Source organism: Falsiroseomonas sp. E2-1-a4 (assembly GCF_051433165.1).
Lineage (GTDB): Bacteria > Pseudomonadota > Alphaproteobacteria > Acetobacterales > Acetobacteraceae > Falsiroseomonas.
Genome location: NZ_JBHMFS010000016.1, coordinates 57458 through 114431, shown reverse-complemented (window position 1 = coordinate 114431; position 56974 = coordinate 57458). Strand labels below are relative to the sequence as shown.

Below are 56974 nucleotides of genomic sequence, written 5' to 3'. Positions count from 1 at the left end.
GATGCCGACCTGGAAGGCGTAGGAGGCAAACACGTGCGTCAGGTCGCGCGGCCCGCCATTGGTCAGCACGCGGACGATGTCGTAATTCGCGAAGGTGACGATCAGACTGAACAGCACGGTGATGGATATGATGTTGGCCATCATCGGCAGCGTCACGTAGCGCAGCCTCTGGAAGGATGAGGCGCCGTCGATCATCGCCGCTTCATACAACTGCTCCGGCACCGATTTCAGCGCGGCCAGGTACATGATCATGAAGAAGGGTGCGCCGATCCAGACATTGACCATGATGATGGCGATGCGCGCCCACCAATGGTGACCGAGCCACGGCACCTCCGGCACCGAGATCACGGCCAGCAGCCAGTTGATCGAGGAGTAGGAGGGATCGAACATCCACCACCAGCCGAGCGTCGACAGCGCCGGCGGAATCACCCAGGGCACCAGTAGCATGCCGCGCCATTTGCGCTGACCCTTGTCCGGGATGTGATGCAGCATGTGCGCCAGCCAGAAGCCGATGGAGGCTTTCAGCACCACCGCCGTGACGGCAAAGAAACAGGATTGGAACGCCACCATCCAGAAGGTGTCGCTCTCGAACAGCAGTTCGAAGTTCAGCGTGCCGGCAAAGGCCGTCATCCGCCGGTTCAGCGTGGACAGGTAGATGGCATAGGCAGCCGGATAGGCGACCAGGCCGATGATGATCGCCAACAGCGGCACGGTCATCAGGAAGGCGATGGTGGATCGCCTTCGCGCGAAGCGCTGCATGGCGTTGGCGCGCCCGCGGCTTCTGCTCGCCATGCCGCCCGGGGCGTGGCTGCCATCGGCTACCATGAGGATCTCCCCTGCATCCTTGCAGGCGGGCGGCTGGTGCCACCCGCCTTTCACTCACGCCACGCCGGCTTCAGCCGCCGCGGACGATGTTGGTCAACTCGCGATGCAGCCAGTCCAGCGACTGGTCGATGGTCTCGCCACCCTGGGCGATACGCGCCACCACCTTGGTGTTCAGCGCTTGCTGGTAGGCCTGCACGGCGAATTCGGCCGGCGCCGGGGCCATGGCGATGCTGGCGGTGGCGTTGTGATGCGCCCGCAGCGGGTAGTTGTAGACGGTGCCGACCGGCGGCCCTTCCTTCGCCCAGACCTCGAAGTTGTTCATGCTGACGAAGGGCGGAATGTCGTAGCCGTTGCTGGTGTTGGTCTGCTTCTCGGCGGAGGTCCGCTCAGAAAGGAATTCCAGCAGCTGCTTGGCCGGGCCCTTGTTGCGGCTGAACGACCAGATGCCCCAGAAATACGGCAGATAGGGGGTGAAGCGCCCCTCCGGTCCGGCCGGCACCGGCACGGTCCAGCACTTCTCCGCCACTTGCGGCGCATCCCGCTTGGCCACCGCCCAGGCGGAAGGCGGGTTGAAGATCAGTGCCGAACGGCCAGAGATCAGCGCCCGGTTGTTGGCGCCGTCATCCCAGGCCCAGACATCGTTCGGCAGGAAGCGGGAGAGCTTCACCAGGTATTCCACCGCGGTCTTCAGCTTGGCGTTGCCCTGGACCGTCACCTTGCCTTCGCGGTCCATCATGCTGGCACCGAAGGAGGCCAGGATGGCGCCTACCGTATCCACCGCATCGGTGAAGGACCCCATCGGAATGCCGAAGGGCACGCCGGCGGCGTGGCACTTTTCCGCCGCCGTCAGGAAGGTGTCCCAGTTCCAGGTATCGGCACCCGGGCCGCGCGTGTCGTTCGCCGGCCACATGGAACGGATATCGATGCCCGCATGCTGCTCCATCAGGTCGAAGCGCACGCAGGCCGGCTTCATCTGGGTGCCGGACACCGCCGGAATCGCCACCCACTTGCCGCGGATCTTGCCGAGATATTCCGCCGCCGCGTTCACCGGCCCGTATTTCGCGGTCAGCCGGCCCATCACGTCATCGAGCGGCTCCAGCATGTCGTACTTCGCCGCCGGCTCCCAGGTCGGGAAGGACAGGATGTCGTGGCCGGAACGCGACTGGGCCTGGGCGGCGATGGTCAGCAGGTTCTGGTTGCCGACCGAGGTGATGAAATCCACCTGCACGTTGACGCGGTTTTTCTCGCCCCATTCGGCGCAGAGTTCGCGCATCGCGCCATTGCCGGCCGGCACCCAATGGTCCCAGAAGCCGCAGCGGAGCGTGGTGGTAGGCTGCGCGTGGACCGCGGGCGCCGCGAGCGTGCCCCCCGCGACCGTGGCCAAGGCACTGGCGCGCAGAACGTCGCGCCTGGTCATCCTGTCGAATGCCATCCGAACCTCCTCCCTTGCGGCCGGTTGTCCGGTCCGCCTTTGTCCCGGTTGCAGGTTAGTCAGGCCATGACGGCGCTTGCAACCGTCCATAGCGTTGCTTCGACGATGTTTCCGTCCGATCGACCCCAGGATTGACCGAATGGTGTGCGCCGCAGGACCATGCCGGCATGGACAGCCAGAATTTCGACGTACTCGTCATCGGCGCCGGCATTGCCGGTGCCACCGCGGCCGCCCACTGCGCCGCAACCCGTCGCGTTGCGCTGATGGAGGCGGAGGAGACCGCCGGCTATCACAGCACCGGGCGTTCCGCCGCCATCTGGATTCAGAACTACGGCCCGCCCGATGTGCGCCGCCTGACCGCGGCCTCCCGCACCTTCTTCGCCGCCCCTCCCGTGGGCTTCGCCAGCGCGCCGCTGCTGGCGCAGCGCCCGGTTGTCACGGTGGCGCCGGCGGACCAGCACGCCGCGATGCAGGAAATGCTCGCGGCGGGTGAGGGGCTGGAAGCCCTGCCGCTTTCCGCCATCAGCGCCATGGGGCCGCCGCTGCGCGACGGCTACGCCGTCTCCGCCGCCATCGAGCGTGATGCCTTCGACATCGATGTCGCCGCCCTGCATGCCGGCTTCCTGAAGGCGGCGCGGATGGCAGGCGGCGTGCTCGCCCTGCGGTCCCGCGCCGGGCGGATCTGGCACGAGGCGGGGCTGTGGCACGCGGCGGCCCGCGGCGGCACGGTGTTCCGCGCGCCGGTGCTGGTGAATGCCGCCGGCGCCTGGGGGGATGAGGTGGCAACCCTGGCCGGCCTGGCGCCGATCGGCCTGCAACCGAAGCGGCGCACGGCCCTGATCATCGATCCGGGCGTGCATGATTGCAGCCGCTGGCCACTGATCGGCGATGCCGCGCATAGCTGGTACCTGCGGCCGGAGGCGCGGCGCAAGCTGATGCTGTCCCCGGCGGACGAGACGGACATGCCGCCACATGACGTGCAGCCGGATGAGATCGACATCGCCATCGCCATCGACCGTATGCAGCAGGCGCTGGATATCCCGGTGACGCGGGTGGAGCATCGCTGGGCCGGGCTGCGCAGCTTCACCCCGGATCGCAGCTTGGCCATCGGCTTCGACGCGCAGGCGCCCGGCTTCCTGTGGATGATCGGCCAGGGCGGCTACGGCATCCAGACTGCGCCGGCGGCGGGCAGGCTGGTCGCCGGCCTCATCGCCGGTGCCGTGGCGGAGGAGTTGCTGCCGGTGCTGCCGCTGGTGGACCCCAACCGCTTCGCTCAGGTGCCGGCATGACCGTGGCGCTGCCGACACATGCGGATGTGCGCGCCGCCGCCGCGCGCATCGCGCCCCACATCATCCACACGCCGATGCTGCGGCATGCGCTGCTGGACCAGCTCACCGGCGGTACCATCCTGGTGAAGCCGGAGCCCTTGCAACGCACCGGCAGCTTCAAGCTGCGCGGCGCGACCAACGCCGCGCTGCGGATGAATGCGGCGGCGCGGGAGGGTGGCGTGGTAACGCATTCCTCCGGCAATCACGGCCAGGCCACAGCCTGCGCGGCAGCTATGCTCGGCATGCGCGCGCTGGTCGCGATGCCGCAGGATGCGCCGTCCATCAAGGTGGAAAGCACGCGGCGCTGGGGCGCCGAGATCACCTTCTTCGACCGGGCGACGACGGACCGGGAGGCGCTGGCCGAACGCCTGGCCGCGGAACGCGGCGCCACCGTCCTGCCGCCCTTCGACCACCCGGATGTGATCGCCGGCCAGGGCAGCCTGGCGCTGGAGCTGTTCGCGGATGCCGCGGCCGCCGGCCTGGCGCTGGATGCGCTCGCCGTCTGCACCGGCGGCGGCGGGCTGATCGCCGGCTGCGCCCTGGCCGCCGAGGGGGCCTCCCCTACCACGCAAATCTGGGCGGTGGAGCCGGAGGGGTGGGACGATACGCGCCGGTCGCTGGCCGCCGGCGAGCGCATCGCGGCGGATGGCAAGGGGGAGACGCTGTGCGATGCGCTGCTCTCGCTGCGCCCGGGCGCGCTGACCTTCGCGGTGAACCAGCCGCGCCTGGCCGGCGGTGTGGTGGTGACGCGGGCGGAGGTGTTCCGCGCCATGCGCTTCGCCTTCGAGCATCTGAAGATTGTCGTCGAGCCCGGCGGGGCCGTGGCGCTGGCCGCGGTGCTGGCCGGCAAGGTGGAGGCCCGCGGCCGCACCGTGGGCGTGGTGGTCAGCGGCGGCAATGTGGACCCGGCGGTGTTCGCGGCCGCACTGGCCGCCTGATGCGTCCCGCTTAGCCGCGTCTTAACCGGCAGCCGCTATCTCCTCACCCAGGCCCGCCCATGAGGGGCGCGCGGGGGCTGCACGGAGATCCATGGCCAAGGGCGGCAAGAACGGCGCGACGATCGTCATCAAGCGCATCGAGGAAGGCGAGCACGGGCACCATGGCGGTGCCTGGAAGGTGGCCTACGCCGATTTCGTGACGGCGATGATGGCCTTCTTCCTGCTGATGTGGCTGCTGAACGCCACCACGGAGGAACAGCGCCGGGGCCTGGCCGATTATTTCGCGCCCACCAATGTGATGGGCCAGAACCAGACCGGCTCCGGCCAGCCCTTCGGCGGCCGCACGCCGAACGAAACCGCCCAGGTCACCCAGAATGCCGGCGCCATCCGCCTGCAGCGCGGCCCGCTGCCGGTGCTGGAGGATGTGGAGGTGGAGGAGGACGTCCCCACCGTCGCCCGCCCCGTGCCGATGCGGGAGGGGCCGGAGGGTGATGACGATGAGGCCGAGCCGCGCCGCATCCGCCAGGCCCGCGCCGACCTGCCGCCCGGCGATGCCGACCCGCGCGAGGAAGCCCGCCAGGCCCGGATCGAGGCCGCGGCGCAGGAGGCGGAGGCGCGCGCCCTGTCCGACGCCGCGCTGCGCGCCGAGCATGAGCGGCGCGAGCGGGAGGCGTTCGAGCGGGCGGCGGAGGAAATCCGCGCCACGGTGGCGGAGGACCCGCTGCTGGCGGAACTCGCCAAGCAGATGATGGTGGAACAGGTGCAGGAAGGCCTGCGGATCCAGTTGGTGGATGCCGAGGGCCAGCCGATGTTCGCCCTCGGCGGCAGCGCGCCGAATGATCGGGCCCGACAATTGCTGGCGCGCATCGCGCAGGTGATCAACCGCCTGCCGCACCGCATCGCCATCGCCGGCCATACGGATGCCACGCCCTTCCGCGGCGGCGGCGACCGGTCCAACTGGGATTTGTCGGCGGAGCGCGCCAATGCCACCCGGCGCCTGCTGACGGAGGCGGGGCTGGTGGAAGCGCGCATCCGCAGCGTCACGGGCAATGCGGAGCGTGACCTGCTGGTGCCGGAGACGCCGAACGCCGCCGCCAACCGCCGCGTCTCCATCACCCTGCTGCGCGACCCGCCGCCCTCCACGCCCCCGCCTGCCCCTGCAAGGACCACCGCGCCATGACCACGATCGGCGGCCTGGTCTTCCTGCTGGCCATGGTGTTCGGCGGCTACATGATCGCCGGCGGCAAGTTCGGCATCATTCTGAAGTCGCTGCCCTATGAGATGATGATGATCGGCGGCGCCGCCATCGGCGCCTTCGTCATGGGCAACAGCATGCATGGCGTGAAGCATGCGCTCGGCGGCTTCGGCAAGATCATCAAGGGGGAGCGCTTCCACAAGCACGAATACGTGGACCTGCTGTCGCTGCTGTACTGGTTCGTGCGGCTGGCGCAGACCAAGGGGGCGATGGCGCTGGAGGCGCATATCGAAAAGCCCTCCGAAAGCCCCGCCTTCCAGAAATTTCCCAAGATCATGGCCGACAAGACCGCGCTGGCGATGATCTGCGACTACCTCCGCATGGTCGGCATGAATGCCGACGACCCGCACCAGATCGAGGACATCATGTCCAAGGAGCTGAAGAAGGTGCGGGCGGAGGAGCTGCATGTGGCGCACACCTTCCAGACCACGGCGGATGCGCTGCCCGCGCTCGGCATCGTCGCCGCGGTGCTCGGCGTCATCAAGACCATGGCCTCCATCGACAGCCCACCTGCGGTGCTGGGCGGCATGATCGGCGGCGCGCTGGTCGGCACCTTCCTCGGCATCCTGCTGGCCTATGGCGTGATGGGGCCGATGGCGACGCGGCTGAACGGCGTGATCGAGGAGGATTGCAAATACTACGAGGTGATCCGCGCCGTGCTGGTGGCCCATCTGCACGGCAATGCGCCGCAGGTGGCGGTGGAGGCCGGCCGCAAGACCGCACCGAGCCATTCCATGCCGAGCTTCGCGGAGCTGGAGGAGGCGTTGCAGAACCTCCAGATTGGGTGAGGGAGGCAAGCCGCGGTCGGCGGCCCAGCGCCGCTTCGATGCCGGTCGGAGGGCCTGCCAAGTGCTCGCCCATTGGCGGTTGGCCGAACATCAATCCGGCCCGATCACCCGCCCGGTCCCGGCCTCCACCAGCAGCTGGCGCTGCGTGGAACGGCGGTGCAGCGTCAGGCGCAGGCGGCCGGCATCGGCCCCCTCGCCGCGCTCCACCACGGAATAGACATGCCCGGCCCGCAGATCGGCCAGGAAGGACTCCAGCTCCACGCCGAGCAGCGCCGCCGCCTGGGGCGCGGTGAGCACCACATCGCCGGCGGCATCGATATCCACCTGCCGGGGCAGGTCTTCGGGCCAGGGTGCGGTCATGGCAGGCTCCTTACGGTTGACCGGACGGCGCGGGATGGGCATCCGGGGGGCATGACACAGACCCCACCCGCACCGCCGCCCGCCCTTGGCCCCGACCTCGATCCGGATGGCGCAGCCTATCACGCGCTGCTTGGCCTGACCCTGGTGCACTGGGAGGAGGGCCTGGCCCGCCTCGCCTGCATCGCCGGCGACGCGCATCGCAACCGCTCCGGCATCATCCATGGCGGGTTGATCCTGTCGATGATCGACCAGGCGGCCGGCTATGCCGGGCTATGGTGCAGCGTGCCCGGCAATGTACGCAAGGCGGTGACGCTGGACCTGGATTGCCGCTTCACCGGCCAGGTGAAGGGCGGGCGGCTGATTGCCGAAGGCAAAGTGGCGCAGCGCGGCCGCAACATCTTCTTCTGCCGGACGGAGGTGTTCGACGAAGCCGGCCAGATGGTCGCCTTCGGCGCCTCCACCCATCGCTGGCGTGCGGGCAGCGAGACGCATGAGGGCCAGCCGGCCGCGCAGGGCTGAAAGCCACGGCCGCCCGCCGGCGGCCCCGCAGCGCCCGATGGCTTCAGGCGGCGGCGCGGTCCAGCAGCGGGCGCATCTGGCGGAACAGCACCTCCACCTCCGCCCGCTGGGCATGGGCGGTGCCGGATTGCGCCACGGTGGCGCCGCCCGCGGCGCTGCCCCAGGCGAAGGCATCCTCCGGCGTCGCGCCCCGCGCCAGCGCCAGGGTCATGGCGGCGACGAAACTGTCCCCGGCCCCGGCGGCGCCACGCACCGGCACATCGGGGGCCGGCAGCCGCCACACCCGCTCCGCGCTCGCCAGCACCGCGCCGCGGTGGCCCAACGTCACCGCCACCAGCCGCGCCGCGCCGGATCGGGCAAGTTGCAGCGCCGCCGCTTCCTGTTCCACCGATTCCGGCAGCTTGCGGCCAACCAGCGCCTCGAACTCCCCCAGGCTGGGCTTGATCAGCTCCAGCCCGCCGGCCGCCACCGCCGCACGCAGCGGGGCACCGGAACTGTCCACCACCACGCGCTGGCCGCGGGCGCGGGCTTCGGCCGCGGCGATCGCGAAGAAATCCTCCGGCATGCCGCGCGGCAGGCTGCCGCTGAGCACCAGCCAATCGCCGCCCGCCTGCGCCAGCGCGGCGAGCGCGGCGCGCCATTCGGCCTCCGTCACTTCCGGCCCTTCCGGCACGAAGCGGTATTCCAGGCCGCTCGACAGGTCCTGCACGATCTGGCTGATGCGGGTGCGGCCGGCGATCTCCACCGTCCGGCGCGGCACGCCCTCGGCATCGATCAATTCCTCGATGAAACGGCCGGTGACACCGCCGGCCAGCACCACGGCCAGTGCCGCCCCGCCCAATTCCCGCACCACGCGCGCGACATTCACGCCGCCGCCGCCGGGATCGAAGCGTTCATTGGTGGTGCGGATCTTCCGCACCGGGCGCACCGCCTCCGCCTCGCAGGCGAGATCGACGGAGGGGTTGGCGGTGAGGGTGACGATCAGGGGGTCGGTTGCCATGGGTGGCAGCCTGCCTCAATCGGGCCGCGGGCGCGAGGGTGGGGCCTTCAGCCGGGCCAGAAGGCCACCGCCGCCAGGGTCAGCACGCCGCCCAGCGCCACCACCAGCGCCGCGGCCGGCAGGGTGCGGCGCAGCACCTCCCCCTCCCGCCCGGCGAGGCCAACGGTGGCGCCACCGGCCACGATATTGTGCGGACAGATGATGTTGCCGATCGCGGCACCAAAACCCTGCGCGGCCAGCAGCGGCAGCACGGGCAGCGACAGCGCCGCGGCGGTCGCCAGCTGGAAATCCGTCAGCAGGATGTTCGACGCGGTGGCGGAGCCGGTGACGAAGGTGCCGAGCGCGCCGGTCGCCGCGGCGAAAACCGGCCAGCCATCGCCGGCCAGCGCTGCCGCGGCCTGCGCGAGCGAGGCGATCATCCCTGAATGCACCATCAGCCGCGCCAGGCCGAGCATCAGCAGCAGTGCCAGCAGCACCGCCGGCAGCCGGGCCAGCGCGCGGCGCGCAGCCTGGGCGAGCTCCGCCGGGCGGCGCCGGCGCCACAAGGCGGCCATCCCCAGGCTGGCCAGCAGCAGCGTGCCCGGGTGGTACAGCGGCGCGACGCTGCCGCTGAAGGCGCCATCGGCCAGCGACCAGTCCAGCGTGAAGCCCGCCAGCGCCTGCCGCAGCGGCGGCAGCAGCCGCGTGGCCAGGATCAACCCCAGCAGCAGCAGATAGGGCAGCGCCGCATGCAGCAACTCACGGCCGCTAGGGGGGGGTTCCGTCGCCTCGGCCGGCGGGCGGCGTGGCAGGGCGGCGGCGAAGGCCAGCCCGCCGATCAGCGCGCCGCCCAGCGTCGGCAATTCCGGCCCGACCCAGATCGCGATGAGAGTGAAGGGCAGCAGGAAGGCGAAGGCCGCGCCCAGTGCCAGGCGCAGGCTGGCCGCGCCGGCCATGCGGCGCAGCGACAGCGCCATCGTCCAGCCGCAGGCGGCGTGCAGCAGCGCGGTGGCCCCGGACAGCGCCAACGGGTCCAGCCCGCTGGCTGCCACCTGCGGCACCACCGGCGTGCCGACCGCGCCGAAGGACACGCCCACCGCATGCCCAACCAGCGCCATCGCCACCGCCTGGGCCGGGGGAAAGCCCAACCCGACCAGGATCGGCGCCGCCAGCACCACGGGCGTGCCGAAGCCGGCCGCGCCCTCCGCGAACAGGGCGAAGAACCAGGCCACCAGCAGCGCCGTCACGCCGCGATCCGCCGAAAGCCGCAGCAGCGCGCGGCGCAGGGTTTCCGTGCCGCCATTGGCCTGCTGCCATTCGTGCAGCATCAGAGCCGGGGCGACCACCCAGATGATGGTCAGGGCGGAAAATCCGGCCTCCGCCGCCACGCCGCCCAGGGCGCCAACCGTCCCGCCGGCCGCGTCCGGCCCCTGCCAGCCGAACACCAGCAGTGCCACCGGCAGCGCGGCCGCACCACCCGCCAGCCCGGCCGCCACGGCGCCCCAGCCCAGCCCGGCCATCAGCAGCACGACCAGCCCGATCGGCAGCAAGGCGGCGGCAGCCTGCCCCATCCCTAGGCGCGTCCCGCCTGGACGTCCCTCGCGGCCCGCGCAATCATCATCCGAAGTCCTTCCTGATTTGGCGCCCCATCTGACAGCAGCTTGGGCGGGATGACGAGGCGGCACATTGATTTTTCTCAATGTGCGGACCGGGAGGCTGTGCCAAGCCCCAGCGAGACTCCCCAAGGAGACTTTCATGCAGATCGTCGTATTCAGCGCCAAGCCCTATGACCGCCAGTTCCTCGATGCCGCCAATGCGGCGAGCGGTTCGCGGCACAGCCTGACCTACCTCGAAGCGCATCTTTCGCTGGAAACCGCGGCGCTGGCGGAGGGTGCGGAGGCGGTCTGCGCCTTCGTCAACGACCAGGCCGATGCCGCGGTGCTGGAGAATCTGGCCCGCCGCGGCGTTCGCATCCTGGCGCTGCGCGCGGCCGGCTTCAACAATGTGGATCTTGTGGCGGCCCAGCGCCTCGGCATCACCGTGGCACGGGTGCCGGCCTATTCGCCGGAATCGGTGGCGGAGCACACGGTGGCGATGATGCTGTCGCTGAACCGTCGCATCCACCGCGCCTATAACCGCGTGCGGGAGGGGAATTTCGCGCTCGACGGGCTGCTCGGCTTCGACATGCATGGCCGCACCGCCGGCATCATCGGCACCGGGCGCATCGGCCTGGCGGTGGCGCGCATCCTGCGCGGATTCGGCTGCCGGCTGCTGGCGCATGACCCTTACCCAGCCGAGGAAGGCGCCGCGCTGGGGCTGGAATATGTGGATGTGCCAGCGCTGCTGGCTCGGTCCGACATCGTGACGCTGCACTGCCCGCTGACGCCGGCGACGCATCATCTGATCGACGCGGCGGCGATCGCGCAGATGCGGCGCGGCACCATGCTGATCAATACCAGCCGCGGCGCCATCGTCGATACCCGCGCGGCGATCGCCGGGCTGAAATCCGGCGCCATCGGGCTGCTCGGCCTCGATGTCTATGAGGAGGAGGCCGATCTGTTCTTCGAGGATCTGTCGGGCGAGATGTTGCAGGACGATATCTTCGCCCGGCTGCTGACCTTCCCCAATGTGCTAGTCACAGCACACCAGGCCTTCTTCACGACGGAGGCGCTGACCGCGATTGCGGAGACCACCATCGGCAACATCACCGCCTTCGCCGAGACCGGGAAGGCGCTGCACGCGGTCTCGACCGAGAAGCTGGCCTGAAAGGGGGGCGCGAGCCCCCCTCACGCGGCGGCGCTACAGGATGAAGTCGCTGGCCTGAAGCGCCTGCTGGCCCGCCAGCCGCACCACCATCTCGGCCGCACCACCATCACCGGCATCGACCTGCACGGCGGTGCCGTTCGGGCCGCCCTGGATGCGGATGGAGGCGATACCGCCACCGAGGAAGGCGCCGGTGCCGACGAAGACGAAGGCCTGGTCGCCATCGGTCAGCAGGTCCGCATCGATGTTGGCGAAGCTGATCAGGTCGCCCTCGGCGGAGGAGAAGTCCATGATGCGGTCGGCGGCAGCGCGCGGGCTGTCCTCATAGGCGGAGAACACGAAGATGTCGGCGCCGGCACCGCCGCGCAGCACATCCGCGCCAAGCCCGCCTTCCAGCGTATCGTTGCCGCCCAGGCCGAACAGACGGTCATCGCCGTCGCCGCCCTGCACCAGGTCGTCGCCGTCCTGGCCGTTCAGCGTGTCGTTGCCCGCGCCACCCATCAGCGTGTCATTGCCGGCACCGCCGACGATGATGTCGTTGCCGGCGCCGCCATCCAGCACGTCGTCGCCACCCTGGCCGAGCAGGCGGTCATCGCCCTCGCCGCCATTCAGCGTGTCATCGCCCACGCTGCCGACCACGCGATCCGCACCGTCGCTGCCGTCCTGGGCAAGACCCTGGAAAACCGTGTCCTCGGCCTTCGCATTCAGGTTCTGGATGCGCGTATCCTCGGCGGCGCCCGTGTCGGCCTGGTTGAAGGCGGTCGCCGGCGTGCTGTGGAATTCCTGCAGGTAGCTCTTCAGCGCCGCCTGCTCGCCCAACGCATTGGCGGGCACGTTGCCGGAGGCGGTGAAGTTTTCCGTCGCGGCGATCGGCGCGCTCAGCGTGCCGTCATTCAGCAGGTAGCGGAAATTGCTGCCGTTCGCCTTCACCGGGTAGCCGTCGCCGCCATTGGCGGTGAAATTCAGCGCCACCACGCTGATCAGCGCCGGTGCGGTGTCGAGCACCGCGCCATTCTCGACCACCCGGGCGATGACCAGGCCGGCATTGTCCACCAGCGCCACGCTCTGCACCTTGCTGCCCGGCGCGTTGTCCGGATCGAAAGAGAAGCGGACGCCGCCGAGCTGGATGAAGCCGCCATTGCCCGGGCTGATGCCGGCGGCGAATTCCAGGATGTTCAGCAGGCCCTGCGGCGTGGCATCGAACACCATCAGCTTGTTGTCGAAGCGCAGTGCATTCTCGATGTCGAGCTCGGAAATGGCACCGGTCGGCTTGCCGGCACCCGGATTGGCCAGCGGCGGCTGCTTCTCGCCGCTGCCCACTTCGACGGCGCCGATCTGCGCGCGGATGCCGCCACCATTCTTCAGCGAGAAGATGAAGGGCTGGTCGCCCAGCGCTTCGGCCGCTGCCTCCCGGTTCGCATCCGCCGTCAGGTTGCCGAGGTTGGTTTCCTGGCTGCGGACCTGCGCGCGCTCACCTTCCAGGTAGACATTGGTGAAGCCGAAGATCATGCCGTCCTTGGCCGCGATCACCGCATCGACGGCCTGCGTGATCTTGGCCACCGCGGCACCCTTGGTGCCCTCGGCGAAGGCGGTGCTGTCCAGGTTTTCCACCGGGACGCCCCAGGCCGCGGCGACATTCTCCGCGGTCGACGCGATGGCGCCGTTGATCGTGCTGTCGAGGTTCTCGACGATGATGCGGCCCTCGGCGTCGAAATCCACCACCAGGCGGCCGAGATAGGTGAATTCATTGTCCGTGTTGACGATCAGCGTGGTGCCGCCATCGGCGCCGGTGGTGACCAGCGGATAGGTGCCGGCGAAATTCGCGGCATGGCCGGGGAATTCCACCGCGACGTCGTTCTCGTCGCCCAGGCGGGTGTTGGAGCCGGCGGCGAGGATGATGTCCACGCCGCGCAGCAGCGTCGCCAGCTCCTGCTCGAAGGCAATCTGCTGGAGGTGGGACATCAGGATGATCTTGTTGACGCCCTGCGCGATCAGGTCGTCGATCACCGGCTGGAGCTGGGCGGCCAGCAGAGCCATGTCATTGGCGCCGACCCCGCCCTCGAAGCCCTTCACCTCGACATTGCCGGCCGAGGAGATGTTCTTCAGGACCTGCGTGGTGGCGCCGACCAGGCCGATCTTCTCGCCGCCCTTGTCCACCACGGCGGAGGGGACGATGCGGCGGGCCAGCGCCGAGGCGTCCTCCAGCCCACCCGTGCCCACCGTCTCGGTGTAGCGGCCGGCCAGCGCCGAGTCGCCGGAGAAGTCGAGATTGGCCGTGATGTAGGGGAAGGCGGCGTCGTTGACGGCATCGGCGAAGGCATTGGTGCCGAGATCGAACTCATGGTTGCCGACGGCCGAGGCTTCCACGCCGATGCGGTTGTGGATTTCGATATCCGCCGCGCCCGGGTTGTTGCCGCGGCCATGGGTGGCGGCAACCGAGGCATCGGTGCCGGCGGCCAGGAAGGGGCCGGGGATGAAGTTGTCGCCGCCGGACAGGATCAGCGTATTCGGGAAGGTGTTGTCGAAGGCATCGACCAACGCCGCCAGCATCGGCGCCGTGTCACCGGCCAGCAGCCCGGCCTCGCCATCGGCGAAGTGCAGGACCTGCAGGGTGAAGGCCGGGGTCTGCGTCGTGGTAAAGATGGACAGCGTATTGCTGACCTCGTTGCTGATAACCAGCAGCGCCTTGCCGGAGGCCGAATCCGCGGCCGAGATCAACAGCACGCCTTCCGGGCTGACATCGCCATTGCGCTGCGCGGCGCCGGTATAGGTCACGGCATCGGGGTCGGTCACGTCGAAGGCCAGCGTCATGTTGGACCGTTCCAGGCCCACGAAAGCGTAGGTGCGGCCACCGATATGGCCGATCTCGATGCCCTCCGGCTCCGGACCCTTGTTGTCGCTGCGCGTGTCGTCGAGCAGGGCCGGGAACTGTTCGGCCACGATGCGCTCGATCACGTCGGCGCTGTCAAAGACGATGGCGCCGTTGGCGTCCAGGATCGAGAAGGACCGCCCGCCATACATCAGGATCTGGTCGATATCGCCGTCGCCGTCCGTATCGCCGCGCAGGCCTGGAGCGTTGGAGACGGTGAGGCGGCCGAGATTGGCGTTCTGCTTCAGCTCCGCCGCATTCGGAAACACCTCGGGGTCCAGCATATAGCCGGCATTGTTGACGCGCACCGTCTCGCTGGGGTTCAGGAAGTCGTCGCGGTCGTCGCCCTCATTGGCAATGACATAGTAGGTCTGGCCATTCGCCTGGAAGCTGTCGATGGCGTCCGGCATGTACTGGCCGAAGACCGGCGCATTGGCCAGGTTGCCCGACAGCGGACCGTTGCCCGGGCCGTCGCGGTCGCTGAAGTCGGCCAGAAGGGTGGAGAAATCCTTCAGCCCCAGCGGCACGATCTGCGTGATGGTCGCGGTCGCGATGTCGAGGATCGCCACCGCATTGGCTTCCTGCAGCGTGATCATCGCGCGCGTGCTGTCGGCGGAGACGGCGATATATTCCGGCTCAACGTCCTGCGACACCGAGCGGCCTTCGAAGATCCGCACGCCGGCGGCGCGCAGCGCGTCTTCCTGGCCATTGAAGGCGTCGAAGGTCACGTTGACGGGCGGGCCAAGGCGGCCCGGGCCGGCGCCGGTGTAGATCAGGGTGACGCTGCCATCGGCATCGGTGCCGGTCGAGTTCAGCTCGGCCTCATTGGCGACCAGCAGGTGGGTGCCGTCCGGCGTGAAGGTCAGGTTGTCCGGCAGGGCGCCGACCTCGACCGCCGCGATCACGACGCCGGGGTCGATCGCGCTGAGGAACAGCACCTGGCCGGGCAGCGCCTTGTCCGCATTCGGCAGGGCCACCGCGACGATGCCGTTGCTCACCGCGACGCTGGTGATGTCCGTGGTGGCGAAGCCCAGATCGGTGAAATTGATGGTGGTGACCAGCACCGGCTGCGCCGGGTTGGACAGGTCCACGACCTGGAGACCCGCACCGGAGGTCACGAAAAGCCGCTGGCTGTCCTTGTCATAGGCGGAGATCTCCGCCCCGGCCAGGCTGATGCTGCCCGCCGTGGCGAAGGTCAGGGCATTGGTCGGTGTCGTGCTCAGGCTCATGGGAATACTCCGAACGCCGCCAGCCACCCGGGCCGGCGCGGGCTTCAGGCGGGACGAGGTCGGGTACAACCGGGGCGCGCGCGAACCAGCAGGGCCGGAGGCCGGCCCTGGGTCGGTATCGCGTTGTGCTGTGCCGGCGTAGATATCATTGCCGGAGACGTATCCGGCCCATGTGACAGGCCGAGGTCAGTTTCGCTTAGGAAGCGTTAACCTTTCGGCCGGATGACCACGGCGGCTCATCCGGACCGCACCCAGGACGCCCGATTTCGCCCCGATTACGCAGCGCAACGCTTCGTAGCCAAAAGAATGTGGCCGCGGGCCGCGCGGGAGACCAAAGAACAGGGGCGCTGCCTCCCCGGCGCCACAGGCAAGGCCCATACTTTCCCGCATGTCCTCACGCCCCACCGCCCGCCGCCACCTGATCCGTTTTTCTGCCCTGCTGGGAACGGGGGGGTTGGCGAGCGCCTGCAGCGCACGGATCGACCCCGCCTCATCCGGCCTGCGGCTGCCCACGCTGTTCCGGTCGGCCAATGCGGAACCGGTGCCGGGGGCGATGCGCTGGCCGGATGCAACCTGGTGGCAGGCCTTCCGCACGCCGCAGCTCGATGCGCTGATGCGCGCCGCGATGACCGGGAACCTGGATCTGGCCGTGGCGGCGGCCCGGCTGCGCCAGGCGGATGCGGAGGTGCGGATTTCCGGTGCGTCGCTGCTGCCGAGGGTGGATGGGGATGCCTCGGCCGGCCGCGCGCGGGGCACCAGCCGCGGCCTGAACACCGCGGGCAGCGCCAGCAACCGCTTCGATACGGGCTTCTCCGCCAGCTATGAGGTGGATTTCTGGGGCCGCAACCGGGCGATCCTGGAAAGCGCCCGGTCCTCGGCCACCGCCGCGCGCTATGCCATCGGCGTCACCGCGCTCAGCACGCAGTCGGCGGTGGCGAATGCGCTGTTCAACGTGCTCGGCGCGCAGGAGCAGCTTGAGATCCAGCGCGGCAACCTGGAGGTCGCGACGCGCAACCTCTCCATCCTGCGCCAACGGGTGGCGGTGGGCACCGCCACCGGGCTTGATGTGGCGCAGCAGGAAACCGCGGTGGCGCAGCAGCGCGCCGCCATCCCGCCGCTGCAGCAGATTGCCGAGCAGAACAGCTTCGCCCTCGGCACCCTGACCGGCGTGGCGCCGGGTGAGATCGACATCCGCGCCGTGCGGCTGGAGGAGATCGTCGTGCCGGTGATCGAGCCGGGCCTGCCCTCGGAAGTGCTGGCACGGCGCCCGGATGTGCAATTGGCCGAGGCCAACCTCGCCGCCGCCAACGCCAATGTCGCCGCCGCCCGCGCCGCCCTGTTCCCGACCATCGCGCTGACCGGCAGCGGCGGGTTGCAGAGCCTGGCGCTGGATACGCTGCTGCGGCCGGGCTCCACAGTCTACAGCCTGGCCGCCGGCATCACCGCGCCGATCTTCAATGCCGGTGCCCTGCGAGCCCAGGTCGATCAGTTCAGCGCCCGCCAGGCGGAATTGCTGGCGGAGTATCAGCGCACCATCCTGGTGGCGTTGCAGGACACCGAGACCAGCCTGTCGGCCCTGCGCCGCACCAGCGAATCCGTGCAGTTGCAGCGCGTGCGGGCGGAAGCGGCGCAGCGCGCCTATGCGATTGCGGAGGCGCAGTTGCAGGCTGGCACGGTGGACCTGCTGACGGTGCTGAGCGTGCAGTCGAGCCTGTTCAGCGCCCGCAACGCCGTGGCCCAGGCGCTGGGTGACCGGTTGCAGGCCGCCGCCGCCGTGTTCACGGCTTTGGGAGGCGGCTGGACCTATGCCGCCCTCGCGGCCGCACCATCTGCTCAACAGGCCGCTCCCGCGGCCCCCGGTGGCGGAGCGAGCCTGGCGCGATGAACGATCTTCCCCGGCCGCCCCAGGCGGAAATCCCGCAGGCGTCCCAGCCCGCCCCGCCCCGGCGGAGGCGCCGCGCCGGCTGGATCTGGCTTGGCCTGCTTCTGCTGACGGGCGCCGGGGGCTGGTATGGCTGGCAGCAGGGCTGGTTCGGCGGCGGCGAAGCGACCACGGCCGCCCCCGGCCCGCGGCGTGGTGCGGGCGCGCCGGCCATCCCGGTCACGGCCGCCACCGCGACGGTGGAGAACCTGCCGATCATGCTGGATGCGCTGGGCACCGTGCAGGCCTCCAACACCGTCACCATCGTGCCGCAGGTCTCAGGCCGCATCACCGAAATCCTGTTCCGGGAGGGGCAGGAGGTGACGGCGGGCGAGGTGCTGGTGCGGATCGATTCGCGCAGCTACCAGGCGGCGCTGGACCAGGCGGTGGCGACCCGGGCGCAGCGCCAGGCGCAGTTGGCCAATGCCCAGCGCGACCTGCAGCGCTACACACAGCTCGCCCGCAGCAGCGGCACGTCGCAGCAGGTGCTGGATACGCAGCGCGCCACTGTGGCGCAGCTTGAGGCGCAGCTGCAATTCGACCAGGCGACGATCGACAACGCCCAGGCGCAGTTGGACGACACCACCATCCGGTCCCCCATCGATGGCCGCATCGGGCTGCGGCAGGTGGATGTGGGCAATTTCGTGCAGTCCAGCAGCACCACCGGCATCGTCGTGGTGACGCAGCTGCGCCCCGTGGCGGTGAACTTCACCCTGCCGCAGCAGACCCTGCCGCAGGTGATGGAAGCGTTGCAGGCCGGCGCCGTGCCGGTGGAAGCGCGGCTGGCGGAATCGGCGCCGCCGCGGCTGGATGGCAGCGCGCCGCTGCCCAACCCGGTCGGTCGGCTGGTCACGGTGGACAACCAGGTGGATGCCAGCACCGGCACCATCCGGCTGAAGGCGGAATTCGAAAATTCCGACCTCCGCCTGTGGCCCGGCGCCTTCGTCAACACGCGCATCCAGGTGGCCACGCTGCGCGACGTGGTGGTGCTGCCGCTGGTCGCGGTGCAGCGCGGGCCGCAGGGGCCCTTCGCCTTCGTGGTGCGGGACGACAACACGGTGGAGCAGCGGCCGCTGACGCTCGGCACCATCGCCGGGCAGCAGGCGGTGGTGCTGCGGGGCATGCGGGAGGGTGAGCGGGCCGTGTCCTCAGGCGCGCTGCGGTTGGTCTCCGGCAGTGCCGTGCAGGTGGCCGATCCGGTGGTGCCGGTGGCCGTGCCGCGCCAGGTGCGGCGGCGTCCGGCTGCAGCGCCGGCAGGTGGCACGCCGGAAGGCGCAACGCCGGCACGCCGCCCGGCGACGCCGTGAACATCTCCGCGCCCTTCATCGCGCGGCCCATCGCCACCGCGTTGCTGGCCATCGCGGTGCTGCTGACCGGGCTGTATGGCTATTTGCGGCTGCCCGTCTCCTCGCTGCCCGAGGTGGATTTCCCCACCATTCAGGTTACCACGCAATTGCCGGGGGCTTCGCCGGATACCATCGCGGTGCTGGTGACCGCCTCGCTGGAACGGCAATTGGCGCAGATCTCGGGCCTGGCGGAGATGGTCTCGGTCAGCGGGCCGTCCGTGTCCCGCATCACCTTGCAGTTCAACCTGGGGCGCGACATCGACGACGCGGCGCAGGATGTGCAGGCGGCGATCAATGCGGCGCGCGGGACCTTGCCGAACACGCTGCCCTACCCGCCCACCTATGCGAAGGTGAACCCGGCCGATCCGCCGATCATGACGCTGGCGCTGACCTCGGACACGCTGCCGGTCGCGCGGCTTTCGGACATCGTGGATTCACTGCTGGCGCAGCGCCTGGCGCAGGTCGGCGGCGTCGGCCGCGTCGCGGTGCAGGGCAATATGCGCCCCGCGGTGCGGTTGCAGGTCGATCCGCGGCGGTTGGCCGCCTACGGCCTGGGGATGGAGGCGGTTCGCAATGCCGTCACAGCCGGGAATGTCGCCGGCGCGAAAGGCTCCGTGAACGGGCCGCAGCAGGCTTCCGCCGTCATGGCGAATGACCAGATCACCTCCCCCGCCGCCTTCGAGGATCTGATCATCGTCTGGCGGGACCAAGCGCCGGTGCGGCTGCGCGATGTCGGCGTGGCGGTGGAAGGGCTGGAGAACACACTGACCGCCGCCTGGTACAATGGCCGCCCCGCCGTGCTGCTGGATGTGCAGCGCCAGCCGGGTGCCAACATTGTCGCCACGGTGGAGGCGCTGCGCGGCCAGCTCGATGGGCTGCAACGCGCCCTGCCGGCGGGGGTCGAGCTTGCCGTCGTCTCCGACCGCACGGAGACGATCCGCGCCTCGGTGCATGAGGTGCAGTTGACGCTGGTGCTGTCCATGATCCTGGTGGTGCTGGTGATCTTCCTGTTCCTGCGCACGGTGCGGGCGACTCTGATCCCCGGCGTGGCGCTGCCGCTGTCCATCATCGGCACCTTCGGCATCATGGCGCTGCTCGGCTATTCGGTGGACAACCTTTCGCTGATGGCGCTGGTGATCGCGACCGGCTTCGTCGTCGACGATGCGATCGTGATGATCGAGAACATCGTCCGCATGATCGAGGACGGGAAGAAGCCGTTGCAGGCGGCCTATGAGGGCGCGAAGCAGATCGGCTTCACCATCATTTCCCTCACCTTGTCGCTGGTCGCGGTGTTCATTCCGCTGCTGTTCATGGAAGGCGTGGTGGGGCGGCTGTTCCGCGAATTCGCCATGGTGCTGACGGTGGCCGTGCTGGTCTCCATGGTGGTGTCGCTGACGCTGACGCCGATGATGTGCGGGCTGTTGCTGCGCCCGCATGGGGAGGACAAGCCCGGCCGGATTTCCGACCTGTTCGAGCGTGGCTTCGAGGCAATGCGCCGCGGCTACGCCCGCACGCTGGATTGGGCGCTGGCACGGGCGGGGATGATGCTGGTGCTGGCGGGGCTGACGCTGGCGGGGACCATCGGCCTGTACGTGCTCATGCCGAAGGGCTTCCTGCCGCTGCAGGATACCGGACTCATCACCATCACGACCGAGGCGCCGCAGGATGTCTCCTTCGCCCGCATGTCGGATTTGCAGCGCCTGGTGGCGGAACGGGTGCAGCAGGATCCGGATGTGGTCGCCGTGACCTCCGTCGCCGGCGCCGGCACGGTGAACGCGGCCCAGAATACCGGGCAGTTGACGGCAGTCCTACGGCCGCGGGCGGAGCGCCGCGACGATGTCTCCGCCGTCATGGCGCGGCTGGGGCCGGCGCTTGCGACCATTCCCGGCATTGAGACCTACATGCAGCCGGTGCAGGACATCCAGATCGGCACGCGGCCTTCCGCCACCCAGTACCAGTACACGCTGATGGATAGCGACGCAGCGCTGATCGCCCAATGGGCGCCACGCATGCTGGCGGCGCTGCGCGAATTGCCGGAACTGCGCGACGTCGGCAGCGACCAGCGGGAGGATGGGCTACGCGTGCTGGTGCATGTGGACCGGCTGCGCGCGGCGCGGCTCGGCGTGACCATGCAGGCGGTGGATGACGTGCTGTACAACGCCTTCGGCCAGCGGCAGATCTCCACCATCTACGCGCAGAACAACCAGTATCGCGTGGTGCTGGAGGCTGATCCGGCGCAGGCCAGCGACCCGGCCGCGATCGGCATGCTGCGCGTGACGGGCAGCGCCGCCGGCAACTCCAACACCACCGGCATCGCGCCGCAGATCCCGCTGGCGGAGATCGCCACCATCACCCGCGGCCGCGGCCCGCTGACGATCACGCGGCAGGACCAGTTCCCGGCCGTGACGCTCAGCTTCAACCTGGCCCCCGGCACTTCGCTCGGCCAGGCGCTGGAGGCGATCCGCGTGGCGCAGGCGCAGCTCGGCCTGCCGGATTCCATGTCCGGCAGCTTCGGCGGCGATGCGGCGGAATTCACGCGATCGCTGGCCGGTCAGGGCTGGCTGATCCTGGCCGCGATCGTCGTGATCTACATCGTGCTCGGCGTGCTGTATGAAAGCGTCATCCACCCCATCACCATCCTGTCCACCCTGCCCTCCGCCGGCATCGGCGCGCTGCTCGGGTTGTGGCTGTTCGGGCTGGATCTGTCCGTGGTGGCGCTGATCGGCATCATCCTGCTGATGGGAATCGTCAAGAAGAACGCCATCATGATGATCGACTTCGCGCTGGAGGCGCAGCGCGATCACGGCATGGCGCCGCGCGATGCGATCCGGGAGGCCTGCCTGCTGCGCTTCCGCCCGATCATGATGACCACCATGGCGGCCCTGCTCGGCGCGTTGCCCTTGGTACTGGGTAGCGGGGCAGGGTCTGAATTGCGGCTGCCGCTGGGTGTTTCCGTCATCGGCGGGCTGCTGCTGAGCCAGATCATCACGCTCTACACCACCCCGGTAATCTACCTGGCGATGGAGGCATTGCGCGACCGCGCCGCGCGGCTGACGCAGCGGGCCGCGCCGCCCGCGCCGGCCGAATAAGCGATGTCCATCTCCGCCCCCTTCATCGCGCGGCCCATCGGCACCACGCTGATGGCGATCGGCCTGGCGCTGGCCGGTTTGATTGCCTATTTCGACCTGCCGGTGGCGCCACTGCCAAAGGTGGACTTTCCGACCATCGCCGTTACCGCCAGCCAGCCCGGCGCGGACCCGGCCATCATGGCCTCCTCCGTCGCCGCGCCGCTGGAACGCAAGCTGGGTGAGATCGCGGGCATCAGCGAGATGACCTCCACCTCCTCGCTCGGCAGCACGCGGATCATCATCCAGTTCGACCTGGAACGCTCCATCGAATCCGCGGCGCGGGACGTGCAGGCGGCGATCAATGCGGCGCAGGCCGACCTGCCCTCCGGCCTCACCAGCCAGCCGAGTTTCCGCAAGCTGAACCCCGGCGATCTGCCGGTGCTGATCCTGGCGATGACCTCCGATACGCTGACCGCCGGCGAGATCTATGATGCCGCCGACAGCGTGGTGGTGCCGCGCCTGTCGCAGGTGAACGGAACGGCGACGGTATCGATCGCAGGCGCTGAACAGCCCGCGATCCGTGTCGCGGTGAACCCGGCGGCGGCGACGGCGGCGAATGTCTCGCTGGACCAGATCCGCACCGCCATCACCAGCGCCAATGTCACCCAGGCCACCGGGCTGATCGACGGCCCGCAGCAATCCGCCGCCATTTCGGTGAATGACCGGCTGACCACGCCGGAGGAATTCGGCGATATCGTGGTGACGCAGGCCAATGGCGCCATCGTGCGCCTGTCCAGCCTGGCCCGCGTGGAGCAGGGGCCGCGGGACCGGCGGCAGGCGGGGTCCTACAACGGCCGCCCGGCCGTCATCCTCACCATCTTCAAGCAGGCCGACGCCAATGTACTGGAGGTGGTGGACGGCATCCGCGCGCTGCTGCCCGACCTCGCCCGCTGGATTCCGGCCGGAATCGATATCGAGATCATGCGCGACCGGTCGGAGACCATCCGCGCCAGCGTGGCGGAGGTACAGCATGCGCTGATCATCAGCATCATCCTGGTGGTGCTGGTGGTGGCGGTGTTCCTGCGGCGCTTTTCCGCCATCGTCGCCGCCGGCATTTCCGTGCCGCTGTCACTGCTCGGCACGCTCGCCGTGATGTGGATGGTGGGGTTCTCACTCAACAATCTGTCGCTCATGGCACTCACCATCTCGGTCGGCTTCGTGGTGGATGACGCCATCATCATGATCGAGAACATGGCGCGGATGAGCGAGCGCGGCATGCGACCACGGCAGGCGGCGCTGGAAGGCGCGCGGCAGATCGGCTTCACCGTGGTCTCGATGAGCGTCTCGCTGATCGCGGTGTTCATCCCGCTGCTGTTCATGGGCGGCGTGGTCGGGCGGATGTTCTTCGAATTCGCGGCGACGCTGTCGATCGCGGTGGCGATTTCCGCGGTGATTTCGCTGACCGTCACGCCGATGGTGGCGGTGCTGCTGGCCAGCGCCACACCGCGCCCGCCGGGCCGCTTCGGCCGTGGCTTCGAATGGGTGATGGACCGCACCATCGATGGCTACATGCGGAGCCTGGCGGTGGTGCTGCGCTGGCGGCGGCTGACGGTGGGCTTCACCATCGCGCTGGTCGGTTTGACCATATGGCTCTACGGCCAGGTGCCGAAGGCGTTCTTTCCCGCACAGGACAGCAACTTGGTGATCGGCGCGGTGGTGGCGCAGCCGGATACCTCCTTCCAGGCCATGACCGTCTTCCAGGACCGGGTCGTGGAGGTGATCCGCCAGGACCCGGCGGTGGAGAACATCGCCTCATCTCTCGGCAGCGGCGGCTTCTTCGGCTCCTCCAACATCCGCCTGCAGGTGGCGCTGAAGCCGCTGGCGGCGCGGCAGGGGATGACGGCGGACCAGGTGATCGCGCGGCTGCGCGCCCCGCTCGGCCGCATCGTCGGCGCGCAGACCTTCCTGCGCGCGCAAAGCGACATCAACATCGGCGGCCGCCAGGGCAATGCCAATTACCAGTATGTGCTGCTGACGCCGGACCTCGACGACCTCGGCATCTGGAGCGAGCGGCTGGTGAACCAGCTTCGCACCCTGCCGCAGGTGGTGGATGTGTCGTCCGACCAGGAACGCACCGGCCTGGTCTCCCGCCTGGTGATCGACCGCGATGCGGCGGCGCGGCTGGGGGTTTCCATCTCGGCGCTTGGCGGCGCGCTGAACAACGCCTTCGCGCAGCGCCAAGTCTCCACCATCTACCGCACACGCAACCAGTATCGCGTGATCCTGGAGATCGACCCGGCGCTGACCGAGGACCCGTCCCAGCTCACTGGCATCTTCGTACCGGGCCGCGACGGGCCGGTACCGCTCGGGTCGCTGGTGCGGCTGGAACGCACGACGGCGCCACGCTCCATCGCGCATCAGGGGCTGTTCCCGGCGGCCAGCATCAGCTTTTCCCTGGCAGAGGGTGTGGAGTTGGGGGCGGCGACGCGGCTGGTGGAACAGGCGGTGCTGGACATCCAGATGCCGGCCAGCATCCGCGGCGAATTTGCCGGCAATGCGCGCAGCTTCCAGGCCTTTCTCACCGGCATGCCGCTGCTGATCCTGGCGGCGCTGCTGACCATCTACATCGTGCTCGGCGTTCTCTATGAAAGCCTGATCCATCCGCTGACCATTCTCTCCACCTTGCCGACGGCGGGCATCGGCGCGTTGCTGGCGCTGCTGGCGACGAACACGCCGTTCAGCGTCATTGCGATGATCGGCGTGATCCTGCTGATGGGCATCGTGAAGAAGAACGCCATCATGATGGTGGATTTCGCGCTCGCCCATGAACGCGAAGGCGGCGAGGGTGGCATGGTGGCGATCCTGGAAGCCTGCCGCGAACGCTTCCGGCCGATCCTGATGACGACGCTAGCCGCCCTGTTCGGCGCCATTCCGCTGGCCGTCGCGACGGGACCGGGGGCGGAGCTGCGGCAGCCGCTGGGCATCACCATCATCGGCGGGCTGATCCTGTCCCAGCTTCTCACGCTCTACACCACCCCGGCGGTCTACCTGACCTTCGAGCGGATGGCGGCGAAACGGCGGCAGAAGCTGCCCCCGGCGACGGCGGTGGCGCCGGCCTGACAATAGGGGCTTGTTGCATTGGGGGGCAATGTGTAGCGTTTGGGCATGAGCACCACTGCCCGCCGCACCCCGCCCACCCCCATCGATTACGGCGCCCGCGAGTATTGGGCGGGTATCATCAAGATGGGCCTGTCGAAGTTCTTCATCCTGCGCGTGCTGCATGACGGGCCGATGCATGGCTACGACATCGCCCGGCGGGTGGAACGGGTGACCGGCGGCTGCTGTTCCCCCACCGAGGGCACCATCTACCCCGTGCTGCGCGAATTCGAGGCCGGCGGCTTCGTCACCGTGGCCGAGCAGGTGGTGCAGGGCCGCCAGCGGCGGATCTATGCGCTGACCGATAGCGGCCGCGCCGCCTTTCGCGTGGCACTCGATGCCTGGATGGAAGCGACCGCCGTGCTGGCCGATACGGCCCGCGCCTTCCCGCCAGGTTGCTGCGAGGAAGACAACCCATGACCAACCTGCCCATCGCCGTCCTCGGCGCCGGCCCCATTGGCCTCGCCGCCGCCGCCCATCTGCGCGCGCGGGGCCTGCGCCCGCTGGTGCTGGAAGCCGGCCCGCGCATTGCGGAGTCCGTGCGGCAATGGGGCCATGTGCGGATGTTCTCGCCCTGGCGCTTCAACATCGATTCTGCCGCGCGGGCGCTGCTGGAAGCCCGCAGCTGGACGCCGCCGGCGCCGGAGGATTTTCCGAGTGGCGCAGAGCTCGTCGCGCGCTACCTGGACCCGCTGGCCGAGGCCTTAGGCGGCGACATCCGCACTGGCACCCGCGTGACCGGCATGGCGAGGCGGGACATGGGCCGGCTGCGCGACGGCGCGGAGCGTGATGCGGCGCCCTTCATCCTGCATGTGCAGACCGCGCAGGGCGAGGATTCGATCGAGGCCGCCGCGGTGCTGGACTGCACCGGCACCTGGTCCAGCCCCAACCCGGCCGGCGCGCATGGTCTGCCGGCCCTGGGGGAGACGGCGCAAGCGACGCGCATCGCCTACGGCATCCCGGATGTGCTGGGCGCGGCGCGGTCGGACTATGCCGGGCGGACCACGCTGGTGGTGGGCGCCGGGCATTCGGCGATGAATGCGGTGCTGGATCTGGTGACGCTGGCGCGGCAGGTGCCGGGCACGCGCATCCTCTGGGCCTTCCGCCGGCCGCTCGGCGCGGTGAATTTCGGCGGCGGTGCGAAGGATGGGCTGGCGGCGCGCGGCGATCTTGGCGCGCGGGCGCAGGGGCTGGTGGAGTCCGGCGCCGTCATTGCACTCGCCCCCTTCCTGATCGATCGCGTCGCGGCGCAGGTTGGCGGGCTGGCGATCACCGGGCGGCAGGCAGAGCAAACTGTGACCATCCAGGCCGATCGCATGATCGTCGCCACCGGCTTCCGCCCCGATCTCGGCCTGCTGCGGGAGGTGCGGCTGGCGCTGGACCCGGCGGTGGAGGCGACCCCCGCCCTCGCCCCGTTGATCGACCCGAACCTGCATAGCTGCGGCACCGTCCGCCCGCATGGGGAGGCGGAATTGCGCCACCCCGAAACCGGCTTCTACATCGCCGGCATGAAGAGCTACGGCCGCGCGCCGACCTTCCTGCTGGCCACCGGCCATGAACAGGTCCGCAGCATCGCCGCCCATCTGGCGGGCGACACGGCGGCGGCGCGGCGGGTGGAGCTGGAACTGCCGGAAACCGGCGTGTGCAGCACGGATCGCGCGCCGGTCGCCCCATCCTGCGGCGCGCCGAAGCCGGTAAAGGTCACCACCTGCTGCGGCGTGGCGTGACCGAGGCCTCGCCACCCGGCGCACGCCGCGTCGTCTTCGCCCTTGGTACCACGCAGACCCTGGCCTGGGCCTCCAGCTACTATCTGCCGGCGATCCTGGCGGCGCCGATGGCGCGGGAATTCGGGCTGTCCACCGCCTGGGTGTTCGGCGCGTTTTCCGCCGCGCTGATCGTCTCGGCGCTGGCCGGACCGGTGGTGGGGCGGGTGATCGATGCGCGGGGCGGGCGCGGGATGCTCACCGCCTCCAATATGGTGCTGGCGGCCGGGCTGCTCGGCATGGGCCTGGCGGGGGATGTCTGGACGATGGCGGCGGCCTGGCTGGTGCTGGGCCTGGGCATGGCGATGGGGCTGTATGACGCGGCCTTCTCCACCCTCGCCGGGCTGTATGGCCGGGCGGCGCGCGGGCCGATCACCGGCATCACGCTGATCGCGGGTTTTGCGAGCACGGTGGGCTGGCCGCTTTCCGCCCTGCTGGAGGAACTGGTGGGCTGGCGCGGCGCCTGTTTCGCCTGGGCCGCGCTGCATCTGCTCGTGGCGCTGCCGATGAACCGGCTTCTGGTGCCGAAGGCGCCGCCGCCGGAGCGCCAAAGCACCGCCACGGCCCCGGCGGAGATACCTTCCACCGGCCGGCTCACCATGCCGTTGCTGGCCTATGTCTTTGCTGCGGGCGCGTTCATCGCCGGTGCCATGGCTGCGCATCTGCCGGCGATGTTGCAGGCGGCGGGTGCCACCGCGGCGGCGGCCGTGGCGGCGGGTGCGTTGATCGGGCCGGCGCAGGTGGCGGCGCGGGTGGCGGAATTCGGGCTGCTGCGGCGCTTTCATCCGCTGATCTCGGCCAGGCTTGCCATGCTCGGCCATCCACTCGGCGCGCTCGCGCTGCTGGTGGTCGGCGGGCCGGCGGCGGCGGCCTTCGCGGTGCTGCACGGCATGGGCAATGGGGTGATGACCATCGCCAAGGGCACGCTGCCGCTGGCGGTGTTCGGGCCGGGTGGCTATGGCGCGCGGCAGGGCTTGCTCGGCGCGCCGGCGCGGCTGCTGCAGGCGGCCTCACCCTTCCTGTTCGGACTGATGCTGGAACGCGGCGGGGTGGAGCTGGCGCTGGGCGTGACCAGCGCCCTGGCGCTGACCGGCTGCCTAGCGCTGCTGTTGCTGCGCGCGGCGCCGGCGAGTGTGGCTCAGGCGGGCAAATAGCCGAGCAGATCGTCCACCCGCATCACCTCGCAGTAGATGCGGTTGAGGATTTCCAACTCCCGCTCATGCAGCGCGTCGCTGCCTGCGGCGCAGGCATCCTCCAGCACGATCACGTCGAAGCTCTCATCGGCCAGGCTGCGGACGGTGGAGCTGACGCATTGGTCGGTGAAGATGCCGGCGCAGACCACATGGGTGATGCCCATATTGGCCAGGATCAGGCGGAGGTTGGTGCCGGTCAGCGCGGAATCCGTGGTCTTCGTCACCACGATCTCCTCGGGCAGCGGCGCGATGCTGGCGACGATCTGCGAATCCGGCCGGTCATGCGGCAGCAGCAGATTGTTCCAGCCGGGCTTCTTCTGGCTCAGCGACCGATCCGCGCCATCCGGCCGCAGGCAGGCGATGCGCGCGAAGAACACCGGGTTGCCATCGGCGCGGAAGCGGGACAGCAGGCGCTGAATGGCAGGCAGCACGGTGCCGTGCATGCGGGTGTGGAAAGGGGTCCAGGCGTGGAAGCGGGCCAGTTCCTCACCGGTCAGTCCGGCTGGGTCAGGACGCTCCAGATAGGCTTCCTGCACATCGATCACCAGCAGCGCGACGCGGCCGCGCACCAGCACCGGGTCCGGCGCCTCCGGCGCGCCCTGGTAGTAGAAGGAACGCCAGGCGGTCTTCCAATCCATTCCTGCCCCCATTCTGTCTGCCTGCGACCCTTGTGCACGCAGCCCGACCGGCCGGCTACCCGGCAGCCTCCGCCTCGCTTAACAAGGGGGCATAAAGAAGGAGGTCCGCCCATGCCCGACGCCCAAACCGGTCCCGTCCTGCCAATCGGCTTCGCCGATACCCCCGGCCGCAACCGCCGGCTGCGGGAGCTTCTGGCCGGCAAGGAGCTGTTCATCGCCCCCGGCGCCTTCGATTGCGTCACGGCCCGCCTGGTCGATGCCTCCGGCTTTCCGGCGCTGTACATCACCGGTGCCGGTATCTCGATGAGCGCGCTCGGCGCGCCGGATGTGGCGGTGCTGTCCTTCGGCGAGATCATCGACCGCATCCGCCGCATCTGCGACGTCGTCTCCATCCCCGTCATCGCCGATGGCGATACCGGCTATGGCGGCCCGCTGAACGTGATCCGCACGGTGCGGGAATATGAACGCGCCGGCGTCTCCGCCATCCAGATCGAGGATCAGGAATGGCCGAAGAAGTGCGGGCATGAGCCGGGCCGCAAGCTGGTCTCCACCACCGACATGCAGATGCGCATCCGCGCCGCGGTGGAAGCGCGGCGGGACCCGGATTTCGTGGTGATCGCCCGCACCGATGCCCGCGCCGGGGAGGGCCTGGCCGCCGCCATCGGCCGCGCCCGGGCCTATCGGGCGGCAGGCGCCGATGTGATCTTCGTCGAAAGCCCGCAATCCGAGGCGGAGCTGGAGGATGTCGGCCGCGCCTTCCCCGAGGTGCCGCTGCTGGCCAATATGGTGGAGGGCGGCAAGACGCCGATCCTGCCGGCGGAACGCCTGCAGGCGCTGGGCTTCCGCCTGGCGATCTACCCCAACGCCATGACGCGGCTGATCGCCAAGGCGGGGATGGAGATGCTGGCCTCGCTGAAGGAGACAGGGTCCTCCAACGCCATGGCGGACCGCATGTACAGCCATGGCAAGCTGTGGGAGCTGTTCGACAACGCCACGTGGCGGGCGCTGGAGGACCGGTATTTGCGGGTCGAGACGTCGGCGAAGGGGTGACCTGGACCGGTCACGACGCAACCTGCGGCCGGCATCTCGCCGGCCGAGCGGCCGAATGGTCGCCGCCGCTTATGCGGCGAAGCCAAGCCGCGCGGAGCGCGGCGCCTGGCGTTTGAAGGTTGACCTACCCCTTCTGGGCAATCTCGCGGTGCTGGCGGACCACCTCCGCCATCACCCGGCGGATGAACTCCTCGGCGAAATCCTCATCCAGCCCGGCGCGGGCGGCGTTCTCGCGCAGGCGGGCGACCTTCGCCTCCTCCCGCGCCACATCCACCGCATCCAGCCGGTGCCGCGCCTTAAGATGGCCCACTTCCCGCGTCACCCGGAAGCGCTCGGCCAGCATGGCAACCAGGGCGGTATCGATATTGTCGAGGCTGCGGCGCAGTCGCCAGAGGTCCTCCGGTGCGGCCTGTTCGGCCGTGGTGTCTTCGGGCATGTGCGCCTGCCGCCTTCTCGCCTGGAACTCAGACGCGAAGGCGTAGCAGAAGGCGCCGGGCCAGGGGAACTCCCCTACAGGATCTGGCTCAGGAACATCCGGGTGCGGTCGTAGCGGGGGGCGGAGAAGAACACCTCCGGCTCGGCCTGTTCCACAATCTCGCCCTGGTCCATGAAGACCACCCGGTTCGCCACGGTGCGGGCGAAGCCCATCTCATGCGTCACCACCACCATGGTCATGCCGGTGCCAGCAAGCTCCACCATCGTGTCCAGCACCTCCTTGATCATTTCCGGATCCAGCGCGCTGGTCGGTTCGTCGAACAGCATGATGCGCGGCGCCATGCACAGCGCGCGGGCGATGGCGACGCGCTGCTGCTGGCCACCCGAGAGTTGCAGCGGGTATTTGCGGGCCTGTTCCGGAATTCGTACCCGTTCCAGATGCGCCATGGCGGTGCGCTCTGCCTCCGCCTGCGGCATCTGCTTCACCCAGGTCAGCGCGAAGGTGCAGTTCTCCAGCACCGTCATGTGCGGGAACAGGTTGAAGGATTGGAAGACCATGCCGGTCTCCCGCAGGATAGGCGCATCCGTCGTCGGCTCGCCGGACAGGGCGCGGCCGTGGATGCGGATATCGCCCTTCTGGTGCCGTTCCAACTGGTTGATGCAGCGGATCATGGTGGATTTGCCGGAGCCGGAGGGGCCGCAGACCACCACGCGCTCCCCTTCCGCCACGGTCAGGTCCAGCCCCTTCAGCGCCTGGAAGCCGCCATACCATTTGCTGACGCCAACGAGTTCAATCGCGGCGCTCATCGGCGCTGCCCCTCACCCAGCCTGCGTTCCAGGTTGAGGCTGTATTGCGACATCAGGAAGCAGAAGACGAAGTAGATCATGGTGATGAAGAAGAACGGCTCGATGAACAGGCCGAGCCAGCGCGTATCCTCCCCCACCGCGCGCGACATGCTGAGCAGGTCGAACAGGCCGATGATGGAGACCAGCGTGGTGTCCTTGAACAGGCCGATGAAGTTGCCGACGATCGAGGGGATCATGATGCGTAGCGCCTGCGGCAGGATGATGAGGGAGGTGGATTGCCAGAAGCCCAGCCCCATCGCGGCCGCGGCCTCATACTGCCCCTTCGGAATCGCCTGCAGCCCGCCGCGCACGATCTCCGCCATATAGGCGGCGGCGAACAGGCAGACCGCGACGATGGCGCGCAGCAGCCGGTTCACCTCGACGCCCTGCGGCAGGAACAGCGGCAGCATGGTGTTGAACATGAACAGGATGGTGATGAGCGGGACGGAGCGGAACAGCTCGATGAAGGTCACGCAGAACACGCGGATCAGCGGCATCTGCGACCGTCGGCCGAGTGCCAGCAGCACGCCGGCCGGCAGGGAGAAGGCGATGCCGATGCCGGAGATCACCAGCGTCAGGAACAGCCCGCCCCAGACCCGCGTCGGAACCTCGGTGAAGTCGAGTTGGGAGACGAGCAGCAGCGCCAGCACATACAGCCCCGCCAGCGCGCCCCAGCCGATGCGGCGTGCCTTCTCATCATCTACCGCGCCGGCAAGCCGCGCGACCAGCGCAGCGAAGCCAAGGCCGAAGCGCATCTCCGCCAGCGTGGTCAGCCACACCCACAGGAAAGCCGCGCCGCCGAGCGCGATCAGCGCCGTCCAGACCAGGGTCTGCGCGCCACCATAGAAAAAGTAGGAGGCAAGCAGCGGGTACAACAGCACCAGGCTCAGCCCGATCCCAACCCTGGAACGCACCCGCGGTAGCCACAGCGGCACCGCCCAGGCGAGCAGGATCAGGAAGCCGGTATTGATCCGCCAGACCTGATCCTTCGGATACAGGCCGTAGATTAGGTTGGGGATCCATTCGATGACGCCCGGCCAGCAGGCGCCGGAGCGGCCGACCATGTCGAGGCATTGCCGCCGATTCTCCGCCTCCCACACCGCCTTGATCAACGCCCAGTCGATGATGGCGTAGGCCACCACGTAGAAGATGTAGGCGCCCAGGAAGGTCATGACGGCGTTGGGCACGCTGGAGAACAGATTGGCCCGCATCCAGCCGACCACGCCGATGGTCGAGGGCGGCGGCGGGTCGGCGGGCCTCGGCGTGAAGACGAGCGGCGCATCCGACATCTCAGCGTTCCCTCAGCAGGATGCGTCGGTTGTAGAGGTTCAGCACGGAGGACACGCCGAGGCTGACAGCGCAGTAGAAGGCCATGGTCATCGCCACGATCGGAATCGCGCGGCCGGATTGGTTGAGCGAGGTGTTCATCCACACGCTGACCAGATCCGGAAATCCGATGGCGATGGCCAGCGAAGAATTCTTCGTCAGGTTCAGATACTGGCTGATCAGCGGAGGGATGATGACGCGCATCGCCTGCGGCAGGATGATGAAGCGCATGGTGCGGCTGGGCTTCACCCCCAGCGCGCGCGCCGCTTCCGTCTGGCCGTGGCCGACGGATTGGATGCCGGCGCGCACGATCTCCGCGATGAAGCAGGATGTGTAGATGGACAGCGCCACGATCAGCGCACAGAAGGCGGGCGGCACGGAATAGCCGCCGCGAAAGTTGAAGCCACGCAGCACCGGCCAGTCCCAGGCCAATGGCGCGCCCATCGCCAGGAACACCAGCAGCGGCAGCAGGATGATGAGCGCCAGCCCCGCGAGGCCCGAAGGGAAGGCCCGCCCGGTATCGCGCAGGCGCCGCCTTGCCCAGATATGCAGCATCACCGCGCCCACCACTGCCGCCAGAAGCGCCAGCAGCACGATGCCGAACCCGTCCTCCGGCACCGGCGAGGGGAAATAGGCGCCGCGGTTGTTGAGGTACATGATGCCGCCGAGATCGATGCTCGCACGCGGCAGGGGCAGCAGGTTGAACACGCCGAAATACCAGGCGATGATCTGCAGCAGCAGCGGCGTGTTGCGCAGGATCTCGATGTACCAGCGCGCCAGCGTGCGGATCAGCCAATTGGTTGAAAGCCGCGCCAGACCCATCACCAGGCCCAGGATGCTGGCGAACACCACGCCGATCACGGCGACCAGCAGCGTGTTCGCGATGCCGACCTGGAAGACGCGGAGGTAGCTGTCGCCTTCGCGATACGGGATCAGCGTGAAGGCAATGTTGAAGCCGGCCGAGACGTCGAGAAAGTCGAACCCCGCGGACATGCCGCGCTGCGCCATGTTCGTGATGGTGTTCGAGACCAGGAACCAGATCAGCCCGACGACGCAGATGAAGGTGACGGCCTGGTAGAACACCGACCGCACCGTTGCGTTATTGACGAAGGCAGCAAGGCGCATTGGCGCCGTTGCGGGGCGGCGGATCGCGGTGGTTTGGGGCGCGGTGGTTTGGGACATGGGCAGCCCTGCTTGCGCGCAGGCCCGCGTGCAGGCCAAGGGCGGGCCGCGCAACTTGCGCGGCCCCCGGCCTCAGCCCATCGCGGCCCGGCCTATTGGTACCAGGCTCAGCGGAACGGCATCGCGTAGAGGATGCCGCCATTGGTCCACAGCGCGTTCAACGAACGCTCGCGCGGGATGCCGATCGGCGTGTTGGCGCCGACATTGCGTTCATAGACCTCGCCGTAATTGCCGACATGGCGCAGCACCCGCACCATGAAATCGGGCGGCAGACCCATGCCCTGGCCGACATTGCCCTCGACGCCCAGCAGGCGCTTGATGCCGGGGTTCGGCGAGCGCAGCATCTCCGTCACATTGGCGGAAGTGACGCCCATCTCCTCGGCCTCGATCATGCCGAATAGCACCCAGCGCACGATGTCGCCCCAGTTGTTGTCGCCATGCCGCACCACCGGGCCCAGCGGTTCCTTAGAGATGGTCTCGGGCAGGATCATGTGGTCATTCGGCGTCGGGAAGGCGGAACGCCGCGCCGCGAGGCCCGACTTGTCGTTGGTGTAGGCATCGCAGCCGCCACCGAGATAGGTCTCCACCAGCACATTGACGTTCTCATTCGTCACGGCGGTAAAGCGCATGTTGTTGGCGCGGAAATAGTCGGCGAGGTTTAGTTCCGTGGTCGTGCCTGTCAGCACGCAGATCGTCGCGCCATCCAGTTCGCGGGCGGAGGTGATGTTGGAGGCGCGGGGCACGACGAAGCCCTGGCCGTCATAGAAATTGACGCCGGCGAATTCCAGGCCGAGCTGCCCATCGCGCACTGCGGTCCAGGTGGTGGTGCGCGACAGCATGTCGCTTTCGCCATTGGCCAGCGAGGTGAAGCGCACCGCCGACGTCACCGACTGGTACTGCACCTTGCTCGGGTCGTTGAAGATGGCGGCCGCGACGCCGCGGCACATATCGACATCCATGCCCGACCAGGTGCCGTTGGCCGCCAGCGCATAGAAGCCCGGCGTGGGCAGCCCGACCTGGCAGTTCAGGCTGCCACGGTCACGAACCTGCTGAAGCGTCTGTTGCGCGGAAGCCGTGCCCGCAACGCCAAGCATCGTCGCTGCTGCGACGAGCAGCGATACACCAATTCTCATCCCCTCAACTCCCAGATTATTCTGCTGAAGCCCCTGCAAGTGGTGTGCCACAGCCTCATTGGGCCGCATGCGTTTACTGGTCTTGGCCAGACACCACTCGGGAGCGACGCTAGGGATATCGGGAAATCGATTCAAGCGTAATGTTAAACACTCGTTACCATCGCGGGCGCCGCGCCCTCAGGTCACAACGGATGGCGCATCGCGGCCGGTATGCTGCGCGATCGCCGCAATCTCGCGCGCCGCCGTGATGACGGGCGCCAGCGCCGCCTGCGCCTCCTGCGCATGGCGCGCGGCATCGGGCTCGAAGCGTTCGAGATAGACGCGCAGCGTGGCGCCGACCGTGCCGGTGCCGGACAGCCGGAACACCGCGCGCGCATCCTCCGCGAACAGGATGCGCACGCCCTGCTGTTCGGTGACGGAGCCATCGACCGGGTCGGTGTAGGCGAAGTCGTCGCAGGTGGAGACGGTGAGGCCGGCGAAGCTCTTGCCGGGCAAGGTGGCGAGTTGCGCGCGCAGCGCCGCCATCAGCCCCCGCGCGGCCGTGGCATCCACCTCCTCATAATCATGCCGCGTGTAGTAGTCCCGCCCGAAGCGTGCCCAATGGTCACGCACAATGACGTCTGCACGCTTGCCGGTGCTGGCCAGGATGTTGAGCCACAGCAGCACCGCCCACAGCCCGTCCTTCTCTCGCACATGATCGGAGCCGGTGCCGGCGCTTTCCTCGCCACACAGGGTGATGCGGCCGGAATCGAGCAGGTTGCCGAAGAACTTCCAACCCGTCGGCGTCTCATAGCAGGGAATGCCGAGCGCCTTCGCCACGCGGTCCACCGCCCGGCTCGTGGGCATGGAGCGCGCGACACCGGCCAGGCCCCGCGCATAACCTGGCGCGCAATGGGCATGCGCGGCCAGCACCGCGAGGCTGTCGCTCGGTGTCACGAACAGGCCGGGGGCGACGATCATGTTGCGGTCGCCATCGCCATCAGACGCCGCGCCGAAATCCGGCGCACCCGCGCCCATCATCGCCTCCATCAGCTCCGCCGCATGCACCGGGTTCGGGTCCGGGTGGTGGCCGCCGAAATCGGGCAGCGGCGTGCCGTTCCGAACCGTGCCAGGGGCGGCGCCGAGCGCGCCTTCCAGGATGGCGTGCGCGTAGGGGCCGGTGATGGCGCTCATCGCGTCGAACTGCATGCGGAAGCCGCCGGCGAACAGTTTTGTTATGGCGTCGAAATCCACTAGCTTCCGCATCATGGTGGCGTAATCCGCCACCGGGTCCACCACCGCCACGACGCAGTCACCGACACGCTGCTCGCCAACACGGTCGAGGTCGAGGTCCGGCACCTCCATCGTCGCGTATTCGGTAATGGCGCTGGCGCGGCGGAAGATGGCGCTGGTGACGTCTTCCGGCGCGGGGCCACCATTCGCCGCATTGAACTTGATGCCGAAATCGCCATCCGGCCCGCCCGGGTTGTGGCTGGCGGACAGCACCACGCCGCCGATCGAGCCGGAGATGCGGATGAGGTTGGAGGCCGCAGGCGTGGACAGCAGCCCGCCCTGCCCCACCAATACCCGGGCAAAGCCGTTGGCGGCCGCGATCTTCAGCGTAGCCTGCACCACCTCCCGGTTCAGGAAGCGGCCATCACCGCCGACCACCAGCGTGGCGCCCTGCCGCTTCTCGCCCAGCGTGTCGAAGATCGCCTGGACGAAGTTCTGCACATAATGCGGCTGCTGGAAGACCGTCACCTTCTTGCGCAGGCCGGAGGTGCCGGGTTTCTGGTCGCTGAAGGGTGTGGTGGCGATGCGGCGAAGGCTCATGCGTGGTCTCCCGGCGTTGGCCGCAGCTTCGCCCTGCGGCTCCGCCTGCGGCAAGTCCCCTTACGTCTCGGCCAGTCCCCGGTTGCGCAGCAGCGCCTGCACGCTGGGCGGGCGGCCGCGGAAATCGACATACAGCTCCATCGGGTCGCGCGTGTCGCCGGCCTGGTAGATCGCCTTCAGCTTCGCCGACAGCGCCGGATCGAAGGGATCGCCGGCTTCCTCGAAAGCCTCGAAGGCATCGGCATCCAGCACTTCCGCCCACATATACGCGTAGTAGCCCGCCGCGTAGCCGCCGCCGGCGAACAGATGCTGGAAATGCGCAGGCCGATGGCGCAGGCCGATCGCCTCCGGCATGCCGATCTCGCCCAGGAATTCTTCCTCGAACCGCACCACATCCAGCCCCTGTGGGTCGGGATGCGTGTGCAGCGCCAGGTCGATCAGGGCGGAGGAGACGAATTCCACACTCGCAAACCCCTGGCCATCCTGCCGCGCGGCGAGCAACCGGCGCAGCAGGTCTTCCGGCAGCGCCTCCCCGCTTTCGTGGTGGCGCGCATGGGTGCGGAGAATCTCCGGTACCTCCAGCCAGTGTTCCAGGATCTGGCTCGGGAATTCCACGAAATCCGCCAGCACCGCGGTGCCGGATTGCGAGGGGTGGTGCGCGGTGGACAGCAGCCCGTGCAGCGCATGGCCGAATTCATGGAACAGCGTCCGCGCCTCGTCGAAGGACAGCAGCGCCGGCGACGACTTCGCGATGTTGTTGTTGTTCACGACGATCGGCGTGACAGGCCCATCAAGCCCATGCCCCACGCGATAGCTGCTCATCCAGGCGCCGGAGCGCTTGCCCGCGCGCGCAAAACTATCCAGCAGAAACACGCCGCGATGCGCGCCCGTCTCGTCCTGCATGTCGAAGGCGCGGACATCCGGGTGATAGACGGGAATATCCGGGCGTTCCACGAAGCGCACGCCGAACAGGCGCTGCGCCGTGTCGAACACAGCCGCCAGCATGCCGCCCAGCGGGAAATACGGCTTGGTCAGGCTTTCGTCGATGTCGTGCCGGGCTCGGCGGTCGATCTCGGCATAGTGGCGCCAGTCCCAGGCCTCGATCGGGTGGCCGGCCAGCGCCTCCAGCTCCGCGCGTTCCACCGCGGCGCGGCGCTTGGCGGGCGCCCAGACCTGGTGCAGCAGCTCGGACGCCGCCGCCGCATCGCGCGCCATGTTGTCCGCCAGCCGCCAGGCGGCGAAATCCGCATGGCCCAGCAGCTGGGCGCGTTCCGCCCGCAGTGCGAGAATGTCCTTGATCAGCGCTGTGTTGTCCCGCACGCCGAGCCCCCGCGCCACCCAGGCGCGCCAGGCCACCTCCCGCAAATCGCGCCGTGTGGAGAACACCAGGAAGGGCTCGATGGAGGAACGGGACAGGGTGATGACCCAGCCCTCCACCCCACGCTCCCGACCAACTTCCAGCGCCGCGTCGCGTGCGAAATCCGGCAGGCCGGCGAGGTCGGCCTCGGCCAGCACCATCTGCCACTCCGTCTCATCCGCCAGTACGTTCTGGCCGAATTGCGTGTGCAGCACGGCGAGCCGCGTGGAGATTGTCGCCATGCGGTCCCGCCCCGCCGCATCCAGCGCAGCACCACTGCGCACCAGCCCCGCATGCAGCCGCACCAGCAGCCGGTCCCGCGCCGCATCCAGGCCGAGCGCCGCGCGCCGGTCCAGCAGCGCGGAGATGCGGGCGAACAGTGCCGGGTCCAGGGCGATATCGGCGCGGTGCCGGGCCAGGCGCGGCGCGTAGTCGCGCTCGATCGCCTGGTAGGCATCCGTCGCCTGGCTTGAGACCAGGTTGAAGAACACGCTCCGCACCCGGTCCAGCGTGCGGCCGCTGCGCTCCAGCGCCTCCACCGTATTGGCGAAGCTGGGCGGGGCGGGGTCGGCGCCAATGGCCGCGATTTCCGCCACCTGCTCCGCCATGCCCTGGTCGAAGGCGGGGCCGAAATGCTCGGGCAGGATCAGGTCGAAGGGCGGCACGCCGAAAGGCGTGGTCCAGGGTGCGAGCAGCGGGTTGGCGAGCAGCGGGTTCTGGGTCATGCCGCCACAGATAGGGTCTCAGGCGGCCGCGGTCACGGCTTCTTCCGGCTTCTCCTCCGGCCCGTTCGGGTCGCCCGGCGCCGTCTCCCAGGCGAGGCCCACCAGCACCACGCTGCGCCGCCCGCCGCGCTCGGCGCGCACCACCAGCGCGCTTTGTTCCTCCAGATAGGTCAGCAGCCGCCGCGCCCGGCCGAGGGACCGGCTGCCATAGGCGCGGGCCAGCGTGGCGTCCGAGGGGCAGGGCTGACGTTCCAGCGCGGCGCGGGCCAGCAGCAGGAAGACGCCCTGCACATCATCCGGCAGCCCCTCCGCCCGCGCCACCGCCTGCGCCCATTCACTGCCTTCCGCCACTTCGGCACCGATGCCGGCCCGCGCCGTGGTCAGCAGGCGGCGGAAGGCGGGAATGTCGATGGCCGGGCCGGCCACTTCCTCGATCCGGCAGCGCACCAGGAAATCCTGGTACAGCACGCTGGCCGGGCGGAACGGCGCATCCGGCTCCGCCAGGATCTTCTTCAATACGCGGGCGATCTTGTGGCGGTGCTCGGCTTTTTCCTCCGGCGTGGGCGGCGCCACAGGCTCGGCCGCGGGCAGGGAAGGTCGGGCCTGGGCGAGTTGCGCCAGCAGGTCCGGGGCGGTGGCGCGCGGCATGCGGCGCGGCGGGCGAGGTGTCTCGGGCTCCGGCGCCGCCAGGATCAGCTCCCGCGCTTCCGCCGCGCTGGCCTGGGTGGGGGGTGGCACCAGCTTCGGGCCGGCGCTGCGCGACCCGGTCTCCACCACGCCGACGCGCAGCCGCAGCGGGCGGCGGGAGACCGCCGGGCCGAGCGCCATGAAATGCCCGCGCTCCAGGTCGCGGAACATCTCCGCCTGCCGCCGCTCCATCCCCAGCAGATCGGCGGCGCGGGCCATATCTATGTCGAGGAAGGTGCGCCCCATCATGAAGTTGGAGGCCTCGGCCGCCACATTCTTCGCCAGCTTGGCCAGGCGCTGCGTCGCGATCACCCCGGCCAGGCCGCGCTTGCGGCCCCGGCACATCAGGTTGGTCATGGCGCCGAGAGCCGCGCGGCGCGCCTCATCCGAGGTCTCGCTGGCCGCGGCGGGCGCAAACAGCTGCGCCTCATCCACCACCACCATCACCGGGTTCCAGGCGTCCCGGTCCACATCGAACAGCCCGCCGAGGAAGGCGGCGGCCAGGCGAAGCTGCTGTTCGACCTCCACATGCTCCAGGTTCAGCACGACCGAAACACGATGCCGCCGCACCCGCTCCGCCACCTGCTGCAGGGCCGTGTCGGTATAATCGGCCGCATCCACCACCAGATGCCCGAAACGGTCCGCCAGCGAGGTGAAATCCCCTTCCGGATCCACCACCACCTGCTGCACCCAGGGGGCCGATTGTTCCAGCAGCCGGCGCAGCAGATGCGACTTGCCCGAGCCGGAATTGCCCTGCACCAGCAGGCGGGTGGACAGCAATTCCTCCAGGTCGAAGCAGGCCGGCGTGCCGGTGGCGCTCATGCCGATCTCGATGGCGATGGTCATCCGGGACTCCAGGGGCGGAGCGGAGGATTAGCCGCAACCCAGCCCGGCCGGAAGGCGCATCTGCCAGCGCGTTGATTCCAGGCGGGTCATCCCGCGAATCGGCCGGGGCTATCCCAGGCTGCGACCGATCGCCTGCATCCAGACCAGCACCGCGCCAGCCCCCGCATCCGGCTGGCCCAGCGCACGGTCGCCGAGATAGGCGGCGCGGCCGAGGCGCGGGCGCATGGTGGCGGTGGCCGCGGTGCCCGCCTCCGCCGCCGCCACCGCTGCCGCCCAGGCCTCGGCGGGCGAACCTGCTTCCGTCGCAAAGGCCTCCGCCGCCGGGTGCAGCGCATCCAGCATGGTGCGGTCGCCCGGCCGCGCGCCGCCGAGCTCGCCGATCGCCGCCACCGCCTGCCGGAACGCTTCCGCCCAGCGCGCGCGATCCGCCCCTCCCTCCCCCAGCACCTGCGCCGCGCGCAGCAGCGCGGTGGCGTAGAACGGCCCAGAACTGCCGGCGATGGCCCGCCGAAGCGCCTGCGCCATGGCGGCGAGCGCACTGGCCGGCGTGGCGAAGGCTGCCTCCGGCAGCGCCCGGATCGCCGCCGCGCCGCGCGCCATGGACAGGCCGAGATCACCATCCCCCGCATGGCTGTCGAGCGCCGTCAGCGCCGCCTCCTCCGCCTCCAGCGCCGCGGCCACGGCCAGCGCCACGCGCTGCAGCGCCGGGGCCAGCGGGCCGGGTGCCGGATGCGCCGGCTCGGCCGCGGCGGGGGTCGCGAGGGTGGCGCGCGGCGCCAGCACACCGCCGCCCGGCCAGGCGGGGGCGCCGGCGGGCGCGTCCAGCCGGGCGAGGCGCGCCGCATCCAGCCGCAGCAGGCTGATCGAGCAGCCGGGCATCTCCAGCGCCGTCATGAAATTCCCGGCCCAGCCGCGCGAAACCTCGATGCCACGCGCCCGCAGCCCGGCCAGGGCGGCGCGGGCCACCACGGCAAGCTCCATCGGCGGGGTGCCGCCCAGTCCGTTCACCAGCAGCGCCACCTGGTCCCCGGCGGCCAGCCCCGCATCCGTGACCAGCGTATCCAGGATGGTGGCGACGATGGCATCCGCCGGCGCCATCGGTGCGCGGCGCACGCCCTGTTCGCCATGGATGCCGAGGCCGAGTTCCATCTCATCCTCCCCCAGCGCGAAGCCGGGCACGCCGGCCGCCGGCACGGTGCAGGCGCCGAGTGCCACGCCCATGGTCACCACCGCGCCAGCCGCCGCCTCGGCCTCCGCCAGCACGGCGTCGAGGTCCAGCCCCGCCTCGGCCGCGGCGCCGGCCACCTTGTGGACCAGCACGGTGCCGGCAATGCCGCGGCGTTGCGCTGGTTCCACCGTCGCATGTAGCGCCGCGTCATCAGCCACCACCACGACGCGGGTCGGAATACCCTCCGCCGTGGCGAGTGCGGCGGCGAGGCCGAAATTCAGCCGGTCGCCGGTGTAGTTCTTCACCACCAGCAGCGCACCGCGCGGCCCGGCGGCGGCGCGGATGCCGGCCAGCACGGCATCGACGGAAGGCGAGGTGAAGACATCCCCGGCAATGGCGCCAGCCAACATCCCCGGGCCGACATAGCCCGCATGCGCCGGCTCATGCCCCGCCCCGCCGCCGGACAGCACGGCGACGGGGCGATGCGCCGGCACCGGCAATTCGGCGCGCACCACCACATCCTCAGCGTCCAGAAGCGCCAGGCCGGGGTTGAGGTCCGCCAGGCCTTCCAGCATTTCCCGCACCACGCGGCGCGGATCATTCACCAGCTTCTTCATGGCGTTCCCTTTCCGTAGGTGCAGGATCGGCGTGGCGCGGCCGAGCGTCAAACCACTCAGCGCTCCCGCAGCGCCTCCGCCTGGCGGATGGCGGCAAGCAGATCGGCGCGGCCGCCAGCCAGTTGCCGGGCCTGCCCCAGCCAGCGCGCCGCATCCGCCTCGCCACGCTCCGCGGCACCCCGTCCGGCGCGGAGATAGGCATCCGCCGCGGCGGCCGGATCGCCCAGGCGTTCCAGCGCCGCGCCCTGCAACGCCAGCGCCCGCGACAGGCCGCGATAATCCAGCGAATCCCGGCGCAGATCGGCGGCGGTGGCGGCGTGCAGCCGGGCGCCGGCCGCATCACCCCGCAGCAGCGCCGCCGCCCCTTCCAGCTCCACCGCATCGGCGCGAAAGGCGGTCTGCTCCGGTGCGCCGATCGCGGCCCGCGCCGCCACAACGCCCGCGAGGTCGCCGCGCCCGGCGGCCAGGACGCCAAGCAGGAAATGCGCCCGCAGCGCGGCTTCCGCATTCTCCGCGCCTCGGCTGGCGACGAAGCGCGCCAGGCGGTCGGATTCCGTCATCCGGCCAAGGCGGAACAACGCCGTCGCCTCCGCCAGCACCAGCCCGGCAGAGGCACCGCGACCGCGCCGGGCAAGCTCCGCCCGCACCTCCTGCGCCACGGACAGCGCCGCAGGCGCATCGCCCCGTGCCAGGGCGGAGGTCGCCTGGCCGAAGCCCATGGCGTCGATCGCCACTGCGTCGTCGCGTTCCCGCGCGCGGGCCAGCGCCTGGGCATAGAGCCGCCCGGCGACCACCGGCTGATCCTGGTTCAACGCATCCCGCGCGCTGCCCGCCGCCCGGTCCAGCACGCCGTCCCTTGGTGGGCCTTCCGGCGCGGTACGGCCGCCACAGGCACCCAGCAGCAGTAATACGACCAGCGCAGACCTCACGGGCGCAGCCGCTCCACCATCGGGCGCGGCACGGCGCCGGCGGAGATGCTGCGCTCCGGCGCGCCACCGCCGCCGCCCAGCAGCCAGTGGCGGCGCAGCTGGGCCAGCAGCAATTCCATCTGCCGCGCGGCCTCCTGCGCCTGCACCATCACGGCGGGCAGACTGTCCGTGCCATCGCGGATATTGGCGGTGGCCTGCGGCAAAGCGGGCGTCGCGCGGGCCAGGTCGGCGCTGGCGCGTTCCACCTGCGCCAGCACGCGTTCAGCCCGTGCCACCAGCCCCGGCAGCGTGCCGGGGCCACGGCCATTCGACAGGCCGGCGGTGAGCTGGCGCACCTCCCGGCTCGCCGTCTCGATATTCTCCATCACCGCGGCGGCGCGGGCGGTGGCGGCTTCCGCCTGGCGGATCAGCGTGTCGTCCGACAGCAGGCGGCCCACCGTGCCCTCCCCACGCTCCAGCCGCTGCGTCGCGGCGGAGAAGGCGGCGGTGCCGGTGCGCAGCTCGTCCAGGATCGGGAAGACGCGCTGCTGCAGCTCATCCAGCAGCGTGCCGAGGGTCTCCGTCGGCGCGCGTTCGCTGGTGGCGCGGATCCAGGCGTGGTCCCAATCCAGCTCATCGCCCCGCCCGCGCTGGATATCCAGGTAGGCCGGGCCGGCCACGCCGAAGCGGCGCCGCACCACGGCGGTGGAATCGCGGCGGATGAAGGGCTTGGCCTGTTCCTCGATGCGCAGCTCGGCGCGAATGCGGCGCTCGGGGTCGACGATGATGCGGCGGACGGAGCCGGCGCGGATGCCCAGCACCTCCGCCTCCGCCCCCACCGAAAGCCCGGCGACGCCTTCCTCCGGCAGCAGCACCATCAGCGTAATGCCATCGGCGAACCATTCGCGGATCACGCCGCGCTGGAACAGGGCGGCCAGGAACAGCACCAGCGCCAGCACCACCAGGGCGCCGACCCAGCGATCGGTGTGGCGCAGCCGGACGCGGTCTTCCTGCGTCACCGTGGAATCAGACACGGTTCGTCCCCTTTCAAGCCGTCCTGCTTCAGCACCCACCACTGGCTGGCGGGAAAGTCGGCCGTATCCCAGGCGCGGCGGGACCGGGTGGACCATAATGCGGCAGCGCCCCGCGCCCGCGCCGGTTCCAGCGCCGCCAGCAGCGGGTCCGCCAGCATGTCCGCCGTCTCCCGGTCCAGCGGGCTTTCCAGCAGGATGAGGTCGGGCGCGCCGAGAAAGGCACGGGCGCAGCCGGCGCGCGACAGATCGGCGCGCGACAGCTCCGCCGGATGCACCAGCGGCAGGCCCCGCAGGCCGAACAGGCGGCACAGATCCTCGGCCTCCGCCCGCAGATCGGCATCGGGCGTGGCATCGTGGTGCCGGCGGGCCAGCAGCATTCCCTCCGCCACTGTCAGGTGCGGCAGCCATCCGCCATCGCCGGGGGCGAGGCCGATGCGCCCGCGCAGCGCCTGCGCCGGCTGGCGCGGCAGCGCCGCCCAATCCTGCGCCAGGAACCGCACCTGGCCCTCGGCGAGCTTCACCAGCCCGGCGCAGATCAGTGCCAGCGCGCGGGCCATGCCGGGGTCATCCGCATGCACCAGCGCAAGGTCGCCGGGCAGCAGCTTCAGATCCACCAGCCCCTGGACCGGCGAGGCACCCGGCGCCGCCCGCGCGGCCTGCACCTCCAGCACCGGCTTCATGCCGTGACCACGCTGAGCATCGCACTGGCCGCCAGGATGCCGAGCAGGCCGCGCACGAAGGCCCGGGGCAGGAGGTGGGAGGGGCTCTCCGCGCGGGTGGAGGACATGCCGGTGATGGCCGAGACGAGCGCCACCAGCGCGCCGATCACCACCAGCTTCAACGCGAACAGCCCAAATTCAACATTATCGGTGGCGCCGAACAGGTTGATCAGCAATTCGCGCGGCGGCGCCACCACCAGCCCGCTGAGCCAGCCGGTCATGTAGCCCGTCACCAGCGCCACGCCGAGGAAGATAACCCCGAGCGTGAAGCCCGCCAGCGCAAACGCCACCACCCGTGGCAGCACCAGCAGGGTGAAGGGGTCGAGGCCCTGCGCCTCCATCACCTCCAGTTGCCCGCTCACCTTGACCGCGCCGAATTCCACCACCGTGACCGTCCCGCTGCGGCCGAGCAGGATCAGCCCGACCAGCACCGGCGTCACCTCCCGCACCAGGACGGTGGCGAGCAGCGTGCCGGTGTAATCCTCCTGCCCCGCGAAGCTCAGCCAGCGCAGCGTCTGGTGGACGATGCCGAAGCCGATGAGGGTCGCGGTGATGACGACCGTGCCGAAGCCGCCGGCAATGGCCTGGCGCAGGCTGCGACGATATTCGGCCCGCAAGGTACGGCGGCGCCAGGTGGAGGGGCGCAGCCCCTCCGCCAGCACCCCGGCGGCCAGCGCCGCGGTGGCCAGCAGCATCTGCACGCCACGCCGCACGGGGGCGCCGATGCCCTCCAGCACCAGCCAGGGCAGCGCCACGGGCCGTGCCTTTGCCATCGCCCCCTCCCTTGCCAGTCCGTTCCGCTCAGCGCGGGCGGTCGCAAAAAGTTTCCCGATTGCGGGCACTCGTGCCGCGCTTCGGCGTTGCCGGGGGTGAATGAGGAGCAGCAACATGGCGGACGGGCGGAACAAGCCCCGCATCGCGGGCAAGGAGGGTGGCGGTTGGATGGTGGCCGCGGCGGCGCTGGCTGGGCTGCTGGCGCTGGATTCCGCGACGCGACGGTCGGGGCCGGCATCGCTGCGAAGCGGGCCGGCCGCGCGACGCGCGGATGATGCGCCGCCCGAGCGCGCCCGCCAGGGCGATGGCGGTGCCAGCCGCGGCAATGCGCGGCGGGCGACGGAGCACGGCGCCGGCCGCCGCGCCGATGGCCCCTCGCAGATTCCGGCCCGCGGCTGGTGGCAGATCGCCAAGCGTACCGTATCCCAGGCCAGCGAAGACCGGCTGATGACGGAGGCGGCGGGCATCACCTTCTACACGCTGCTGGCGCTGTTCCCGGCCTTGGCGGCGCTGGTTTCGCTCTATGCCCTGGTCGCGGACCCGACGACGATCCAGGAGCATCTGAACGCACTCGCCGGCATCGTACCGGGCGGCGGCATGGAGATCATCTCTGAACAGGTGCAGCGCGTGGCGGAATCGGCTGACGGCACGCTGGGCTTCGGCGCGGTCGCCGGCCTTCTCGTGTCCCTGTGGTCCGCTAACCAGGCGGCGAAGGCGTTGTTCGACGCGCTGAACGTGGTTTACGAGGAGACTGAGAAGCGCGGCTTCATCAAGCTGACGCTGACCACCCTGACCTTCACCATCGGCTTCATCCTGTTCGCCATCCTGACCATGGCCTCGGTGGTGGCGGTGCCTGTGGTGCTCGGCCTGGTCGGCCTGGGCAGCACGGCGGAGACGTTGCTCGCCTATGGGCGCTGGCCGCTGATGCTGGCGGTGGTGGTGCTGGTGCTGGCCGGCCTGTACCGCTGGGGCCCGAGCCGGGAGACGGCGAAGTGGCGCTGGGTGAGCTGGGGCAGTGGCTTTGCCGCGCTGACCTGGCTCGGCGCCTCGGCCGCCTTTTCCTGGTACGTCTCCAATTTCGGCAGCTACAACGAGACTTATGGCTCGCTGGGCGCGGTCGTGGGCTTCATGACCTGGATCTGGATTTCCGCCATCGTCATCCTGCTCGGCGCCGAGTTGAACGCCGAGATGGAGCACCAGACGGCGGAGGACACCACCACGGCACCGAACCGCCCGATGGGTGGGCGCGGTGCCGAGATGGCCGATACGGTGGCCTGAAGCCTTACCGCGCCGCCTTCTGGATGTTCCAGGCGATGATGATACCCGGCATCGCCAGCACGTTCGAGATGCGCGGCGTGACGGCGGAGGGCAGGTACCACTGGCCGTACGGGACGTAGGGCACGAGGTTGTAGGCGCTGGTGTGCAGCTCATCCAGGATGCGCTTCCGCTCCGCGGCATTCGCCGCATAGGGGAAGGCATCGATCAGCGCCTGATGCGCCGCATCGCAGGGCCAGCCCGGCCAGGCGCGCTCGCAGCTGGCCTGCATCGGCACGTTGCCCACCGGGTCCGAGGCGCCGAGGCCGTTCCAGAAGGTCAGGCCGATATGCCAGCCGCCCTCGCTCGGCGGACGGCGATTGGCACGGCGACCGGCCATGGAAGCGAAGTCGGTGGCCTGCACATCGGTGCGGAAACCGACGGACTGCATCTGCTGTGCCAGCACCAGCGTCGCGGTGTGGACGAAGGGGTTGTCAGTCGGGTCCATCATCACGATCGGCGTGCCGTCATAGCCGCTCTCGCGTAACAACTGCCGCGCCCGTTCCCGCGCCGCCGGGCTGCCGAGGCCTTCCGGCACGCCGGCCATCGTCTCCTGCGGCGAACCGCAGACGAAGAAGGCGTGGCAGACCTGATACAGCGCCGGGTCCGGGAACATGCCCTGGAGGATTTCCTCCTGGTTCACCAGCAGCATCAGCGCCTGGCGCACGCGCGGGTCGTTGAAGGGCGGGTGGATGTGGTTCATGCGGATCATGCCCGGCGCGCCGAGCGTGTTGGTGCGGATGATCCGCATGCCACGTCGCTGCAGCATCGGCAGGAAATCCACACCGGGGCTTTCGATGTAGTCGATCTCGCCCTGGATCAGCGCCAGCGTCGAGGTCTGCACATTGGCGATGTTCTGCCATTCCACGCGATCGACATGCACCACCTTGCCGCCGGCGGTGCCCGAGGCGGGTTCGCTGCGCGGCACGTAGTTCGGGTTGCGGCGGTACACCACGGTGCTGCCCGGCACCCATTCATCGCGGGAGAAGATGAAGGGGCCGCTGCCGATGGTCTCGCGGATCGCGGTGAAGGGGTCGGTCGCGGCGATGCGGGCCGGCATGATGGCGGGCATGTTGCCGGCGGGCTTCGACAGTGCATCCAGCATCAGCCCGTAGGGGCGGTTCAGCGTCCAGACCACCGTCTTGCCATCCGCCTGCGGCTCCAGGCTGGTGGTGATGGCCAGGATCTGCCGGCCATGCGGGTCCCGCGCGCCCCAGCGGCGCAAAGATGCCACCACATCCTCCGCCGTCACCGGCGCGCCATCATGGAAGGCCAGGCCATCGCGCAGGGTGAAGCGCCAGACCAGCGCATCGTCGGAAACACTGTAGGCGCCGACCATCTGCGGCTGCGGGCGCATCTGTGCGTCGCGGCCGAACAACTGGTCGTAGATCATGTGCGCGTGGGACTGCACCACGCCGGCGGTGGTGTTGATCGGGTCCAGCGTCTGCAGATCCGCATTCGGCACCATGCGCAGGATGCGCTCGGGCGGGATGGTCTGGGCAACCACCGTCCTGGCGGCAAACGGCCCGGCCAGCAGGCTCGCGCCGAGGACCAGGGTGGCGAGGCGGGTCAGCATGGGTCGTCCCCCGTGGATTGATCGCCAGTTATGGACCAGTTGTTACAGATCGGACAAGACCGATGCCGCGACCTGGAAGGGTCGCACCTGCACATCCTGCCCGGGGATCGCCACCAGTGCGTGGTTGGCGGCAATCGGCAGCCACCCGGAATTGCGTTCATCCACCGGTTCCGACACCACCAGCACATTCTCCCCCACCCACCGCCAGTACAGCGTGGGTGGCCGGTTGTCGGAGGACCAGCGGAAGCAGGTCAGCGTCCGTCCATCGCTATGCGCCGCGGCGAAGCGCAGCGGCTGGGTGCTGCCGGCCGCCTGCATCATCGCCAGCACCCGCGCCAGGGTGCGGGACAGCGCGCCGATCGGGTCCTCCGCCAGCCCATCCGCGGCGGCGGCCAGGAAGATCGCTTCCGTATCGCCGGTGCCCTGGCGGTGCTCATACAGCGCATCCGGGATCAGCCCCTCCATCCGCCGCTTGATCCGAAGATAGTCGCCGACCTGGCCGTTATGCATGAACATCTGCCGCCCGAGGCCGAAGGGGTGGCAATTGGCCTGCGTGGTCGATGTGCCGGTGGAGGCGCGGACATGCGCGAAGAACAGCCGCGACCGCACCTGCGAACAGAGCGAGCGCAGATTTTCATCCGACCAGGCCGGGCGGATTTCCCGGTACAGACCCGGCTCCTCCCGCTCCCCGTACCAGCCCAGGCCGAAGCCATCGCCATTGGTGGCGGTCTTGCCCTCATCGGCATGCATCGACTGGTGGATCAGCGAATGCGCCGGGGCGCAGACCAGGTCGGACAGGAAAATCGGTTCGCCGAGATAGGCGAGGAAACGGCACATTGCGCGATCCGGAGGGGTGCAACGCCGGAGGGTGCTTCGGCCGCGTGCCCGGGGCAAGCCGCCTCGCATTGGCGCGTCCGCGGCGCCGGCCTATGCTGGCCGGGATGTCCCGCCCCCGCAGCTACGACGAGGATGCCGTCATCGAGGCGGCGATGCACCAGTTCTGGCGCCATGGCTATGCCGGCACCAGCGTGCGCGACCTCGGCCAGGTGATGGGCCTCGGCCAGGCCAGTTTCTACAATGCCTTCGGCGGCAAGCGCAGCCTGTTTGCCCGCTGCCTCGACCGCTATCTGGACCAGGGCATGCGCGAAAGGCTGCGGCGGCTGGCGGCGACGCAGCCGCCGCGGCAGGCAATCGCCGGGCTGCTGGAGGAGATCGTCGCCCGTTCGCTGCGCGACCGCATGGGCTGCCTGCTGGTGAATTCGGCGCTGGAGTTGGCGCCGCATGATCGCGGCGTGGCCGCGGTGGTGGCCGCCCGGCTGGCGGAGCTGGAGGATTTCTTCCGCGGCCGGGTGCTCGCCGGCCAGGCGGATGGCAGCATCGCAGCGCGGGACCCGGATGATCTGGCCCGGATGCTGATGACGCTGCTGCTCGGCCTGCGCGTTCTGGCGCGCGGGCGGCCGGATCGCGCGACGATGCAGGGCGCGGTGCGCCAGGCACTCGCCCTGCTCGACTGAGATCCGGCCCGCGGATCAGCCCAGGCCGGTCGCCGGGCGGGTGTCGGGCCGCGGATGCGTGCCCTCGGGGCGGTTGGCAGGCTCCGGCGTTTCGGCCAGCGCCTCCTTCGCATTGGCGGCGAGGGTTTGGGCGGCGTCGCGCACGGCCTCCCGCGCCTGGCCAGCCAGCCCGGCCGCGCTGCCCGACGCGGTTTCACGCGCCTGCTCGGCCTGGCCGCTGACGGTTTCGCGGACCTTCTCGTAGCCTTCCTGCGCCATGGCGCCGGCCTGATGCGCGAGGTCGTCCCGCGTCTCGCCCATCAGGCGATCCTCGGTCTCCGTCCCCGGCAGCAGGGCACCGACCGCGGCACCGAGCGCAATGCCGAGCGCGCCAAGCACCAGCGGCTGTTCCCGCAGCACCCAGCCCGCCGTGCTTTCCGCGTCATCCGCCCAGTGACCGATCCGGTCCCGGGCATCGCGCGAATAGCCGGACGCCGCGCGTGCGGCGCGACCGGCGTAGTCGGAGGCCATGTGCGAGGCTTCGCCGGTGCCGCCGCGCAGGCTGCTGCGGGCGGAGCCGGCAGCCTCGCCAATCCGCTCACCCGCCGCGCCGACGGCGCCCGCCACGCTGCGATAGGCGGAGCCGGCGGCATCGCGCACGGCTTCCGCCGCATCACCGACCGCATCGCCGGCGCGATCCAGCATGCCGGGCTTGTCCGTGCCGGTTTCGTACATGCCCGGCTCGTCACGCTCCCAGCCCGTGGCGGGATAGGCGTCGCGATAGGGCGCGTCGTAGGCACCACTACGGCGGCGCGGCGCGGCGCGACCATTGCTGCCGCCCTGACCGAGCATCATCCAGCCAATGCCAGCGCCGATCAGCAGCAGCGGCAGCGGATTGTCGCGCACCGCGGCGCCCAGGTTGCGGGTGAATTCCGCGCCGCCGGAGGTCTTGGCGTAGTCCAGCGCCTGCTCGAACAACTGGCCGGGGGAGGCCCGATCGCGCAGTTCTTCCAATGTCTCCGTCAGGCCTGCGCGGGTCCGCTCGACCTCATGCTCGATTTCGGCGCTGCTGCGCTTGTCGGGATTCGTCGTGCTGCTCATCGAACCTGCTCCTTCGCAACCTGTGCGTCCCGGGAAAGCTGCTCGGCCGTCCGTTCAGGCATCAGGGTTGTCGCGTTCAATCGGGAAATGCCGCTGCGGATCAGCGCGTAGCCGATCACTGCGGCGAGGAGGGCGACGATGAGCTGCGACCAGCCCACCGGAATGCCGAACTCCACCAGCAGCGAAACCAGCGCGAACAGCAGCAGGATCAGCGTGCCGAGCAGCATGCCCGCACCCGCGCCGAGCGGCGTGATGGCGCCGCTGGCGTGGCTGATCTTCTCGCCGACCTCGGCGCGGGCCAACCGCACCTCCTGCCGGAACAGGGTCGAGATCTGGCCGATCACACTGCTGAACAGCTCGGGCACCGAGCGGCTGGGTTCGGGGTGACGTGGGTCCACGCCGTAGGGTTCAGAAGACATTGCCGGAGCCTCCCGCCTTCGGGGTTTCGGGCATGCTGGGGGCAGGGCCACCCGGCCAGGCCGCGGCGCCGCCAAGCGAGGCGGCGGCAAGCGTGGTCGGCTTGGCGCCGCCGCTGTCATTGGTGGCGGGCGGCGCCCAGCCCGGCGCCTGTGCTGCCGTCGCCGGCCGGACATTCCCACCCATCGGTGCCGCGCTGGTCGTGCGGGACGTGTGGCCGCGGCGCGAGGCCTCGGCCGAGCTTTTGGCAAACCGCGCCAGGCCGAAGCCGGCCAGCACGGCGGCGCCGAAGAAGGCGACCGGCTGGCGACGTGCCAGGTCCTCAACGCGGCCGAGCAGTTCCGCCGGGCTGCTGTCCCGCAGCGTCTGGCCCATGCCCTCGATCGCGGTGGCGGCCTCGTGCACATAGCGCGCCATGGCCGGGGACTGTTCGCCCAGCTTGTCGGCGACGTCATGCACGGCTTCGGCAAAACCCTCGGCCTGTTCTGCTCCGGCCTTCTGCTGCGCCTCGGCGAAGCCGGCTGCGCGCTTGCGCGCGGCCTCCATCACCTCGGCCCCCTCGGCCTTCACATCGGCGACGGCGCCGGCGGCCTCGTCGCGAAGCGTCGCGGAGGTTTCGCGCGCCTGCGGCGTGGCTTCCTGCAGCACCGCGCGGCCATCTTCGCCGGCACGATGCCCGGGGGTGGGCGTCGGGCTGCCGGGGTTACGGGGATCGCGGTCGGGGAAACCGCCCTGTCTCATATCGCTCATCTGGCTTTCCTCGCCTGCTGCTTCGCTTGCGGACGGGCCCTTGCCCGTCACCATGCACGCTGCGAGTCCAACAAAAGGCGGCCACAACTGTTCCTTGCGCTGGCGAAGTCACCTGCCCCTTTGCCGCGAAATTTGCCCAAATCCATGACACAGCAAGCGATGGTGATGCAGGCCGATCGCCGGGCCAGGTCAGAACGGACGACGGAAATCTTCCGGCACCACGAAGTCACGCGCCGCACCGCGCGCCTGTGCCAGCCCCTGTGGGAAGCCGCTGCGGTCACCGCCTCGGGGCGGGACATGCGGCTGGATACGACGGTGCGGGCGCGCCTGTTCGCGGCCGTGGCGGGCCTGCAGGGCGCGGTCGGCCATGATATCCAGCGCCGCCACACCGGCCACCATCGCCAGCGCCAGCATCACATTGTCGCGCTTCGGGTTGGCGGGGCGCAGCGCCGCCATCAGCGTCGCCGCATCCACCGCACCGCCGATGATGCGGCTGCGCAGGCCGACCGACCGGTCCACAGACAGCGCCAGCACGCCGGAGGCGACTTCCCGCGCACCGTAGGCCCGCACCAGCCCTTCCTGCCCGCGCATACCCAGCGCGTGCGTCACCCGCCGCGGCACCAGCATCTGCACGACGCCAAGGCCGATGCTGAACCAGCCGAGCGCGCGTGCCAGCCGGTCCGCGGCGCCCAGCGAACCGGGGCCGCTGCGCAGGATGCGCGGATCGCCTTTCCGGCGTGTGGCATTCGCAAGAAGGCTCATGGCTTCAACACCACCTTGATGCAGCCGTCCTGCTTGTTGCGGAAGATATTGTACATCTCCGGCCCCTCCTCCAGCCCCACGGTGTGGGTGATGACGAAGCTGGGGTCGATCTGGCCTTCCTCGATCCGGCGCAGCAGATCGTCCGTCCAGCGCTTCACATGCGTCTGGCCGCTGCGGATGGTCAGGCCCTTGTTCATCACCAGGCCGAAGGGCAGCTTGTCCACCAGGCCCGAATAGACGCCGGGGACGGAGAGGATGCCGGCCGGACGGCAGACATAGATCATCTCCCGCAGCACATGCGGCCGGTCATTCTCCAGCATCACCACCTGCTTGGCGCGATCCAGCAACGTGTCCGGCTGGCTCAGGCTAACATGGCTTTCCATGCCGACCGCATCGATGCACTTTTCCGGACCCTTGCCGCCGGTAAGTTCGTTCAGCCGTTCGATCACGCTTTCTTCTTCGAAATTGATCGTGATGGCGCCGCCGGCGGCGGCCATGCCGAGCCGCTCCGGCAGCCGGTCGATGGCAATCACCTGCTTCGCGCCAAGCAGCACGGCGCTGCGGATCGCCATCTGGCCGACCGGGCCACAGCCCCAGATCGCCACCGTATCATCCGGCTTGATGTCGCACTGCACGGCGGCCTGCCAGCCGGTGGGCAGGATGTCGCTGAGGAACAGCACCTGCTCATCCGTCAGCCCGTCCGGCACCTTGATATGCGTCTCATCGGCGAAAGGCACGCGCAGGTATTCCGCCTGGCCACCGGGATAGCTGCCGGTCAGGCCGCTGTAGCCGAACAGGCCGGCGCCGGCATGGCCGAGGACCTTATCGGCCATTTCCTTGTTGCGGTTGGTAGTCTCGCAGACCGAGTAGTTGCCGCGCTTGCACTGGAAGCAAGTGCCGCAGCTGATGGTGAAGGGCACCACGATGCGGTCGCCCTTCTTCAGGACACCCTTCGCGGCGGAGCCCACCTCGACCACCTCCCCCATCGTCTCGTGGCCCATGATGTCGCCGGGCGTCATCGCCGGGATCATGTTATGGAACAGGTGCAGGTCCGAACCACAGATCGCGCAACTCGTCACCCGGATGATGGCGTCGCGCGGATCCTCAATGGTCGGATCGCTGACCGTGTCGCAGCGGATATCTTCCTTGCCGTGCCAAACCAGCGCCCGCATCCGCATGACCCTTCAAACGTCGAGGCTTGAAAGCGCCAGGCGGTGGCGGGTTCGGCACGGCGGCGGTCACGCTGCCGCGCTTTCGGCCGCGCAATCACGGGCGCGGTCGGCGGTATCGCGGATCGCCTGCACCACCGCCTCCGGCGCCGCGTGATGGATCATGTGCCCGGCGCCGGGCACCAGACGCAGCTCGCTGCCTGGAATATCGCGATGCAGCCGGGCGGATTGGCGGCCGACATCGGCAATCCGGTCCTCCGCCCCCGCCAGGATCAGCACCGGCATCTGCACCTCCCCATGCCGGTTGCGCGTCGCCATGGCGGCGGGGATCATCAACGCCGTGTCAGCGGCGGAGGCGCGTATCTGGGATGGGCGCAGGGACAGGCCGGTGGGAAAGCCTTCCGCAAAATGCGACGGCACCGGGCCGGGTGCGAAGATGCGGCGGAACAGCAGCGGCGTGATCGCCCAGGCGATCAGGGGCGAAATGGTGTAGCGCATGATATCGCCCAGCACGGGGATGGCGGGGCCAGAGAAGGCGGGGACGTCCATCCGCAACGTCGGCGTGAAATAGCCAGACATCAGAACCAGCGCGGCCACCTGGTCGGGCCGCTGCAAGGCCATCTCCAGCGCCACCAGCGTGCCCCAGCTATGCCCGGCCAGCACCGCGCGCTGGATGCCCATGCGGCGCAAGGCGCGGCGCAGCAGGCGGGCCTGGTTGGCGGCGGTCCAGATATGGGCGCGCGGCCGGTCGCTGTAGCCGAAGCCCGGACGGTCGAAGGCGATGACGTGATGGGTCTGGCCCAGCTCATCCAGAATGCCGCTGAGGGCGAAATCCTCCGCCATCGCGCCATTGCCATGCAGCAGCACCAGGGTCGGCCCACCGTGGGAGGCACCCCGCTCGATGAAGTGCAATCGCACGCCATCGACGGTCAGGAACCGGCCGCGCGGCGGGTGCCGGGCCTCGTTGCGCTGCGCCACGAGGTGGTTGGCCAGTGCGGCGGCGCCGAGGGCCACCGCCGCGCCGGCAATCCAGTTTGCTGTTTTCATGCGACACCAACGTGCTGCGCCACAGCAGGTTGCTGTTACAGTGCAGGTAGCGGTGTCTCGAACAGCCGCACGAAAAGGCGGGTGCGCGGCACCAGGCAGCCGATCTCGATATGCTCCGCGAAGCTGTGCGGCCCGCCGCCGATCACGCCCAAACCGTCCAGCGTCGGCACCCCAAGCGCGCCGGTGAAATTGCCGTCGCTGCCGCCGCCCGCGATACGCTCACCGGCCACTGGAAAATCGTCCCCCGCCGCCAACGCCTTGGCATGGTCGTACAGGGCCTGGATCGCGGCGGTCTTGCCGAAGGGCGGGCGGGACAGGCCGGGCACCACCTCCAGCCCCACATCCGGGTCCTGCGGCCGCAACGCGAACAGCGCGTCGTGCAATTCGCGCGCTTCCGCCGCCGTGGGCACCAACGCGTAGCAGATGGCGCGGCATTCGGCGGGCACCATGTTCTCATGCGTGCCGCCGGAGACGGTGCCGATATTGACGTAGAAGTTGCGCGGGTAATCGGTCAGCGCCTCGATCGCCAGGATCTGCCGCGCCATCTCCCGGATCGCGCTGCGGCCTTCGGCATGGGTGGCGCCGGCATGGGCGGGCCGGCCGATGGTCCGCAGATGGTAGCGCGCAATGCCGTGCCGGCCGACGGTCAGCCGCCCACCCTCCCCCGAGGGTTCCGGCACCAGCACCGCGGCGTGGCGCCGGGCCTCCGCCTCGATGGCGGCGCGGGAGGAGGGGCTGCCGGCTTCCTCATCCGGGATCATCATGAAGCTGACGGTCCGCAGCGGCTTGCGACCCGTCGCGTGCAGATGCTCCAGCGCGGCCAGCGCCATCGCATTGCCGCCCTTCATGTCATAGATCCCGGGGCCATAGGCGCGGTCGCCCTCCACCCGGAAGGGCAGCTTGCCGGCCAGGGTGCCGACCGGGTGGACCGTATCGATATGGCCGAGCAGCAGCAGGCCGGGGCCTGGTTGTTGGCCCGCGATGCGGCCGATCAGGATGTCGCCGAAGCCATCCAAGCCGGGGGTGCGTTCGATCACCGCGCCGATCGCGCGCAGCTTGGCCTCGACATGATCCGCCATGCGGTTGACTGCGGCGGCATCTTGGGTCGGGCTTTCGATCTCGACCCAGCCGCGCAGGGCGGCCAGCAGGCCATCCGTGGTCAATTCCTGCATCGTCCGGCATCGCCCTGACTGTTTCGGTGGCAGCAAACCACCCGGCAGGCGGGCGCGGAACCCTCGTGCGGCCGAAAAGCGCCGTTGCGTGCGGCCCGAGGCTCGGGCATACCCGCCACTCCCGTGGACCGCGCGGGAGAGAGTGGCGAGGGGCCCGACCGGGTTCCGAATCCACCGCCGAAGGCGCAACCGGCCCCCGGAAACGCTCAGGCAGAAGGGCCGCGCGGGCAGGAGCCGAAAGGCTCGGCGGGACTCTGGAAAGCTCGCACCCCGAACGGGACGCGGCACCGACGGAGTAAGGCAGCGCCGGGAGGCGGGCCGAATCTCTCAGGTCACCGGACAGAGGGGGGTCACGGATCACCCGGCGCCATTTCGGCGACGGGAAGCCTTTGGGGGCACCGTGGCCGATACCGAATTGCTCGAGACACCCCTGGCAGGCCTGCATCGCGACCTCGGCGGGCGCATGGTGCCGTTTGCCGGCTATGCCATGCCGGTCCAGTACCCGGCCGGGATCATGGCGGAGCATCTGCACACGCGGGCCAGCGCCGGGCTGTTCGACGTCTCCCATATGGGCCAGGCGGAGCTGGTGGGCGAAGGCGCCGCGGCGGCGCTGGAAAAGCTGACGCCGGCGGATGTGCAGGCGCTGAAGCCCGGCCGGCAGCGCTACGGCCTGCTGATGACGGAGACGGGCGGCATCCTGGATGACTTCATGGTCGCCAATCGCGGCGACCGGCTGTTCCTGGTGCTCAACGCGTCGCGCAAGCACCTCGACATCCCGGCGATCGAGGCGGTGCTGCCCGCGGGCGTGACGCTGCGGCCGCTGCCGGACCGGGCGTTGATCGCCCTGCAGGGGCCGGGCGCCGTGCCCGCCTTGGCCACGCTGGCGCCGGGCGTCGCCGCGATGAAGTTCATGGATTTCGCCGAGCACGCGATTGCCGGCGTGCCCTGCCTGGTCAGCCGCAGCGGCTATACCGGGGAGGATGGCGTGGAAATCTCCATCCCGGCGGAACACGCCACGGCAGTGGCCAAGGCGCTGCTGGCCCTGCCGGGCGTGCTGCCGGCGGGCCTCGGCGCGCGCGATTCGCTGCGGCTGGAGGCGGGGCTTTGCCTCTACGGCAACGATCTCGACGAGACCACCAGCCCGGTTGAAGCCAACCTGGTCTGGACCATGGGCAAGCGCCGCC

Annotated in this window: 46 protein-coding genes and 2 riboswitches (2 of these 48 cut by a window edge); of the genes, 17 read left to right on the top strand and 29 right to left on the bottom strand. The window is 69.7% G+C overall.

Annotated features, from left to right (window positions below):
- Nucleotides 1–825 carry the 5' portion of a carbohydrate ABC transporter permease gene (locus tag ACFHNC_RS17575; RefSeq protein WP_437170538.1) on the bottom strand. Its footprint begins 117 nt before the window's first position, so the window shows 825 of its 942 coding nt (coding positions 1–825); it begins with the start codon at nt 823–825; its stop codon lies off the left edge, out of view.
- 70 nt (nt 826–895) lie between these two features.
- Nucleotides 896–2257 (bottom strand): ABC transporter substrate-binding protein, encoded by a 1362-nt coding sequence (locus ACFHNC_RS17570; RefSeq protein WP_437170537.1) that lies wholly within the window; start codon nt 2255–2257, stop codon nt 896–898.
- Between the two features lie 167 nt (nt 2258–2424).
- Here ACFHNC_RS17570 and ACFHNC_RS17565 point away from each other — a divergent pair, with 167 nt between their 5' ends.
- From ACFHNC_RS17565 to motA, 4 genes are all read left to right on the top strand, one after another.
- Nucleotides 2425–3546, top strand: coding sequence for an NAD(P)/FAD-dependent oxidoreductase (locus ACFHNC_RS17565; RefSeq protein ID WP_437170536.1), 1122 nt, complete (start codon nt 2425–2427; stop codon nt 3544–3546).
- A complete protein-coding gene (locus ACFHNC_RS17560) occupies nt 3543–4523 on the top strand; it encodes a threonine ammonia-lyase (RefSeq protein ID WP_437170535.1) in 981 nt (326 codons plus the stop codon). Before ACFHNC_RS17565 ends, ACFHNC_RS17560 begins: the two co-directional genes overlap by 4 nt.
- 91 nt (nt 4524–4614) lie before the next feature.
- A complete protein-coding gene (locus ACFHNC_RS17555; protein ID WP_437170534.1) occupies nt 4615–5703 on the top strand; it encodes a flagellar motor protein MotB in 1089 nt (362 codons plus the stop codon).
- A complete protein-coding gene (gene motA, locus ACFHNC_RS17550; protein WP_437170533.1) occupies nt 5700–6566 on the top strand; it encodes a flagellar motor stator protein MotA in 867 nt (288 codons plus the stop codon). Before ACFHNC_RS17555 ends, motA begins: the two co-directional genes overlap by 4 nt.
- A 90-nt stretch (nt 6567–6656) precedes the next feature.
- Here motA and ACFHNC_RS17545 read toward each other — a convergent pair whose 3' ends face one another.
- Nucleotides 6657–6926, bottom strand: coding sequence for a DUF6522 family protein (locus ACFHNC_RS17545; protein ID WP_437170532.1), 270 nt, complete (start codon nt 6924–6926; stop codon nt 6657–6659).
- A 51-nt stretch (nt 6927–6977) separates the two neighbouring features.
- Here ACFHNC_RS17545 and ACFHNC_RS17540 point away from each other — a divergent pair, with 51 nt between their 5' ends.
- A complete protein-coding gene (locus ACFHNC_RS17540; RefSeq protein ID WP_437170531.1) occupies nt 6978–7445 on the top strand; it encodes a PaaI family thioesterase in 468 nt (155 codons plus the stop codon).
- A 43-nt stretch (nt 7446–7488) separates the two neighbouring features.
- On the opposite strand, the gene ACFHNC_RS17535 is transcribed toward ACFHNC_RS17540, so the two are convergent.
- A complete protein-coding gene (locus tag ACFHNC_RS17535) occupies nt 7489–8445 on the bottom strand; it encodes a 1-phosphofructokinase family hexose kinase (RefSeq protein ID WP_437170530.1) in 957 nt (318 codons plus the stop codon).
- A gap of 47 nt (nt 8446–8492) precedes the next feature.
- On the bottom strand, nt 8493–9995 hold the full coding sequence (locus tag ACFHNC_RS17530; RefSeq protein ID WP_437170529.1) for an L-lactate permease: 1503 nt from the start codon (nt 9993–9995) through the stop codon (nt 8493–8495).
- A 184-nt stretch (nt 9996–10179) separates the two neighbouring features.
- Between ACFHNC_RS17530 and ACFHNC_RS17525 the strand changes: the two genes are divergently transcribed.
- Entirely contained in the window at nt 10180–11190 is a 1011-nt protein-coding gene (locus tag ACFHNC_RS17525) for a 2-hydroxyacid dehydrogenase (RefSeq protein WP_437170528.1), read from the top strand.
- A gap of 33 nt (nt 11191–11223) precedes the next feature.
- Here ACFHNC_RS17525 and ACFHNC_RS17520 read toward each other — a convergent pair whose 3' ends face one another.
- Nucleotides 11224–15285, bottom strand: a complete 4062-nt coding sequence (locus ACFHNC_RS17520; RefSeq protein WP_437170527.1) for a choice-of-anchor I family protein — start codon at nt 15283–15285, stop codon at nt 11224–11226.
- 454 nt (nt 15286–15739) lie between these two features.
- Here ACFHNC_RS17520 and ACFHNC_RS17515 point away from each other — a divergent pair, with 454 nt between their 5' ends.
- The 7 genes from ACFHNC_RS17515 to ACFHNC_RS17485 are packed head-to-tail and all read left to right on the top strand — an operon-like array spanning nt 15740 to nt 27693.
- Complete coding sequence (locus ACFHNC_RS17515) at nt 15740–17170, top strand: efflux transporter outer membrane subunit (RefSeq protein WP_437170526.1); 1431 nt, start codon at nt 15740–15742, stop codon at nt 17168–17170.
- Nucleotides 17167–18513, top strand: coding sequence for an efflux RND transporter periplasmic adaptor subunit (locus ACFHNC_RS17510; RefSeq protein WP_437170525.1), 1347 nt, complete (start codon nt 17167–17169; stop codon nt 18511–18513). The genes ACFHNC_RS17515 and ACFHNC_RS17510 overlap by 4 nt, the downstream gene beginning before the upstream one ends.
- Nucleotides 18510–21641: an efflux RND transporter permease subunit gene (locus tag ACFHNC_RS17505; protein WP_437170524.1), complete on the top strand. Its 3132-nt coding sequence runs from the start codon at nt 18510–18512 to the stop codon at nt 21639–21641. Before ACFHNC_RS17510 ends, ACFHNC_RS17505 begins: the two co-directional genes overlap by 4 nt.
- A 3-nt stretch (nt 21642–21644) precedes the next feature.
- The gene (locus ACFHNC_RS17500; protein ID WP_437170523.1) at nt 21645–24740 is read left to right on the top strand and encodes an efflux RND transporter permease subunit; all 3096 of its coding nucleotides are present in this window, start codon (nt 21645–21647) and stop codon (nt 24738–24740) included.
- A 45-nt stretch (nt 24741–24785) separates the two neighbouring features.
- Nucleotides 24786–25196, top strand: coding sequence for a PadR family transcriptional regulator (locus ACFHNC_RS17495; protein ID WP_437170522.1), 411 nt, complete (start codon nt 24786–24788; stop codon nt 25194–25196).
- On the top strand, nt 25193–26503 hold the full coding sequence (locus tag ACFHNC_RS17490) for an NAD(P)-binding domain-containing protein (RefSeq protein ID WP_437170521.1): 1311 nt from the start codon (nt 25193–25195) through the stop codon (nt 26501–26503). Before ACFHNC_RS17495 ends, ACFHNC_RS17490 begins: the two co-directional genes overlap by 4 nt.
- Complete coding sequence (locus ACFHNC_RS17485; RefSeq protein ID WP_437170520.1) at nt 26500–27693, top strand: MFS transporter; 1194 nt, start codon at nt 26500–26502, stop codon at nt 27691–27693. The genes ACFHNC_RS17490 and ACFHNC_RS17485 overlap by 4 nt, the downstream gene beginning before the upstream one ends.
- On the opposite strand, the gene ACFHNC_RS17480 is transcribed toward ACFHNC_RS17485, so the two are convergent.
- Nucleotides 27678–28370: a cysteine hydrolase family protein gene (locus ACFHNC_RS17480; RefSeq protein WP_437170519.1), complete on the bottom strand. Its 693-nt coding sequence runs from the start codon at nt 28368–28370 to the stop codon at nt 27678–27680. The genes ACFHNC_RS17485 and ACFHNC_RS17480 overlap by 16 nt on opposite strands.
- Nucleotides 28371–28481: 111 nt before the next feature.
- On the opposite strand from ACFHNC_RS17480, the gene ACFHNC_RS17475 reads away from it, so the two are divergent.
- Nucleotides 28482–29420, top strand: a complete 939-nt coding sequence (locus ACFHNC_RS17475) for an isocitrate lyase/PEP mutase family protein (protein ID WP_437170518.1) — start codon at nt 28482–28484, stop codon at nt 29418–29420.
- Nucleotides 29421–29544: 124 nt separating this feature from the next.
- Here the strand turns inward: ACFHNC_RS17475 and ACFHNC_RS17470 are convergent, their stop codons facing one another.
- The 13 genes from ACFHNC_RS17470 to ACFHNC_RS17410 all read right to left on the bottom strand — a co-directional run bounded on the left by ACFHNC_RS17470 (nt 29545) and on the right by ACFHNC_RS17410 (nt 44988).
- Nucleotides 29545–29856, bottom strand: a complete 312-nt coding sequence (locus ACFHNC_RS17470) for a chorismate mutase (RefSeq protein ID WP_437170517.1) — start codon at nt 29854–29856, stop codon at nt 29545–29547.
- Nucleotides 29857–29930: 74 nt separating this feature from the next.
- Complete coding sequence (locus ACFHNC_RS17465) at nt 29931–30662, bottom strand: amino acid ABC transporter ATP-binding protein (protein ID WP_437170516.1); 732 nt, start codon at nt 30660–30662, stop codon at nt 29931–29933.
- Nucleotides 30659–31990, bottom strand: a complete 1332-nt coding sequence (locus tag ACFHNC_RS17460; RefSeq protein WP_437170515.1) for an amino acid ABC transporter permease — start codon at nt 31988–31990, stop codon at nt 30659–30661. Before ACFHNC_RS17460 ends, ACFHNC_RS17465 begins: the two co-directional genes overlap by 4 nt.
- A 1-nt stretch (nt 31991) precedes the next feature.
- A complete protein-coding gene (locus ACFHNC_RS17455; RefSeq protein ID WP_437170514.1) occupies nt 31992–33209 on the bottom strand; it encodes an amino acid ABC transporter permease in 1218 nt (405 codons plus the stop codon).
- 107 nt (nt 33210–33316) lie between these two features.
- Entirely contained in the window at nt 33317–34342 is a 1026-nt protein-coding gene (locus ACFHNC_RS17450) for an amino acid ABC transporter substrate-binding protein (RefSeq protein ID WP_437170513.1), read from the bottom strand.
- A gap of 177 nt (nt 34343–34519) precedes the next feature.
- Nucleotides 34520–36154: an alpha-D-glucose phosphate-specific phosphoglucomutase gene (locus ACFHNC_RS17445; protein ID WP_437170512.1), complete on the bottom strand. Its 1635-nt coding sequence runs from the start codon at nt 36152–36154 to the stop codon at nt 34520–34522.
- A gap of 60 nt (nt 36155–36214) precedes the next feature.
- Nucleotides 36215–38236: a M3 family metallopeptidase gene (locus tag ACFHNC_RS17440; RefSeq protein ID WP_437170511.1), complete on the bottom strand. Its 2022-nt coding sequence runs from the start codon at nt 38234–38236 to the stop codon at nt 36215–36217.
- Nucleotides 38237–38254: 18 nt separating this feature from the next.
- Nucleotides 38255–39769 (bottom strand): helicase HerA domain-containing protein, encoded by a 1515-nt coding sequence (locus ACFHNC_RS17435; protein ID WP_437170510.1) that lies wholly within the window; start codon nt 39767–39769, stop codon nt 38255–38257.
- 108 nt (nt 39770–39877) lie between these two features.
- The gene (locus ACFHNC_RS17430) at nt 39878–41554 is read right to left on the bottom strand and encodes a dihydroxyacetone kinase family protein (protein ID WP_437170509.1); all 1677 of its coding nucleotides are present in this window, start codon (nt 41552–41554) and stop codon (nt 39878–39880) included.
- Between the two features lie 56 nt (nt 41555–41610).
- Nucleotides 41611–42483 carry a hypothetical protein gene (locus tag ACFHNC_RS17425; RefSeq protein WP_437170508.1) on the bottom strand — a complete coding sequence of 291 codons (873 nt, stop codon included), beginning with the start codon at nt 42481–42483 and terminating at the stop codon, nt 41611–41613.
- Nucleotides 42480–43496 (bottom strand): MlaD family protein, encoded by a 1017-nt coding sequence (locus ACFHNC_RS17420; protein ID WP_437170507.1) that lies wholly within the window; start codon nt 43494–43496, stop codon nt 42480–42482. The genes ACFHNC_RS17425 and ACFHNC_RS17420 overlap by 4 nt, the downstream gene beginning before the upstream one ends.
- Nucleotides 43478–44176 carry an ATP-binding cassette domain-containing protein gene (locus ACFHNC_RS17415; RefSeq protein ID WP_437170506.1) on the bottom strand — a complete coding sequence of 233 codons (699 nt, stop codon included), beginning with the start codon at nt 44174–44176 and terminating at the stop codon, nt 43478–43480. The genes ACFHNC_RS17420 and ACFHNC_RS17415 overlap by 19 nt, the downstream gene beginning before the upstream one ends.
- Entirely contained in the window at nt 44173–44988 is an 816-nt protein-coding gene (locus tag ACFHNC_RS17410) for an MlaE family ABC transporter permease (protein ID WP_437170505.1), read from the bottom strand. Before ACFHNC_RS17410 ends, ACFHNC_RS17415 begins: the two co-directional genes overlap by 4 nt.
- A gap of 115 nt (nt 44989–45103) precedes the next feature.
- Here ACFHNC_RS17410 and ACFHNC_RS17405 point away from each other — a divergent pair, with 115 nt between their 5' ends.
- A complete protein-coding gene (locus tag ACFHNC_RS17405; protein WP_437170504.1) occupies nt 45104–46267 on the top strand; it encodes a YihY/virulence factor BrkB family protein in 1164 nt (387 codons plus the stop codon).
- A gap of 4 nt (nt 46268–46271) precedes the next feature.
- Here the strand turns inward: ACFHNC_RS17405 and ACFHNC_RS17400 are convergent, their stop codons facing one another.
- Both ACFHNC_RS17400 and ACFHNC_RS17395 read right to left on the bottom strand, forming a co-directional pair.
- Nucleotides 46272–47879, bottom strand: coding sequence for an ABC transporter substrate-binding protein (locus tag ACFHNC_RS17400; RefSeq protein ID WP_437170503.1), 1608 nt, complete (start codon nt 47877–47879; stop codon nt 46272–46274).
- A 42-nt stretch (nt 47880–47921) separates the two neighbouring features.
- The gene (locus ACFHNC_RS17395; protein ID WP_437170502.1) at nt 47922–48716 is read right to left on the bottom strand and encodes a class II glutamine amidotransferase; all 795 of its coding nucleotides are present in this window, start codon (nt 48714–48716) and stop codon (nt 47922–47924) included.
- Between the two features lie 104 nt (nt 48717–48820).
- On the opposite strand from ACFHNC_RS17395, the gene ACFHNC_RS17390 reads away from it, so the two are divergent.
- The gene (locus tag ACFHNC_RS17390; RefSeq protein ID WP_437170501.1) at nt 48821–49393 is read left to right on the top strand and encodes a TetR/AcrR family transcriptional regulator; all 573 of its coding nucleotides are present in this window, start codon (nt 48821–48823) and stop codon (nt 49391–49393) included.
- 15 nt (nt 49394–49408) lie between these two features.
- Here ACFHNC_RS17390 and ACFHNC_RS17385 read toward each other — a convergent pair whose 3' ends face one another.
- The 7 genes from ACFHNC_RS17385 to ACFHNC_RS17355 form a co-directional block, all read right to left on the bottom strand.
- Nucleotides 49409–50473, bottom strand: coding sequence for a DUF3618 domain-containing protein (locus ACFHNC_RS17385; protein WP_437170500.1), 1065 nt, complete (start codon nt 50471–50473; stop codon nt 49409–49411).
- Nucleotides 50470–50892 (bottom strand): phage holin family protein, encoded by a 423-nt coding sequence (locus ACFHNC_RS17380; RefSeq protein WP_437170499.1) that lies wholly within the window; start codon nt 50890–50892, stop codon nt 50470–50472. Before ACFHNC_RS17380 ends, ACFHNC_RS17385 begins: the two co-directional genes overlap by 4 nt.
- Entirely contained in the window at nt 50882–51640 is a 759-nt protein-coding gene (locus ACFHNC_RS17375) for a hypothetical protein (RefSeq protein ID WP_437170498.1), read from the bottom strand. Before ACFHNC_RS17375 ends, ACFHNC_RS17380 begins: the two co-directional genes overlap by 11 nt.
- Before the next feature lie 189 nt (nt 51641–51829).
- Nucleotides 51830–52402, bottom strand: coding sequence for a hypothetical protein (locus ACFHNC_RS17370; RefSeq protein WP_437170497.1), 573 nt, complete (start codon nt 52400–52402; stop codon nt 51830–51832).
- Nucleotides 52399–53574 carry a zinc-dependent alcohol dehydrogenase gene (locus tag ACFHNC_RS17365; protein WP_437170496.1) on the bottom strand — a complete coding sequence of 392 codons (1176 nt, stop codon included), beginning with the start codon at nt 53572–53574 and terminating at the stop codon, nt 52399–52401. Before ACFHNC_RS17365 ends, ACFHNC_RS17370 begins: the two co-directional genes overlap by 4 nt.
- Before the next feature lie 66 nt (nt 53575–53640).
- A complete protein-coding gene (locus ACFHNC_RS17360) occupies nt 53641–54618 on the bottom strand; it encodes an alpha/beta fold hydrolase (RefSeq protein ID WP_437170495.1) in 978 nt (325 codons plus the stop codon).
- A gap of 35 nt (nt 54619–54653) precedes the next feature.
- Nucleotides 54654–55790 carry a M20 family metallopeptidase gene (locus ACFHNC_RS17355; RefSeq protein ID WP_437170494.1) on the bottom strand — a complete coding sequence of 379 codons (1137 nt, stop codon included), beginning with the start codon at nt 55788–55790 and terminating at the stop codon, nt 54654–54656.
- Between the two features lie 123 nt (nt 55791–55913).
- A riboswitch (glycine riboswitch) is annotated at nt 55914–56022 on the top strand.
- 12 nt (nt 56023–56034) lie between these two features.
- Nucleotides 56035–56143: riboswitch (glycine riboswitch) on the top strand.
- Nucleotides 56144–56205: 62 nt separating this feature from the next.
- Here ACFHNC_RS17355 and gcvT point away from each other — a divergent pair.
- Nucleotides 56206–56974: the 5' portion of a glycine cleavage system aminomethyltransferase GcvT gene (gene gcvT, locus ACFHNC_RS17350; RefSeq protein WP_437170493.1), read on the top strand. The gene runs 317 nt beyond the window's last position; only the first 769 of its 1086 coding nucleotides appear in the window; it begins with the start codon at nt 56206–56208; its stop codon lies beyond the right edge, outside the window.

What these genes read in the sequence shown, in the direction of transcription:
- ACFHNC_RS17570 (WP_437170537.1), bottom strand. Translation starts at nt 2,257, where the DNA reads ATGGCATTCGACAGGATGACCAGGCGCGACGTTCTGCGCGCCAGTGCC.
- ACFHNC_RS17565 (WP_437170536.1), top strand. Translation starts at nt 2,425, where the DNA reads ATGGACAGCCAGAATTTCGACGTACTCGTCATCGGCGCCGGCATTGCC.
- ACFHNC_RS17560 (WP_437170535.1), top strand. Translation starts at nt 3,543, where the DNA reads ATGACCGTGGCGCTGCCGACACATGCGGATGTGCGCGCCGCCGCCGCG.
- ACFHNC_RS17555 (WP_437170534.1), top strand. Translation starts at nt 4,615, where the DNA reads ATGGCCAAGGGCGGCAAGAACGGCGCGACGATCGTCATCAAGCGCATC.
- motA (WP_437170533.1), top strand. Translation starts at nt 5,700, where the DNA reads ATGACCACGATCGGCGGCCTGGTCTTCCTGCTGGCCATGGTGTTCGGC.
- ACFHNC_RS17545 (WP_437170532.1), bottom strand. Translation starts at nt 6,926, where the DNA reads ATGACCGCACCCTGGCCCGAAGACCTGCCCCGGCAGGTGGATATCGAT.
- ACFHNC_RS17540 (WP_437170531.1), top strand. Translation starts at nt 6,978, where the DNA reads ATGACACAGACCCCACCCGCACCGCCGCCCGCCCTTGGCCCCGACCTC.
- ACFHNC_RS17535 (WP_437170530.1), bottom strand. Translation starts at nt 8,445, where the DNA reads ATGGCAACCGACCCCCTGATCGTCACCCTCACCGCCAACCCCTCCGTC.
- ACFHNC_RS17530 (WP_437170529.1), bottom strand. Translation starts at nt 9,995, where the DNA reads ATGGGGCAGGCTGCCGCCGCCTTGCTGCCGATCGGGCTGGTCGTGCTG.
- ACFHNC_RS17525 (WP_437170528.1), top strand. Translation starts at nt 10,180, where the DNA reads ATGCAGATCGTCGTATTCAGCGCCAAGCCCTATGACCGCCAGTTCCTC.
- ACFHNC_RS17520 (WP_437170527.1), bottom strand. Translation starts at nt 15,285, where the DNA reads ATGAGCCTGAGCACGACACCGACCAATGCCCTGACCTTCGCCACGGCG.
- ACFHNC_RS17510 (WP_437170525.1), top strand. Translation starts at nt 17,167, where the DNA reads ATGAACGATCTTCCCCGGCCGCCCCAGGCGGAAATCCCGCAGGCGTCC.
- ACFHNC_RS17500 (WP_437170523.1), top strand. Translation starts at nt 21,645, where the DNA reads ATGTCCATCTCCGCCCCCTTCATCGCGCGGCCCATCGGCACCACGCTG.
- ACFHNC_RS17495 (WP_437170522.1), top strand. Translation starts at nt 24,786, where the DNA reads ATGAGCACCACTGCCCGCCGCACCCCGCCCACCCCCATCGATTACGGC.
- ACFHNC_RS17490 (WP_437170521.1), top strand. Translation starts at nt 25,193, where the DNA reads ATGACCAACCTGCCCATCGCCGTCCTCGGCGCCGGCCCCATTGGCCTC.
- ACFHNC_RS17480 (WP_437170519.1), bottom strand. Translation starts at nt 28,370, where the DNA reads ATGGATTGGAAGACCGCCTGGCGTTCCTTCTACTACCAGGGCGCGCCG.
- ACFHNC_RS17475 (WP_437170518.1), top strand. Translation starts at nt 28,482, where the DNA reads ATGCCCGACGCCCAAACCGGTCCCGTCCTGCCAATCGGCTTCGCCGAT.
- ACFHNC_RS17470 (WP_437170517.1), bottom strand. Translation starts at nt 29,856, where the DNA reads ATGCCCGAAGACACCACGGCCGAACAGGCCGCACCGGAGGACCTCTGG.
- ACFHNC_RS17465 (WP_437170516.1), bottom strand. Translation starts at nt 30,662, where the DNA reads ATGAGCGCCGCGATTGAACTCGTTGGCGTCAGCAAATGGTATGGCGGC.
- ACFHNC_RS17460 (WP_437170515.1), bottom strand. Translation starts at nt 31,990, where the DNA reads ATGTCGGATGCGCCGCTCGTCTTCACGCCGAGGCCCGCCGACCCGCCG.
- ACFHNC_RS17455 (WP_437170514.1), bottom strand. Translation starts at nt 33,209, where the DNA reads ATGTCCCAAACCACCGCGCCCCAAACCACCGCGATCCGCCGCCCCGCA.
- ACFHNC_RS17450 (WP_437170513.1), bottom strand. Translation starts at nt 34,342, where the DNA reads ATGAGAATTGGTGTATCGCTGCTCGTCGCAGCAGCGACGATGCTTGGC.
- ACFHNC_RS17445 (WP_437170512.1), bottom strand. Translation starts at nt 36,154, where the DNA reads ATGAGCCTTCGCCGCATCGCCACCACACCCTTCAGCGACCAGAAACCC.
- ACFHNC_RS17440 (WP_437170511.1), bottom strand. Translation starts at nt 38,236, where the DNA reads ATGACCCAGAACCCGCTGCTCGCCAACCCGCTGCTCGCACCCTGGACC.
- ACFHNC_RS17435 (WP_437170510.1), bottom strand. Translation starts at nt 39,769, where the DNA reads ATGACCATCGCCATCGAGATCGGCATGAGCGCCACCGGCACGCCGGCC.
- ACFHNC_RS17430 (WP_437170509.1), bottom strand. Translation starts at nt 41,554, where the DNA reads ATGAAGAAGCTGGTGAATGATCCGCGCCGCGTGGTGCGGGAAATGCTG.
- ACFHNC_RS17415 (WP_437170506.1), bottom strand. Translation starts at nt 44,176, where the DNA reads ATGAAGCCGGTGCTGGAGGTGCAGGCCGCGCGGGCGGCGCCGGGTGCC.
- ACFHNC_RS17410 (WP_437170505.1), bottom strand. Translation starts at nt 44,988, where the DNA reads ATGGCAAAGGCACGGCCCGTGGCGCTGCCCTGGCTGGTGCTGGAGGGC.
- ACFHNC_RS17405 (WP_437170504.1), top strand. Translation starts at nt 45,104, where the DNA reads ATGGCGGACGGGCGGAACAAGCCCCGCATCGCGGGCAAGGAGGGTGGC.
- ACFHNC_RS17400 (WP_437170503.1), bottom strand. Translation starts at nt 47,879, where the DNA reads ATGCTGACCCGCCTCGCCACCCTGGTCCTCGGCGCGAGCCTGCTGGCC.
- ACFHNC_RS17395 (WP_437170502.1), bottom strand. Translation starts at nt 48,716, where the DNA reads ATGTGCCGTTTCCTCGCCTATCTCGGCGAACCGATTTTCCTGTCCGAC.
- ACFHNC_RS17390 (WP_437170501.1), top strand. Translation starts at nt 48,821, where the DNA reads ATGTCCCGCCCCCGCAGCTACGACGAGGATGCCGTCATCGAGGCGGCG.
- ACFHNC_RS17385 (WP_437170500.1), bottom strand. Translation starts at nt 50,473, where the DNA reads ATGAGCAGCACGACGAATCCCGACAAGCGCAGCAGCGCCGAAATCGAG.
- ACFHNC_RS17380 (WP_437170499.1), bottom strand. Translation starts at nt 50,892, where the DNA reads ATGTCTTCTGAACCCTACGGCGTGGACCCACGTCACCCCGAACCCAGC.
- ACFHNC_RS17375 (WP_437170498.1), bottom strand. Translation starts at nt 51,640, where the DNA reads ATGAGCGATATGAGACAGGGCGGTTTCCCCGACCGCGATCCCCGTAAC.
- ACFHNC_RS17370 (WP_437170497.1), bottom strand. Translation starts at nt 52,402, where the DNA reads ATGAGCCTTCTTGCGAATGCCACACGCCGGAAAGGCGATCCGCGCATC.
- ACFHNC_RS17365 (WP_437170496.1), bottom strand. Translation starts at nt 53,574, where the DNA reads ATGCGGGCGCTGGTTTGGCACGGCAAGGAAGATATCCGCTGCGACACG.
- ACFHNC_RS17360 (WP_437170495.1), bottom strand. Translation starts at nt 54,618, where the DNA reads ATGAAAACAGCAAACTGGATTGCCGGCGCGGCGGTGGCCCTCGGCGCC.
- ACFHNC_RS17355 (WP_437170494.1), bottom strand. Translation starts at nt 55,790, where the DNA reads ATGCAGGAATTGACCACGGATGGCCTGCTGGCCGCCCTGCGCGGCTGG.